The following is a 57252-nucleotide window of genomic DNA, read 5'->3' as shown; positions in this document are numbered from 1 at the left end:
ACGACGCTGTGTATTTCAGGTTGAAGACCTCGGTGCTCATGCCGCTGACCAGCACGCAAACAAGATAGCCAAGGGCCGGCAAGGCATGGTTTCTGACTGCGGCCGAGGGCGAGCGCAAGCCGCGCACGAACAAAGCCAGCGGCGCCAGGAACAGGCCGAGGCTGGAAATCAATCCCCACGCGCCCGATCTGACCACGTTGGTGACGACTTCGTTATGGAAGCCGGCGCTCAAGGTGAGCCCGATCGTAGCGTCGGAAGCGAATTTCCGCAGTTCCGGCGCCAACAACAGCAGCTTGAAGCCATGGTCGCCCCAGCCGCCCAAGGGGTTCTGGCAGAACAAATACCAGCCTATCCGGTAAAACGAGATGCGCTCTCCAACGGAAGTCTCGCGATTCATCTCATCCCATCGGTAATGCATCAATTCCTCAATTCCGGCATCGATCCGGAGCTTGACAATCGGTACCGAAAAATACACCGCTCCGCAGAAAAGCGCGACCGCCACGAAGATCATCCAGTGCGGGACATTCCTTTTGAAGCGCAGCCATAGCCAAAGCACGATCGGCAGCGCCAGCCAGCCGGTACGGCTGCCGGAGAGAAAGGACAGGTACAGGCCGATCGCGAACCCGCCAAGCTTGTAAAACCGTACCCAGGCCAGATCCGGCTTGTGCAGGTCGATGGACATGAGGCTGATCAGCGCCAGCGTCATGCAGATGCTGCCGAATGTCAGCGGATCGACGAACGAGGTGGTCAGCCGGTCCGGCCCCCATTGCAGGTTCGGATGAATCAGCATGCTGAGGCCGGTAATGAAAAGGGCGGCGGGAACCGCATATTCGAGGAGCCTGATGACATTGATCCGCTTGCGCAGGATCACCAGCAGTAGCGGAATCGCGAACAGAAATTTGGAGGCGCTGTCGTAATACGACCAGACGAATTCGCCCCGGAACAACTGCCCCAGGAAAACCGCCGCCACGGGAGCGGCCAGCGCAAGGGAAAATATCCGCACCCAGAGTTGCGTGCCTTCAGCGGAAACAGCTCCCACCTGCTTCCTGTCGCCCCGGAGCAGTACATACGTGGACAGCAGCAAGGTAACCAGCAGACAGGCGTTGATCCAGCCGCGCAAGGTCAGGGCGAACAACGGGAAGGCGGCGAGGCAAAGCGCCACCAGCCTGTCCGCGGACAATATCTCCCGGCTTGATCCGGCTTGAAAGAGTTGCTTGTTCAAAATACCTCTGCGGTTTTCATCAGTTGGGCGATCATGGCCAGCGGCCGTCCAGCATTGCGCGCAGCAGCTGCCAGACCATGTCCGCCGACAGCTTGTTCATGCAATCGTGATGGCCCAGCGGGCATTCGCGCTGATGGCACGGCGAGCAGTCCAGGTGCAGCGACACCGCCTGCGCCACGTCGGAGAAAGGCGGCGTATGCTTCATGTCGGTCGGCCCGTACATCACCACGATCGGGCGATTCAGCGCCGAGGCAATATTCATCAGGCCGGAATCGTTGCTGACCACCGCCGCCGCTTTGGCCAGGACGGCGACCGCCTGGCCCAGTGTGGTGACGCCGGCCAGATTCTGCACCCAGGGCGCGACGGCGGTGATTTCGTCGCACGCCTCCTTGTCCTTACCGGAGCCGAGCAGCGCGATCTGCGCCTCCGGATAGGCATCGCGAATGATGCGCGCCAATTCGGCGAAATGGCGCGCCGGCCAGCGTTTGGCCGGGCCGAATTCGGCGCCCGGCGCGAAGGCGATCAACGGCTTGCCGGACCGCAGGCCGATCTGCGCCACCTCCTGGTCGGCCTGCTCCGCCGTGAGCGCCAGCCGCGGGCGCGGCAAGCCCGAGGATGGCGGCGCATGCAACGCCGGCGCATCGGCCAGTGCCGCATAAAACGGCAGCATGGCCCGCCGCGCGCCGGGCGGATTGTGATGCACCACATTCAGCAGACCGTAGCGCATCTCGCCGCGATAGCCGATGCGGCGCGGAATTCCAGCCAACCAGGGAATCAGCGCAAACTTGAGTGTATTGGGTAGCACATAGGCTTCGGCATAGCCGCGCTGTCGCAGGTGGCGGGCGAATGTCCAGCGTTCGCGCAATTGCAGCGCGCCATGCCGGAACGGCGCTTCCAGCACCGTGTCGACTTCCGCCACCGCGCGCCAGACCGGCGCCACCCAGGGCGGTGCCAGTACGTCGATCGGCCAGTCCGGATGGCGCTGCTTGAGCAGGTACAGCAGCGGCTGCGCGATCACCGCATCGCCGATCCAGTTGGGGGAAATCACTAGAATGCGCGGCCGGAGTATGGCGCTTGGTCCCCGCCCCTGCCCCAACGGCGATTGATGAAGATTCATGCTCACCGCGTGGTCAAGCCTTGCCGGCAAACTGCAGGTGGTAAAGGTTGGCATAGACGCCGCCCTTGGCCAGCAACTCGACGTGAGTGCCGGTTTCGGCGATCCTGCCGGCCTCCAGCACGACGATGCGGTCGGCGCGCTCGATGGTAGACAGGCGATGGGCAATCACCAGCGTTGTCCTGCCGCGCATCAGTTCGTCCAGAGCGGCCTGCACCGCACGCTCGGATTCCGAATCGAGGGCGGAAGTCGCCTCGTCCAGAATCAGGATAGGCGTATCCTTGTAGATTGCGCGCGCAATCGCCAGGCGCTGACGCTGGCCGCCAGAGAGGCGCGCACCATTGTCGCCAATCATGGTTTGCATGCCCTGCGGCAAGGCATCGATGACGTCCGCCAAGTGAGCGGCGCGGGCTGCGGCTGCAACGCGCGCCGGGTCGGGACTGGCGTCGCCATAGGCGATATTGGCGGCAATGCTGTCGTCGAACAACACCACATTCTGGCTAACCATCGCGATCTGCTGGCGCAGGCTGGACAGGGCAATCTGCTCCAGCGGCGTGCCGTCCAGTCGCACCTCTCCTGCCGTCGGGCTATAGAAACCCGGCACCAGGCTGACCAGCGTGGTCTTGCCGCCGCCGGAGGTGCCGACAAAGGCCACCGTCTCGCCGGGTTCGATGGCCAGGCTGAACTGCGCCAGCGCCTGCTGTTCCTGCAAGGGATAAACAAAATCGACCCGATCGAATTCCAGCCGCCCAGCGGCGCGCGCCGCGAGCACTTGTCCATTGGTCCGCTCCGGCGGCGCGTCGATCAACTCGAACACCGCATCGGCCGCCGCCAAGCCGCGCTGCAACGGGCCGTTGATGTCGGCCAAGCGCTTAAGCGGCGTCAACAACATCAACATGGCGGTGATGAAGGAAACGAAACCGCCGACGGTTGCCTGCCCCTGCTGCGACTGCAGCAGCGCGATCATGATCACCACGCCGACCGCACAGGCAGCAAGTATCTGCGTGATCGGCACCGTCGAGGCGGCGACGATCGTCATGCGCATCATGTAGCCGCGCAGATTGGCGGCGCGTTGATTGAAGCGCCTCTTTTCATGTTGCTGGCCGCCGAAGATCTTGATCACCTGGTGTGCCCGGGTGGTTTCCTCGATCACTTGCGTCAGTTCCGCATTGACTTCGAGATATTCCCGCGACAGCTTCCTGGCACGCTTGCCGGTGGCGCGCACCACCACTGCGATCAACGGCAATAAAATCAGCGCAATCAGCGTCAGGCGCCAGTTCAGCCACAACAAATAGCCAAGCAGCACGATCACGGTGAGCGCATCGCGGATCAGCGAACTCATGACGTTGCGGATCATGTCGATGATCTGCTGCACCTCGAACATGACGGAATTGATCACCTTGCCCACGGAATAACGCATAAAAAATCCGGACGGCACATCCAGCATGCGATCAAAGATCAGTTTCCGCAGATCGTTCTGCAGATGGGTCGATGCCCAACTCATCATGTAGCCGGTCAGGAAGGTGGAAAAGCCGCGCAACAGGAAGATCGCGATCAATACCATCGGTACTGCCCATACCGGAAAAGGCAGCTCGCCGACGAAACCCTTGTCAAGCAGCGTTTTCAGCAGGGCCGGGAGCATCGGTTCGGTCAATGCCGTCAGGATCATGCCCACGAAGGCCAGCCCCAGCCGGCGCTTGTACGGTCCGAGCATGCGGAATACCCGCAGCAAATTGGGGGGGAAATTCATGAACTTTCGCTGTATCCTTCTGCGCCAGCATCCGGGAAGGAGGCCTACGTGATTCTGTGCCGCGGTCACGACGTCAGGCCGCATTATATTTCATTGCCATACAGGCGGGCCGCGTTAGACAATGCACACTGCCCGCCACCATCCGGCGCCGGGCCGCTATCCACCATCTCCAACTTCCCACATCATGTTTTCCATCCTGCTGCCCACCTGGAACAATCTCGAATTCCTCAAGCTGTGCGTCGACAGCATCCGCAAGAATTCGACGCTTCCACTGCAAATCATCGTGCATGTCAACGACGGCAGCGATGGCTCGCTGGACTGGGTGCGCCAGCAGGGACTCGACTACACCCATTCTCCGGCCAATATCGGCATTTGCCACGCGGTCAATCTGACAGCTACCCTGGCCCGACATGACTACATCGTCTATCTGAACGACGACATGTACTGCTGCCCCGATTGGGACCGCCGCCTGCGGGAGCGCATCGACTCCCTGGATACCAGCCTGTTCCTGCTGTCCGGCACCATGATCGAGCCGCGCGGCTCCGGCAATCCATGCGTGACGGTCGCCGACTATGGCAGCGATCCGGCCGGCTTCGACGAGCGGGGTTTGCTGGAAAACCTGCCGGCGCTGGCCAAGCCGGACTGGTACGGGGCCACCTGGCCGCCGACCGTGGTGCACCGCGACTGGTGGTTCAAGGTCGGCGGCTACAGCAGCGAACTGTCGCCCGGCATGAGTAGCGACAACGACTTTGCGATGAAACTGTGGGACGCCGGTTGCCGCATCTTCCTCGGCGTCGGCGACGCGCTGGTCTACCATTTCCAGTCGAAGACCACCGCCAAGATCGTCAAGAACAATGGCGGCCGCCAATTCCTGAACAAATGGGGCATCACCCAGTCCACCTTCGATCGCTACTATCTGCGCCGCGGTCAACCTGCCGCAGGCATCGTATTGCCGGAGCCCGAGACCAGCCTGGCGGCGCGCGGCGCGCATTTGCGCAGCGCCCTCAAGCGCCGGTTTTTCTAGCCGGAGCGATTTTTTTGCAAGTCCAGCAGCCGCGCATACTTCAGGTAGCTGGCCCGCATGTTCATGCAAGCGATGCGCCAGCCGGTAGAGCCATCCAGCACCCCGAGCTTGAACACGTAAGTGCGCACAAAGGCCCAGGCGCCGTGCAGCACGGCTTGCATGCGGCTGCTGCGCTTGCCGCGCGCATGTAGTTGCCGCGCCCCGGCCAGCGAATAACTGTCGACCTTGCGCCGCACATCGTCCATTGTGCGATAGCTGTAATGCAGCAGCGGCGCGCCGAGCCGGCCGACAGGCCCCTGCGCGATCAGGCTCTCGTGCACCAGGTGGTCCGAAAAGCGCGCGGTGCCGCGCCGCACCAGGCGCACGATATGGTCCGGATACCAGCCGCCATGCCGCACCGGCTTGCCGCAGAAATACGATAGGCGCGGCATTTCGTAGCCGTCCCAGGCGGCCGTCCGCAAGGCCGCGCGGATCTGCTCGCGCAGGGCTGGCGTAAGGCGTTCGTCGGCATCCAGCGACAGCACCCAGTCGCAACTGGCGGCATCCAGCGCGACGTTCTTTTGCGGGCCGAAACCGGGCCAGCTCGCGGTCTGGATGACTCTGGCGCCAGCCGCGCGCGCCAGCGCCACTGTGCGGTCGGCGCTGCCACTGTCGACCACCACGATTTCGCTGGCGATGCCGGCCAGCGACGCCAGGCAGTCGGCGATGTTCAATTCTTCGTTGCGGGTAATGATGATCACGCTCAGCGGCAAGGCCTGGCTGCGGGTGGCGGCATCGCGGGCGGCTATGGACACGGCGTCCTCAATACTCGAACCGGACATTTTCCGCCTGCAGCCACTCGCACAATTTCAGGTACAGGGCTTCGTCGGCGTGTACCCGCCACGCGTCGGACAGCAGGATGTCGCCGGCCGCTCCATCCCGGGTATATTCCAGCACGATCGGACACGCGGCTTGGTCCTGCTGGTGGGGCTGGATCAGTTCGCGCAGCCTTTTGGCATCGGCCTGGCCGTTCAGCACCAGCCGCAAGCCCTTGCTGAAGGCGGCGCGTGCCTGCGCGATATCCATCACCTTGTCGGCGGTAATCCGCAGGCCGCCGAAAAACCGGTCTTCCGACACCTTGCCCTGCACCGCCAGAAATTCATCTTCCTTGAACAGGCGCTTGTTGGCATCATACAGTTCGTTGTAGACGGTGACGTCGACCGTGGCGCTGGCGTCGTCCAGCGTCACGATCACCATTTTGCCGCGCTGCGTCATCTGGGTGCGCACCGCGGTAATCACACCGGCGATCAGTTTGGGGTCGCGCGCCGGCTCCAGGCTAGAGAGCTTGGTGCGGGCAAATCGGCGCGCTTCCTCCGCATACGCATGGAACAAGTGACCGGACAGGTAGAAACCGAGCGCGGCCTTTTCTTCGGTCAGCTTCTGCTTGTCGCTCCACGGCGCGACCTTGACGTATTCCGGAGTCGCCTCCAGTTCGCTGTCGTCGCCGAACAGGCTGACCTGGTTGGCCGCCGCCGCCGCCTGTTCCGCACCCTCCATCGCGCGCCCGACACTGGCCAAGAGGATCGCGCGGTCAACGCCGAAGCAGTCGAAGGCACCGGCGCGAATCAGCGACTCGATCGTGCGGCGGTTGATCTGGCGCTTGTCGACGCGTTTGGCGAAATCGAACAGATCGGTAAACGGCTTTTCCCGCCTGGCCTCGATGATCGCCTCGATCGCAGCCTGGCCGGAACCCTTGACCGCGCCCAGGCCGTAGCGGATTTGCGTGGCTTTCTTGCCGGCTGCGCCGACCGGCGTGAAGCGGTAATCGGACAGGTTGATGTCGGGCGGCAGCAAGGAGAGTCCGCAAACGTCGAGCGCATCCTCGACCAGGATCTTGATCTTGTCGGTGTCGTCCATCGCCAGCGACAAGTTGGCCGCCATGAATGCCGCCGGATGATGCGCCTTCAGGTAGGCGGTGTGGTACGACAGCAGCGCGTAGGCGGCCGCGTGCGACTTGTTGAAGCCGTAGCCGGCGAACTTTTCCATCAAGTCGAAAATCTCGTCGGCCTTTTCCTGGCTCAGGCCGTCCTTGGCGGCGCCGTCGCGGAAAATCTGGCGGTGCTCGGCCATCTCTTCCGCTTTTTTCTTGCCCATCGCGCGCCGCAGCAGATCGGCGCCGCCCAGCGAATAGCCGCCGACCACCTGCGCCATCTGCATCACCTGCTCCTGATACACCATGATGCCGTAGGTTTCGGACAGGATGCCCTCGGTGCGCGGATCGGGATATTCAAAGCGTTCGCCATGCTTGCGCTTGCAGAAATCCGGGATCAGGTCCATCGGCCCCGGCCGGTACAGCGCCACCAGCGCGATGATGTCCTCGAAGCGATCCGGCCGGGCGTCCTTCAGCATGCCCTGCATGCCGCGGCTTTCGAGCTGGAACACGGCGACGGTCTTGGCCTGGGTCAGCAGCTCGTAGGACGCCTTGTCGTTCAGCGGCAGTTTTTCCAGGCTGAAATCGGCCATGGCCGGATCCAGCTGGCGGATGTAGCGCACCGCGCGATCCAGGATCGTCAGCGTGGTCAGTCCCAGGAAGTCGAACTTGACCAGGCCGACCGCCTCGACGTCGTCCTTGTCGTATTGCGACACCACGCCGGAATCGCCGCCCTGGGTGTACAGTGGGCAAAAATCGGTCAGCTTGCCGGGCGCGATCAGCACGCCGCCGGCGTGCATGCCGACGCTGCGCGTGATGCCCTCGACCTGCTGCGCCAGCGCCAGCAGTTGCCGCACCTCTTCCTCGTTTTCCTGGCGCTCCGCCAGCAGCGGCTCTTCCTTGAGCGCATCGGCAATCGTCACCAGCTTGCCCGGCTTGAACGGAATCAGCTTGGAAATGCCGTCGCAAAAGTTGTAGCTCATGTCCAGCACGCGACCGACATCGCGCACCGCGCCCTTGGCCGCCATGGTGCCGAAGGTGGCGATCTGCGACACCGCATCCTTGCCATAGCGATCCTTGACGTACTGGATCACGCGGTCGCGCCCTTCCTGACAAAAGTCGATATCGAAGTCGGGCATCGAGACCCGCTCCGGGTTCAGGAAGCGCTCGAACAGCAGGTTGTATTCAAGCGGATCGAGATCGGTGATCTTCAGCGAATAGGCGACCAGCGAACCGGCGCCGGAACCGCGGCCGGGACCAACCGGCACGCCGTTGTTCTTGGCCCACTGGATGAAGTCGGCGACGATCAGGAAGTAGCCGGGGAAACCCATCTTGACGATGGTGCCGGTCTCGAACTTCAGCCGCGCCTCGTAGCGCGGCCGCTGCCTTTCGCGTTCCTCTTGGTCCGGATACAGTTGCAGCAGGCGCTGTTCCAAGCCTTCGTGCGACTGCAGCACCAGGAACTCGTCAATCGTCACGCCCTCGGGCGTCGGGAAATCGGGCAGCTTCGGCTTACCCAGTTCCAGCGTCAGGTTGCAGCGCTTGGCGATTTCCACCGTGTTTTGCAAGGCTGCTGGCAGATCGGCGAACAATTCCGCCATCTCGGCCTGGGACTTGAAGCATTGCTGCTCGTTAAAACGTCTGGTGCGGCGCGGATTGGCCAGGATCTCGCCGGCCGCAATGCAGGTGCGCGCTTCGTGCGCGGCGAATTCCTCGCCGTTCAGGAACTGCACCGGATGCGTCGCCACCACCGGTAGTCCAACTTGCGCCGCCAGCGCGACTGCCTGCCGCAGTTCCGCTTCCGGCTGACCGGCGCGCTGCACCTCGATGTAGAAATGCCCGGGGAAAAGCGCCGCCCAGCGCCGCGCGCAACGTTCGGCGGCGGCCATATTGCCATTGCCGAGCGCCATGCCGATGTCGCCGAATTGCGCGCCCGACAGTGCGATCAAGCCGCTCGGAGCGCCTTGCCGCTGCAAGTCTTCCAGCCATTCGGCGCGGATTTCGGCGCGCCCGCGATGCTGGTTGGTCAGCCATGCCTTGGTCAGCAATTCGCACAGTTGCAGGTAGCCGGCACGATTTTTCACCAGCAATAGCAGGCGCGACGCCTTGTCACGGTCTTCGTCGTTGCTGATCCAGGCATCGCAGCCGACGATCGGCTTGACGCCCTTGCCGCGCGCCGCCTTGTAGAATTTGACCATGCCGAACAGGTTGGCCAGGTCGGTGATGGCCAACGCCGGCTGGCCGTCGGCGGCGGCGGCGCGCACCGCATCGTCGATGCGCACCAGTCCATCGACGATCGAATATTCGGAATGCAGGCGCAGGTGAACGAATTGCGGGGAAGTCATGGCCGTCATTTTACCGTGCCGGAACGGGCCCCCAAGGATTGGCTGCGGCGGCAAGTTTATAATACCGACGAATCAATGACTTAGAGAAAATCGCAGTGAATCCGCCCCTATTCCCGTACGTCAACATCGCCGCCTACAAATTCGTCAGCCTGGACGATACGATCGAAAAACGCCCGCAATTCCTCGCTTTATGTAATCAACTTGAGCTAAAAGGCACGATCCTGCTGAGCCCGGAAGGGATCAACCTGTTCCTTGCCGGTTTGCGCGGGCAAATCGACCAGTTCCTGGCCTGGCTGCGTAGCGATCCGCGCTTCGCCGACCTGGCAACCAAGGAAAGCCATTCGGAAACGCAACCGTTCGGCCGCATGCTGGTCAAGCTGAAAGCCGAAATCATCACCATGAAGCGACCGCAGATCCAGCCCGAGCAAGGGCGGGCACCGGCAGTCGACGCCCGCACCGTGAAGCGCTGGCTCGATTGCGGCTTTGACGACGCCGGCCAGCCGGTGGTGATGATGGATACCCGCAACGCCTTCGAAGTCGATGTCGGCACCTTCGCCAACACCATCGATTACCGCATCGACAAGTTCAGCGACTTCCCCGACGTCGTGGCGCAGCACCGGCAGCAACTGGCCGGCAAGACCATCGTCACCTTCTGTACCGGCGGCATCCGCTGTGAAAAAGCCGCGATCCACATGCGCAACAGCGGCTTTGACAGCGTGTACCAACTGGATGGGGGCATCCTGAAATACTTCGAGGAAGTCGGCGGTGCCCACTACCACGGCGACTGCTTCGTGTTCGACCAGCGTACGGCGCTGAAGCCGACGCTGGAACCCGCAGGCGCGCCGCTGCCCTGCGCCGCCTGCGGCGCGACGCTGACGCCGCGTGAGCAACTGTCGCCGCTGCATGCCGCCGCGAAATCCTGCCCGCATTGCGCAGGGACTTCAACACAAGCCGGCGCAAATCAACAAACACAGGAGTATGTTGACTTTTAATATTTTTTGCGGGCGGAATTAACGGTCATGTAAAGGAGTATGTTGCCAGCGTGAGACAAAAAGCCGCTCGGCCGCCTACCCCGCGCTACCCGGCAAATCGAACACCAGCACTTCCGCCCGCTCGCCATCCTCGATCCGCACTTCGGCCTCGCCGGAGAGCTTGGCCGCATCGCCGGCCACCAGGCGCTGGCCGTTGACCGTCACCTGGCCGCGCACCGCATGCACATAGGCCAGCCGCTCCGGCGCCAGCGCCAGGCGCACGCCCTGTCCGGCATCGAACAGGCCGGCATACAGCCGCGCATCCTGATGCATGCGGACCGAACCGTCGACGCCGTCCGGCGATGCCACCAGGCGCAGACGCCCCTCTTTTTCCGCGCAGTCAAATTTCTTTTCCTCGTAGCTTGGCACGATCCCGATCACGTTGGGCTGGATCCAGATTTGCAGCAGGTGCACACCGTTCTGCTCGGAATGATTGAATTCCGAATGCTGCACGCCGCGCCCGGCGCTCATGCGCTGCACGTCGCCCGGGCGGATCACGCTGCCGTTGCCCATGCTGTCCTTATGCGCCAGTTCGCCTTCCAGCACATAGGTGATGATTTCCATGTCGCGATGGCCATGCGTGCCGAAACCGGTGCCGGGCGCGACGCGGTCTTCGTTGATCACGCGCAGCGGCCCGAAACCCATGTGCTGCGGGTCGTAGTAATCGGCGAAGGAAAAGCTGTGGTAGGAATCCAGCCAGCCATGCTGAGCGTGGCCGCGCGCTTCGCTTTTTCGCAGTTCGATCATTTGCTTGCTCCTGATTGGGATATATTTTTGCCTGAACCACTATAACCCTTGCCGCCGCTTGGCGGCAGCCTGGAAATCTCGATCATTCGTTGCAGGATTTTGAATAATTGCAGCCGGTAAATCGTATGCCCGCTCTTCCCTACATCGGCCGTTTCGCACCCTCTCCCAGCGGTCCGCTGCATGCCGGATCGCTGGTGGCGGCGCTGGCCAGCTATCTGGATGCCCGCGCGCATCATGGCCAATGGCTGATCCGCATCGAAGACCTGGACACGCCGCGCACGGTTCCCGGCGCCGCCGAGGCGATCCTGCAAGCGCTGGCCGCGTGCGGCATGCAGAACGACGGCGAAGTGGTGTGGCAAAGCCGGCGCCACGCGCTCTACGAGGCGGCGCTGGCGCGGCTGCAGGGCCTGGTCTATCCCTGCGCCTGCAGCCGGCGCGAAATCGCCGATTCGCGCACCAACAGCGGCACGGCCGCCGACGGCGCGGCAGTCTATCCCGGCACCTGCCGCCATGGCCTGGCAGCCGGCAGGACGGCACGCGCCTGGCGCCTGCGCGTGCCGGATGCCGGCGCGGCGGACGACTGCATCGCGTTCGACGACCGCTGGATGGGGCCGATGCGCCAATGCCTGTCGGCGCAAGTCGGCGATTTCGTGCTGAAACGCGCCGACGGCATCTGGGCCTATCAGTTGGCTGTGGTGGTGGACGACGCCGCGCAGGGCATCACGCACGTGGTGCGCGGCGCCGATCTGCTGGATTCGACCGCGCGCCAGATTTACCTGCAGCGCCTGCTGGGGCTGCCGACGCCGCGCTACCTGCATGTGCCGCTGGTGGCCAATGCGGACGGCGACAAACTGTCGAAGCAGACCGGCGCCCAGGCGCTCGATCTGGCGCAACCGCTGCGCGAACTGCTGCGGGCCGCCGATTTTCTGGGCTTGGAATTGGAGCCGGGAGCGGTGCGCTCGCTGGACGACTTCTGGCGCGCCGCGCCGGCGGCGTGGTGCCGGCGCCTGACCATGCAGGCGGCGGCAACCACGGCCGCCTGAAACCGCGCCGGCGTCAGCGCTTGGAGGAACCGCCGAGCAGGAACGCCATCTTGGTTTTCTGCGGCTTGGCCGGGGATTTCACCGCGACCGGTTGCACGCTGTCCACACCCGGGCCGGCGATGACCGCCGGCTCGTATGGCTTCAGGAACCACGGATCGATCTTTTCCTTGCGCGCCGCCGGCGCGCGGACGGCGCGTTCCGGCGCCGGCGGGCGGGCGGCCAAATGGCCATGGCCATGGCCATGGCGGCTGTCGCGATACGAGTGCCGTTCTGCCGCCGACGCCGGGCGCGGCACGAAGCCGGACAAATCGGCCGGCGCAAACTTGTGCTTGATCAGCTTCTCGATATCGGCCAGCAAGCGCTCGTCCTTCTCCGAATACAGCGAGATGGCGTCGCCGGACGCGCCGGCGCGCCCGGTGCGGCCGATGCGGTGCACATAATCCTCGGCGTTGTAGGGCAGGTCGAAGTTGATCACGCACGGCAGTTCGGCAATGTCCAGCCCGCGCGCGGCGACGTCGGTCGCCACCAGCACGTCGATGCTGCCCTGCTTGAAGGCCTCCAGCGCCGCCATGCGTTCGCTCTGGCTCTTGTCGCCGTGGATTGCCGACGCCTTGATACCTTCCTGCTCCAGTTGACGCGCCAGGCGCGAGGCGCCGATCTTGGTATTGGAAAACACCAGCACCTGCTTCAGGTCGCGCCCGCGGATCAGGTGCACCACCGCATCGCGCTTGGTCGACTCGTCGACCTTGTATACCACCTGCGTGACGGTATCGGCGGTGGCATTGCTGCGTGCCACCTCGATCGTGACCGGCTGGTTGAGAAAGCTGGCCGCCAGCTTCTTGATTTCGCCGGAGAAGGTCGCGGAAAACATCAGGTTCTGTCGCTGTTTCGGCAACAGGTTGATGATGCGCTGCAGATCGGGCAAAAAGCCCATGTCCAGCATGCGATCGGCCTCGTCCATCACCAGGATCTGCGTCTGCGACAGGTTCAGTGTTTTTTGCTGCACGTGATCCAGCAGGCGGCCTGGCGTGGCGATCAAAATTTCCACCCCGGCGCGCAAGGCGGCGGTCTGCGGCGCCATGTCCATGCCGCCGAAGACCACGGTCGAGCGCAGCGGCGTATGGCGCGAATAGGCCTTGACGTTGTCGGCCACCTGGTCGGCCAGCTCGCGCGTCGGCGTCAGGATCAGCGCCCGCACCGGGTGTCGCGCCGGCGAGGCGCTGTGGCTGGCGTGCGCCAGCAGCAATTGAATGATCGGCAGCGAAAAGCCGGCGGTCTTGCCGGTCCCGGTTTGCGCCGCGCCCATCACGTCGCGCCCCTGCAACACCACCGGGATCGCCTCGGCCTGGATTGGCGTCGGGTGCTCGTAACCCTGCTCTGCAAGCGCGCGCAAGATATCGGCGGACAATCCAAAATCTTCAAAACGAATCATGGGAGCGCTGGCGGGAGTCGATGCGGGCTGATTGTCGGACATGATGTGTGGCGGGCCTGGCCCATGCCTGCGGCATGGCGGATCGTGCTTGCGCAACTCCAGCCTGGCATCCGGCTGGAAGTCGGCTGCTCGGCCCATTTCCTTCCAAAAAGAATATCGATACGGATTGATCAAATACCGGATTTTACTCGGGTTGTCCACGGCGAACCCGGATCGGCTTCCGATATTGCCGGTTGCTGCCAAAATTCCGATGGCAATATTGCATTCTCGCCGGCTCGTGGCAGCGCGATCCAGCCGATATTTTCCAGCCCGTGGCAATCCTTGCTTGATTGCAATCCTGTAACATGTACATGCAGCATTTCGTCACATTCAGCCGCTTCGCAGTTCCGTATCCACGCCATCAGGAGAACCGAGTGATCATATCCAGAGTGACCCAAGCCCTTGCCTTATGCACGGCCGCGCTGTTGCTGGCCGCGTGCAACCAGAGTGCGCCGAAGCCCGCCGCTGCGGCGGACGATCCATATGACGTCAGCAAGATGGACCTGAAGCCGACACCGGCCAAAGTCACTTCGGAGCGCCACACCGGCCCGTTTGCCGAAGGCGCCGCGCTCAGCATGGGCAGCGAATTGAAGCCGCTCGATCCCTCACCGGTAAAAACGATACGCCTGGACACCACCCACAAGATCATTGAAATCGCCCCCGGCGTGAAGTTCAGCGCCTGGACCTTCGGCGACCAGGTGCCGGGACCGACCATCCGCGCCCGCGTCGGCGACAAGATCAAGTTCAGCATGACCAATCGCAGCGACGAAGTCATGCCCGGCGTGCAGTTTATCGCCGCACCAATGATGCATTCGATGGATTTCCACGCGGCGATGGTGTCTCCGCAGGACAAATACCGCTCGATTGCTCCCGGGCAGACGATCGAATTCGAGTTCACGCTGAATTACCCGGGCGTGTTCATGTTCCATTGCGGCACGCCAATGATCCTTGAGCATATCGCCTCGGGCATGTACGGTGCGCTGATCGTCGAGCCGCGCGCCGGTTACCCGACCAAGGCCGATCGCGAATACGTGGTGACCCAGAGCGAGTTTTACGTCAAGCCGGATCCGCAGAAGCGTAAGGTCGACGGCCAGCCGCTGTATGTGCTGGATGGCGACAACCTGAAAAAGGCATTGCCCAGCTATACAGTGTTCAACGGCGAACATAACGGCATGGTCAAGAAACCCTTGCCGGCCAAGCCCGGCGAGCGCGTACGCCTGTTCGTGCTGAACGTCGGCCCCAGCAAGACTTCCAGCTTCCACGTGGTCGGCACCATCTTCGATCGCGTCTGGATGGACGGCAATCCCGACAATCAGTTCCGCGGCATGCAAACCGTCCTGCTCGGGTCCTCCAACAGCGCGATCGTCGAATTCATGATTCCGGAAGCCGGCCAGTACATCATGGTCGACCATCACTTCGCCAATGCCTCGCAGGGGGCAATCGGCCTGGTCGATGCCGGCACCGCGAAACCGGCGGATAAAAATGACCTCGAACACCACAACATGCCGGCCACTTCGACACCGAGCGAGCCGGCGGCGGTCCAGGGCAAACTCGATTTCGAGAGCAAATGCCTGGCCTGCCACTCGATCGGGCGCGGCAAGAAACTTGGCCCCGACCTGCTCGGCGTGACCAAGCTGCGCAGCGACGAATGGCTGAGGAAGTGGTTGAAATCGCCGGAGAAGATGCTGGAAACCGATGCCGACGCCAAGGCCCTGCTGAAGGAATACAACAATATTCCGATGCCGAACCAGAACTTGAGCGATACTGAAATCGACCAGTATCTGAAGTACTTCCACTGGGTCGACGCGCAGCCGCCAGGCGTGATACACAGCGCGGAAGGCAGCCACTGACCATGCGCGCCGTTTTCTGCGCAGCGGGAATCCTGCTGGCACTGTGCGCCTCGGCGGCCAGCGCCTGCGGCCACTGTGTGGAGGACAAGGTGGCGGCCGTGTATGACTACGCGGTCGCCAGCCAAGCCTTCAGCCAGAAGCACCAGGTCGCTTTTTTCGGCATCGACGGCCCGCTGATGATGGGCGAGAATTCACGTCGTGAAATAGAGGCCATCACCCGCGACATTGCGGGAATCGACAAGGGCAGCACACGCGTCTCGCTGGAATCGGCGGCGCTGTCGGTCGCCTTCGATCCGCGCCGCATCAGCTATGCCAATCTGCAACGCAGCCTGGAGCGCAAGCTGGCCGCCAGGAAGCTGGCATTGCTGCCGATGCGGGTGATGGACGAACCGGCTAAGCTCAAGGCGGCGCCGAATTAGATCGGCACGCAGGCAAGCGTAATCAAAAAAGGGCAGCCATGGCTGCCCTTTTTCAAGGCGGGGCGCACCGGATGTTCACTCTTTCAGCGCATCGCCCACGCCCATCGGCGCCGGCGTGATGTTGACGATCAATGAGAACAGTTTTTCGAAGTCGCCCTTCATGTCGACTCCGGTCAACGCGTCGCGATTGCTGGCAAACGCCGTTTCGATTTCCTGCCATTCTTCCGCCTGCAGCAGCCGGGAAGCCGCCGGCAATATGATTTCCTCTTCCTGCCGCATGTGGCTGAAATAGAACCCGGCGTAATCGGAAACCAGGGTACGAAACGCCGGGAATGCAGTCGCACCGATGAACTCATAGTGGCTCAGCGCATTGTTCAGGCGATGCACCAGCTCCGTGCCTTTACGGTGTTGTCGTTCCAGGTCGGCAATGGTCTCGTCCAGCTCGTCGTTACGCCCGCGCAGGCGCGCAAACAGGTGATGATCTTCTTTCGGATGATGTATGCGATCCGGGAATTCATTGATATAGAAAAGCATGGCGCGAAACACCCTCAGATCCGGCGCATGCTTGCCCTGGTCGATCTCGCGCACGAAATACTGCATGCCGCGAATGATGGAAGCCAGGTTCCCGTGCTCATCGTGGATGATGCGCAAGGTGTTCTGTTCAGACGACAGCGGCAAAGACATGGTTGTTTCTCCTGAATTGGATGCTCGATATCGTCGCCAGTGCTACGCGTGGGATCTCGTATGACACCAACCCGGACCGCGCAAAAGGGAGTGCTTGCCACACTCCCGTCCACGGCCCCGATTGTCGGCATCGCCCCACTGCGCCTGGCCCGAGCAAATCCTAATTGTAATCAGCAAATGTTCCAAATGATGTAAATCAAGCTTTCTCGTCAATGCCCGCGCAGCGCCGAGACTCATTTCCGATCCGCGGTGCGCCGTTCCACCCGCTCGCGATACAGCGAGGCCTGCATCAGCAGCAAGGCGGTCACCGGCGAAGTCAACAGCACGAACACGACAATCAGGATTTCCTGCACCACCATGCGCTGCCCGTGGCCCGAAGCCACCAGCATCGACGCCATCAGCACGCAGGCCAGGCCCAGCGTATTGCCCATGGTCGGGGCGTGCATGCGGGCCTGAAAATTCGGCAGACGCAACAGGCCGGCAGAACCGATCAATGCCAGCACGCTGCCGCCAACCAATAGCAGCGCGGCCGGCAGCGCTGCCCACAGCGGGACCTCAAGCATCGTCATGGCTCGATCACCTCGCCGCGCAGCAGGAATTTTGCCATCGCCGCCGAACCGACGAAACCGAACAGTGCCATCAGCAGCGCGATATCGAAATACACGCGCGAACCGAAGCGGATGCCGAGCGTCAGTAGCAGCAGCATGCCATTGACATACAGCGTATCCAGCGCCAGCACGCGGTCGTGCGCAGCCGGCCCGCGCAGCAGGCGCAGCATCGCGCAGCACATGCCGAGCGCCAAGGCAATCAGGGCGAAGGTGACCGCCCAAGGCAGTATCAGGTTCATTCGAATATCTCCTTCAATGGCTGCTCGTAACGATCCTTGATGGTGCGAATCCAGATTTCCCGGTCCTGCAAATCGAGCACATGAATGGTCAGTGTGGCGCCATCCGCGGACAATCCGGCCCAGACCGTGCCGGGGGTGGCGGTAATGATGCAGGCCAGCATGGCAAGGCCGTGCGGATCGCGCAGCTCGATCGGAATTTGCATGAAATCCGAGTTCGAGCGGCGCGCCTTGGAACCGAAAATCAACATGGCCACGGCAAAATTCGAACGCACCACATCCACCGCGACATGCGCCAGCAGCGACAGCACCAGCAGCACGCGCCGCGGCTGCGCCTGCAGCGGCTGGCTGCTGGCATTCAGCAATACCACCAGAATCGCCAGCAGCAGGCCAAACACGATCTGGCCGGCCTGCAGGCTATCGTTCAGCAACAGCCAGATCAGCAGTAAAAACAGCGTCAGGCGCGACATGATCAAGCGCACTTTCATCACGGTCTCCCCCACGCAGATGATTTTGCCGGCGCCAGCACGGCATCGACATAAATTTGCGGCGTGGCAAGCGATCGTGCGGCGGTGTCCAGATATGCGGCCACCGGGCCGGCGCCCACCGTCAGCGCAACGCACAGCAAGATCAGGAAGGCGACCGGGCCGGCTTCGATCAGCCGCAGGCGCGGCACAATGCGGCCATCCGAACTCCAGAATATCCGCATCCCCATCCTGGACAGCGCCATCACGCCCGCCAGGCCGGAGCCGAGGATGGCGATCAGCAGCAGCGTGGCCGACCACATGCCGGTCGTCGGGGCGGCCAGCGCCGTGGCCAGGATCGAAAACTTGGCGACGAAACCGGACAGCGGCGGCAAACCGCTAACCAGCAACGCGCAGAGGATGAAGCCGAGACCCAGAAACGCCATCGCCGCTGGAATCACGATTCCCACCACTTCGTCCGGCCGCTCCGGATCGAAAGGATCATCGACGCCAAACGATTCGAACGACACCGCCAGCACGTTGGCGCCGAATGCGCGGCTGCGTTCAATCATCTCGGCCAGCATGAAGAAGGCGCCGGTGGCCAGCACCGAGCTGATCAGGTAAAACAGCGCCGACCCGGCCAGTGCGGCGCCGCCCAGGCCGAGCGCGGCCAGCAAGGTGCCGGCCGAGACGATCACGCAATACGCGCTCATGCGCTGCGGTTGCTGCGCGCTCAGCATGCCGGCGCTGCCGAAGAACAGCGTGACCAGGCCGATGCCGAACAGCCAGGTGCCGCCAAACGGCGCCGGCGCACCGGCGACGGCAAACAGCGAGCCCAGCCGCAGCAAGGCGTAGATCCCGACCTTGGTCAGAATCGAAAACAGCGCCGCGACCGGTGCCGCAGCCGCGCCATAGGCGCCCGGCAGCCAGAAATTCAACGGCCAGACTCCGGCCTTGACCAGGAATGCGACGCCCAGGATCGCGGCGCCGGTGTCGAACAGGGCCCGGTCGTCCGCGCCCAGCGCCGGCAGCCGCTGTGCCAGATCCGCCATGTTCAGGGTACCGGCGATGCCGTAGATCAACGCGGTCCCGATCAGGAACAGCAGCGACGCCACCAGGTTGATCGCCAGGTACTGCAGGCCTGCCTTCACCCGCGGCGCGCCCGACCCGTGCAGCAGCAAGCCGTAGGATGCGGCCAGCAGTACCTCGACGAAGACGAACAGATTGAACAGGTCGCCGGTCAAGAAGGCGCCATTGACGCCCATCAGCAGAAACTGGAACAGCGGCTTGTAATGTGCCCCCAGGCGGTCCCAGCGCGCCATGCCGTACACCAGCGCCGCCAGGGCCAGCACCGCGCTCAGCGTCAGCATGATCGCCGCCAGCCGGTCCGCCACCAGCACGATGCCGAACGGTGCATTCCAGGCGCCGAGCCGGTACACCGCGATCGCATCCGTACCCGCTTCCGGCAACTGGCCGCCGGCTTGCGCCAGCAAGGCCAGCGCCACCGCCAGTTGCGCCGCGGTCGCGCCCAATCCGATCAGGCTGCGCGCGCTGCGGCGACTGTCGCCCAGCAGCAGCATGGCGGCTCCGGCCAGCAACGGCAGCAGGATCGGAAGTATCGGCAAGTGCATCAGCAACTGCGCCAGCCAGCCGCTCACGATTCGGCCTCCTGGCCATCGACGTGGTCGGTGCCGGTCAGGCCACGTGCCGCCAGCAGCACCACCAGGAATAGTGCGGTGGTGGCGAAGCCGATCACGATCGCAGTCAATACCAGCGCCTGCGGCAGCGGATCGGCAACCAGCGCGGCATCGGCGGCATCAGCCGAGCCGACAATCGGCGCCTGTCCCACGGCCAGTCGCCCCATGCCGAAAATGAACAGGTTGACCGCATACGACAACAGCGACAGCCCCATGATGACCTGGAAGGTCCGCGGCCGCAGCAGCAGCCAGACGCCGGAGCCGGTCAGCACGCCAATCGCCAGGGCGTAAATCAGCTCCATCAGCGCTGCCCCCCGGATGGCGTCGCCTGCCGCACCACATGCGCCAGCGTCGGCGCCGGCATCGACTGCACGGCGGCGCGCTGGCGATGGCTGCGCAGCGACTGGTGCGCCAGCGCCACCAGGATCAGGACGGTCGCGCCGACCACCAGTAGATAGACGCCAAGGTCGAACAGCAGTACGCTCGGCACATGCAAACCGCCCAGCAGGGGCAGCGGTATATCCCAACTCAGCGCCGACAGGAACGGGCGACCGGCCAGCCACGCCAGTGCACCGGCGCCGACCGCGCATAGCAGCCCCAGCCCAATCCAGTATTGCGGATGGATCCGGGTGCGCGATTCGGCCCAGACGGTACCGCCCGCCAGGTATTGCAGGATCACCGCGGTCGCCAGCACCAGGCCGCCGACGAAGCCGCCGCCGGGCGCGTTATGCCCGCGCAACAGGAAAAATACCGAGACCAGCAGCGCCACCGGCAGCAACAGCCGTACCAGCACTGCCGGCAATCTGAGCGGTCCGGCCGGCAGCGGCGCGTGCGGATCCGGCTCACTGTGGCCATCCTGGCCGTCGTGACCGTCCTGGTCGCGCTGCTGGCTGGTCTGTCCAATGCTTTCCGGTGCCGGGCGGAAGCGCCGCAGCAGCGCGTAGACAGTCAGCGCGACGATGCCCAGCACGGTGATTTCCCCCAGCGTATCGAAGCCGCGGAAATCGACCAGGATCACATTGATGACGTTGGCGCCGCCGCCCAGCGTCAACGCATTTTCGATAAAAAACGGCGCGATGCCGGCGCCGGCCTGGCGCGTCAGCACCGCATAGGCCAGCCCCGCCATACCGGCCCCGACCACGGCGGCCAGCAACAGGTCGCGCAGGCGCCGGCTGCGCGCGCGCACGCGCTGCGCCAGCGGCTCCTGTTCGTCGTCGGCGCGAAAGCGCGGCGGCAGCCAGCGCAAGCCGAGCAGGATCAGCACCACCGTCACCACCTCCACCGCCAACTGGGTCAAGGCCAAGTCGGGAGCGGAAAACCAGGCGAAGGTCACGCTGGTAACCAGGCCGGCGCCGCCCGCCAGGGCCAAGGCCGCTAGCCGATGATATTTCGCCTGGCCGGCTGCACCCAGCGCACAGGCGGCACCGATCAGCCACAACAACGCAAACACCGGGTCGAGCTTGGTCAGCGCCATGTCGCCAGCCGGCAAGCCGTCGCGCCATAACGGAATCAGCGCCGCGCCGAAGGCCACGCCCACCAGCAACAGCAATTGGGTTTGCAGGCGTTCCGGCGACAAGGCCCGGGTCAGCGCACCGGCCAGGCGCGTGACGTTATCCAGCAGGTACTCGAACAGACGCTTGCCATTGACCGGGTAGATCAGCGGCACCACGCCGGGCGCGCGCTGCTGATACTTGCCCAGCACCAGATACAACGCGACGCCGCCCGCCATCGCGATCAGGCTCATCATGAGCGGCAGGTTCAGGCCATGCCAGACCGCCAGGCTATAGGGCGGCAATTCGGCGCCCAATACCGATGCCGCCGCCACAGCCAGCAAGGGCCCGACCGTCAGCGACGGCAGGACGCCGACCACCAGGCAAGCCAGCACCAGCAACGCGCTCGGTACCAGCATCCAGCCCGGCGGCTCGTGCGGCATGCGCGGCAAATCGTGCGGCGGCGGCCCGAAGAATACCTGCAGGATGAAGCGCAGCGAATACGCCACGCTGAACAGGCCATACACCACCGCCACCAGCGGCAGGCCGTAGCGCATCACCAGATTGCCGCTGATGAAAACGGTTTCCGTAAAAAACATCTCCTTCGAAATAAAACCGTTCAGCAACGGCACGCCAGCCATCGCCGCCGCCGCCACCACCGCCAGCGTGGCGGTAATCGGCATCATCCGGTACAGGCCCGAGAGCCGGGTCAAATCGCGCGTGCCGCTTTCATGATCGACCATGCCGGCCGCCATGAACAAAGAGGCCTTGAACGTCGCATGATTCATGATGTGGAAGATGGCGGCCACCAGCGCCAGCTCGCTATTCAAGCCGAGCAGCAAGGTGATCAGCCCGAGATGGCTGATGGTGGAATACGCCAGCACCCCTTTCATATCCAATTGAAAGGTCGCCGCATAGGCGCCCAGCACCAGCGAACACAGGCCGGCGCCGCCGATGATCCAGAACCAGGCTTCGGTACCGGCCAAAACCGGCCACAGGCGCACCAGCAGGAACACGCCAGCCTTGACCATCGTCGCCGAATGCAGATAGGCCGACACCGGTGTCGGCGCCGCCATTGCATGCGGCAGCCAGAAATGAAACGGGAACTGCGCACTCTTGGTGAGCGCGCCAAGGGCGATCAGGATAAGCACCGCCGGATACCAATTATGCGCACGCACCTGGGCGCCGGCCGCCAATACCGCGTCCAGATCATAGCTGCCGACGATCTGCCCCAGCAGCAGCACTCCGGCCAACAGGCACAGGCCGCCGCCGGCGGTGACCGTCAGCGCCATGCGGGCGCCGCGCCGGGCGTCGATCCGGTGATGCCAATAGGCAATCAGCATGAACGAACTGAGGCTGGTCAACTCCCAGAACAGCACCAACTGAATCAGATTGCCGGACAGCACGACGCCCAGCATCGAGCCCATGAAGGCCAGGAAAAAGGAAAAGAAGCGCGGTACCGGGTCCTGCGGCGACATGTAGTAGCGCGCATACAGCACCACCAGTGCGCCCATCACCGTGATTAGCAACGCGAACAACCAGGCGTAGCCATCCATGCGCAAGCTGAAATCCAGGCCCAGCGTCGGCGCCCAGGGCAGCACGGTGCGCACCACGGTGCCGGCGGCCACCTCGGGATAATGCTGCACCGTCAGCGCGGCGCAGGCCAGCGCCACCAGCCCGGCCAGCCAGGCTTCGGCATTGCGCGCATTGGACGGCAGGAAAGCGGCACAAAGGCTGCCTGCGAATGGAAGAATCACTATCCAGAGAAGCGACATAATTCTCTCAAGTGTTTAAACCCAGGCGCGAATTTCCTCGCGCGGTTATCACGGCCCGCATCCCGGGACAAAATGATAGTTGGAAAAATCGAATCAATAGTCTGTATCGGTAAAAGGAGAATCGGACGCGCCGACCATGGCGGACGGCGTGCAAGTGAAAAGGGGGCATGGCAGCAATCCCGAATGCCACCGATGCGATGCTGATGTCGATACGGACAGAGCACTCGCGTAGCCGGCAGCCCGCCGCGCGCACCGCTTTATTATAAAGGAAGCGCTAGTCGCTTCCGTTCGCGATAAACCCGGTGGTGCCGTTCTGCGGCTCGCGCCCTCAAGTTGCCACAGGCCTCAATTTATCGACATACTCCAGATGTCGACGACCGATACGGCGCATGAATCATGCGGTAAATGCACATACCCTTCGAAATAAAATGGGTTAGCGATTTCTCAATCGCTAACCCATTTTTCGACTGGTGGGCCCCCCGTGAGTCGAACACGGCACCAACGGATTATGAGTCCGCTGCTCTAACCAAGCATGAGCTAGGGGCCCAATCTTGCACCTTCGCCGTCCCGCCCGATCCCTGCTTCCATCGGGTACCGACAAACGACCTTACCTGGATTCCTAGTTGCCTTCCAGGAAGCTTTTGAGCTTGTCGGAGCGGGATGGATGGCGCAGCTTGCGCAGCGCCTTGGCCTCGATCTGGCGGATCCGTTCGCGCGTGACGTCGAATTGCTTGCCGACTTCTTCCAGCGTGTGGTCGGTCGACATTTCGATACCGAAACGCATGCGCAGCACCTTGGCCTCGCGCGGCGTCAGCGAATCGAGCACGTCCTTGACCACGCCGCGCATCGATGCATGCAGCGCGGCGTCGGCCGGCGCCAGCGTGTTGTTGTCCTCGATGAAGTCGCCCAGATGGGAATCGTCGTCGTCACCGATCGGCGTTTCCATCGAGATCGGCTCCTTGGCAATCTTCATGATCTTGCGGATCTTGTCTTCCGGCATTTCCATCTTGATCGCCAGCGTCGCCGGATCGGGTTCGGCGCCAGTTTCCTGCAGGATCTGGCGCGAGATGCGGTTCATCTTGTTGATGGTTTCGATCATGTGCACCGGGATGCGGATGGTGCGCGCCTGATCCGCGATCGAGCGCGTGATCGCTTGCCGGATCCACCAGGTGGCGTAGGTCGAGAATTTGTAGCCACGCCGATATTCGAATTTATCGACCGCCTTCATCAAGCCGATATTGCCTTCCTGGATCAGGTCGAGAAATTGCAGGCCGCGGTTGGTATATTTTTTCGCAATCGAAATCACCAGCCGCAGGTTGGCCTCGGTCATTTCGCGCTTGGCCTTGCGCGCCTTCATTTCACCGGCCGACATTTTCTTGTTGATGCCGCGCAGGTCCGGCAACGGCAGCACCACCCGCGCCTGAAGGTCGATCAGTTTTTGCTGCAATTCCTTGATGCTCGGCACGTTGCGCGCCAGCACCGTGCTGTATTCCTTGCCGGCCCGGACTTCGCGGTCGATCCAGTCGAGATTGGTTTCATTGCCCGGAAAAACCTTGATGAAATGGGCGCGCGGCATGCCGCATTTGTTGACCGCGACGTCCAGGATCTGTTTCTCGATGTGGCGCACCTCGTCCACCTGCCCACGCAAGGTATCGCACAGCTTTTCCACCACCTTGGCGGTGAAGCGGATACCGAGCAATTCGTTCGAGATCGCTTCTTGCGCCTTGATATAGGGCTTCGATTTGTAACCTTCCTTCTCGTAGGCCTTGCGCATCTTGTCGAACTGGACGGCGATCGTGGCGAACTTCGCCAGCGCGTCGCGCTTCAATTGTTCGAGCTGCTCCTGCGAAAAACCGGCAGCACCGGAAGCGGCAGTGCCGTCTTCTTCCTCTTCTTCGTCCTCGTCGCCTTCTTCCTCTTCCTCTTCCTCATCGGCCGCGGCGACTGGCGCCGCGCTGCTCGCCGCGGGCTGGTCGGAAGTGGCATTCAGGTCCACCAGGCCATCGACAATCTCGTCAATCTTGATTTCATCGTTGCTGATGCGCTCGGCGCTGGCCAGGATTTCGGCAATCGTGGTGGGGCAAGCGGAAATCGCCTGGATCATGTCCTTCAAGCCATCCTCGATGCGCTTGGCGATTTCAATTTCGCCTTCCCGTGTCAGCAGTTCGACCGAACCCATTTCACGCATGTACATGCGGACCGGATCGGTAGTGCGGCCGAAATCGGAGTCGACCGTGGACAACGCCGCTTCCGCCGCGGCTTCCGCATCGTCATCGCTGGCAACGTTGGCAACGTTGTCCGACAGCAGCAGCGACTCGGCATCCGGCGCATGTTCGTACACCGCAATGCCCATGTCATTGAAGGTGCCGATGATGCCTTCGATCGCTTCCGGATCGACGATATTCTCGGGCAGGTGGTCGTTGATTTCCGAATACGTCAGGAAGCCGCGCTCCTTACCGAGCTTGATCAGGGTTTTCAGCTTCTGCCGACGACGCTCCAGTTCCTCTTCGGTCGCTTCGGTATCGGAAGAAAACGCATCCTTCAGCAAGGCTTTTTCTTTCGCCTTGCGATCGCGCGCGCGGGCCTTGTCGACCGCCTTCAGTTCCGCCCGCTCGACTGCGTTCAGCGCCGCCACTTCGTCATTTTCCGGCTGGAATTCTTTTGGTTTGCGGCCGCGGCGGCCCGGAACCTTGACCGTCGGCAAGACATAGCCGGAGGTATCGATTGCCGCCAAGACGGCGGCATCGGTGGTCTGGCTGACACCTGATCCAGCCGTCGCGCTAACGGCTGGCTTTCCATCGTTGCCGATGGCGCTTTTACCTGGTTTGGCCACTGCTTTAATGTCGGATTTCTTGTTTGTCACGGATACTTTCAATTGCCCGGAAGCCTGCTTGCTGGCGGCCCGTGGCGCAGATTTTACTCGAGAGGCGGATACCTGTTTGGAGGCAAGCCGGGCACCCGCAGTTTCGATTTTTTTTGTGGCTGTTTTGGGCGCGGCCTTGGCTGCGACTTTTGCGGTAACCGCGCCACTTTCCTTGGCCGCCGTCCTGGCAGCGACCTTTCCGGCAGTCACTATTGCCTTGACCGGAGCCGATCTGATCACGGCCGATTTTGCTTTTTTTGCCGAAGATGTCAGGGTTTTCGCTGGTTTCTTCATTGCGTTCGCCATGGGATCAATACCAACTGTCCAGGTTTTAGATGACGGCGTGCGGCATCAACAAGGAAAAAGTCGCATCCTGCTGCCGACGTTACCTCCAATGCGGGAACTTCTGCCTTCCCTTTGACGCTAAAAACAGCGTTTGCGGCAAGAAACGATTCCCCAAGACCTCCAATCAAAAGCCTTTAATTGTAGCATAGCGCCTAGCCCTCCCCAGTCACGCCCGGCGCCAAATCTAGCCGATTTCGGCCTCCGCCGCTCGCCTCAACGCATCTTGCCGCGCCATCAATTCCCGATAGCGAACGCGGCTTTCCTCAAGCGTCAATCCGGCCTCGGCCAAACGCTCCATCTCGGCTTTCAACATGCGCATCTCCACCTGCCGCAACGCCCCTGATAATTCGCGTCGCGCCGCCGCCAATTCGGATTCGGGTTGGCCCGAAATTTCAGAAATGAGCGTATCAAATTCCGGGTTTTCATGCCGCAATTGTTCCGACAGCGCAGCGAAGCCGACCTCGCCATCGGCGGCGCGGATGGCGGTGATCAATTGCCGCATCATATCTTCCTCGGGCGCCAGGAAATCGATCACCGCCATGGCAGCGGCGTCCAGCGCCAAGCCCAGCGCCGGATGGGCCAGCAGCAGACGCATGATCTGCCGCTCCAGCCCCATCGGCGCCATGCGCTTGCTGCGCGGCGGCGCTTGGCGGCCGCGCAGTACGGGCTGATTCAGCTCGCACAAACTTTCGATTTCGGCGGCGCTGGATTGTGTTGCCTGCGCCAGTTCGCGCACGATCTGCAGCCGTAACGCGGTCGGCGGCATCAGCTGCAGCAAGGACTTGGCCTCGAACTGCGCCCGCGCCCGCTCTTCCGCGCTCGCCAACTCGCCGTCGCCGCACACCTGCGCCAACAGGAAGCGCGACAGCGGCATAGCGTCGCGGATCTGCTGCTCAAAGGCCTCGGCTCCGAGCGTACGCACGTAGCTGTCCGGATCGTGCTCGGCCGGCAGAAACAGGAACTTGATCGTCTTGTTGTCGCTCGCATGCGGCAAGCACGCATCCAGCGCGCGCCGCGCCGCGCCGCGCCCGGCGCGGTCGCCGTCAAAGCTGAATACGATGTGGTCAGCCTGCCGCATCAGCTTTTGCACGTGGATCGTCGTGCAGGCGGTGCCAAGCGTCGCCACCGCCTGCGGAAAGCCAAGCTGCGCCAACGCCACCACATCCATATAGCCTTCGGTAACCAGCACATAGCCGGCACTGCGAATGGCCTGACGCGCCTCGAACAGTCCGTACAGTTCGCTGCCTTTTTGAAACAGTGGTGTCTCCGGCGAATTCAGGTATTTCGGCTCACCGCGATCCAGCACCCGCCCGCCAAAACCGATGATCTGGCCCTTCTGGTTGCGGATCGGAAACATGATGCGGTCGCGAAAACGGTCGTAGCGCTTGTGGTCGCCGCCTTCATCGCGATCGACCACCAATCCGGCTTCGACCAAGGCTTCCTGCCGATAATCCGGGAACACCGCGCGCAGGCCGTCCCAGCCGTCCGGCGCATAACCGATGCCGTAGCGCACCGCGATTTCGCCGCTCAAGCCGCGCCCGATCAGATAATCCTTGGGCCGCTGATGGGCCCGCAACTGGCTGCGATAAAACTCGCCGGCACGCGTCATGACGTCGGATAGGGCCAGGGTTTTCGCCTGGTATTCGGCGCGCTGCGCCGGCGGCAGGCGATCGTCGTTTTCCGGCACCGGCATGCCGACGCTTTGCGCCAGCTCCTTGACCGCATCGACGAAACCGAAGCCGGAGTACTCGATCAGGAAACCGATCGCGCTGCCGTGCGCGCCGCAGCCGAAGCAATGGTAGAACTGCTTGGTGGGACTGACCGTGAAGCTGGGCGATTTTTCATTATGAAAAGGGCACAGACCCATGAAATTGGCGCCGCCTTTTTTCAGCGGCACGTAGCGCCCCACCAGCTCGACAATGTCGATCCGGTTCAGCAAATCCTGAATGAACGAATGCGGGATCAACTGGATGCAGTCATGTCGACAATGCGGGCACTTATGACTTCGCCAGCGCCGCCTTGACGAAGGCGGAGGCAACCCCCATGTCGGCGCGTCCCGCCAGGCGTGGCTTCAGCAGCGCCATCACCTTGCCCATGTCCTGCGGACCGCTGGCGCCCGCTTCCGCGACCGCGGCAGCCACTTCCGCCTGCACTTCGGCGTCCGACAGCGAGGCCGGCATGTAGGCCGCCAGGATCGCCAGCTCGGCCTTTTCGATGTCCGCCAGATCCTGGCGCCCGCCCGCTTCATACTGGCTGATCGAATCCTTGCGCTGCTTGATCATTTTTTCAATGATCGCAAGCACCTGGGCATCGTTCACCTCGATGCGTTCGTCGACTTCCTTTTGCTTGATCGCCGCCGTCAGCAGCCGGATCGTGCCCAGCCTGGCGGCGTCCTTGGCGCGCATCGCGGCCTTCATGTCATCGGTAATTTTCTGTTTCAGGCTCAAACCAACCTCCGGCATCGATAAATGATCGAAATGTGATCGTTAAACGCCAAAACCCGCTGCGGACCTTCCGGAGCGGGTTTGCAACGGCTGACGGTTGTCGCACCAGGTGCGACAGGAAATCAGTACAGCTTTTTTGGCAATTGCTGGCTGCGAATGCGCTTGTAGTGGCGCTTCACCGCAGCGGCAAGCTTGCGCTTGCGTTCAGCAGTCGGTTTTTCGTAGAACTCGCGCGCACGCAATTCGGTCAACAAACCGGTTTTTTCGATCGTCCGCTTGAAGCGGCGCATGGCGACTTCGAATGGCTCGTTTTCTTTAAGGCGAATTGTGGTCATGTGAAATTCAAACCGAGGTTTAGGGAAAGAGCGGAATTATAGCAGAACCGCAAGCGCGATGAAAGCCTCGCGATAGCCAGCGGCGCAATGCATCAAAGCGACCGACCCGCCGCCATCGCGGAAGCCCAAGCCCACTGGAAGTTATAGCCGCCCAGCCAGCCCGTCACATCGACTGCCTCGCCGATGAAATGCAGGCCCGGCACCTTGTGCGCCATCATGGTTTGCTGCGACAACTCGCGCGTATCGACGCCGCCGAGCGTCACTTCCGCCTTGCGATAGCCTTCGGTGCCATCCGGCCGGATACGCCACTGGTTGAGCGAAGCGCCCAACCGCGCCAGTTCGCGGTCCGGCATGTCGGCCGGCCGCATCTCGGGATGCAAGCCGGTGGCCGACAGCCAGCCTTGCGCCAGGCGTGCTGGCAGCCACTGGGCCAGCGTATTGCCGAGATTTTTCCTGCGCGCTGTCTTGCCGTCGCTCAGGGTTTGAGCGACGTCAATTCCGGGCAACAGATCCAGCAGCAGATCGGTGCCGGGGCGCCAGAAATTCGAGATTTGCAGCACCGCCGGCCCCGACAGCCCGCGGTGGGTAAATAGCAGATCCTCGGAAAAAAAGCCGCGCCCGGCTTTTACGCCGGTTTCGATCTCGACCGGCAGCGCGATGCCGGCCAACGGCACAAACGGCTGCCAGACAGCCGGGTCGAAGGTGAGCGGCACCAGGCCGGGGCGCAGCTCGCAGACCCCGAGTTCGAACTGGCGCGCGATGCGGTAGGCGAAATCGGTAGCGCCGATTTTCGGAATCGACAGGCCGCCGGTGGCAATCACCACGCTGGCGGCGGTCAGTTCCCCGCCATCGGTGTCGAGCCGGAACTGCTCACCCGCCTTGCCCAGACTCTTGACTCGGCTCGGCATGCGCCACTGCACGTTGCCCAGCGCGCACTCCGCCTTCAGCATGGCGATGATGTCTTCCGCCGAGTCGTCGCAAAACAACTGGCCCTTATGCTTTTCGTGATACGCGATCCGGTGGCGCTTCAGCAAATCCAGGAAATCCTGCGGCGTATAGCGCGACAGCGCGCTCTTGCAGAAATGCGGATTGTGCGACAGGTAATTTTGCGGGCCGGCATGCAGGTTGGTGAAGTTGCAGCGCCCGCCGCCCGAGATGCGGATTTTTTCCGCCAGTTTGGCCGCATGATCGATCAAAACCACGCGCCGCCCGCGCTGGCCGGCGACGGCGGCGCACATCATGCCGGCCGCGCCCGCGCCGATCACGGCGACGTCGAATTTTGCAGTCATGGCTGATTCCGGAAAAAGAAGCCGCGATTGTAAACGAGGCCGGCGCTTCGAAAATTCGATTCTCGCCAACTGCCCGGCGCCGGACGGCTGCCGGCTCCGATTCGGGTATGCTTGATCCGGCAGCCGTCTGCATACAGGCGATTTCGTGATTTTCCCGGGAGAGATTTATCAATGGCAATTGGTTGGTTAGCTGTACTGAAAAGCGTTCCCTGGGCTGACGTTGTCAGCAATGCACCGTTGGTGGCCGATGGTGCGCGCAAGCTATGGAAGATCGCCGCCCGGAAACCGGCGGCGCCATCGGCTGAAGCCGCGGACACGATGCCCGCCCCGGCTGCCGACCCGGTCGCCACACTCGAGAAAAAAATCTCGGAGCTGGAGGCTGCCGGCATCGAATTGCAGAGTCAAATGGCGACCTCGTCCGAATTGATCAAGGCGCTGGCGGAGCAGAATACGCAACTGATTCAAGGCATCCAGACCCTGCGTCGGCGCGCCGTCTGGCTGACCGGCATGCTGACCATGACGACCATCCTTGCCGCCGCCGCACTGGTGCTGGTTCTGATCCGTTAATCCGGGGCAACCCACTGCCGGCAGGCAGCGGCGGGTGTGGAATACAATGCGCTACATCCGCCCCTCATCCCATCAAAGATTTCCATGCTCGTCCTCGGTATTGAATCATCCTGCGATGAAACCGGCATCGCGTTGTACGACACCCAGCGCGGCCTGCGCGGCCACGCGCTGCATTCGCAGGTCGCGATGCACCAGGAATACGGTGGCGTGGTGCCCGAACTGGCTTCGCGCGACCACATCCAGCGCGCGCTGCCGCTGCTGCAACAAGTGCTGGACCAAAGCGGCGCGACACGCGGTGAGATCGACGCCATCGCCTACACGCAGGGACCGGGGCTGGCCGGTGCGCTGCTGGTCGGCGCCGCCATCGCCAGCAGCCTGGCTTTCGCATTGGGACGACCGCTGATCGGGATTCATCACCTGGAAGGACACTTGCTGTCGCCGTTGTTGGCCAGCGATCCACCGCAGTTTCCATTCGTCGCCTTGCTGGTGTCGGGCGGGCACACGCAATTGATGCGGGTCGACGGCATCGGCCAGTACACGCTGCTGGGCGAAACCCTGGACGACGCCGCCGGCGAAGCCTTCGACAAGTCGGCCAAGCTGCTGGGATTAGGCTATCCGGGCGGGCCGGCAATTTCGCGCATGGCCGAGTTTGGCGACCCGACCGCGTACCAGTTGCCGCGTCCCATGCTGCATTCAAAAAATCTGGATTTCAGTTTTTCCGGACTGAAGACGGCGGTGCTGACCCTGGTCAAGCACCAGATCACGAATATCTGCGAACAGGACAAGGCCAACGTCGCGCGCGCCTTCGTCGATGCCGTGGTGGAAGTGCTGACCGCCAAATGCATTGCGGCCATCAGGCAGACCGGCCTGCAGCGGTTGGTGGTGGCCGGCGGCGTGGGCGCCAACGCACAATTGCGCGAGGCGCTCGACACTGCCGCGGGGAAACAGAAATTCCGCGTGTATTACCCGGAGCTTCAATTCTGCACCGATAACGGCGCCATGATCGCCTTCGCCGGCGCGCTGCGCCTGCAGGCCAATCCGCAGGCCGCGCGCTGCGAGTACTCCTTCGATGTGCGGCCACGCTGGCCGCTGGAAACCTTGCAGCGCGTGTAGGCAGGGCCCGCCCACCGAGGCCGCCGGACGGTGCGCGCGTCAGCAGACGCCGGGCCACACCATTGATTCCCGACAACTCCCGCGCACATTTGCACGCTGGAATGCTTTTCCGCTATGTTATTCTTCGGCCCTGTTGTGCTGATCGTGGTCTTGCTGGCGGAAAATCAGCACTGCCGCAACCTCGCTGCGCCCAAGCCGACAGCGTAACCGCGCCGGATTGTTCGCTGTCGCCCTAGCACAAAACCACAGGCACGAATGCGTGCCGACTTGCATGCCGCCCGCGCCGGCGGCACAGTTTTCTGAAATGCTGGCGGCTTGCTGCCGCGGCACCCGGTCTGTACCGCATCTACTCAAAACGGGAACGCGATGACATCACTACATTTCTTGCCGGCGCTGCCGGACGGACTCAACCTGTTGACTGCCACCGGCCTGATCCTGATTGCCGGCATCCTCGGCGCAAGGCTGGTGGCGCGCGCACTGCCGGTGCCGGTGATTACCGGTTATGTGCTGACCGGGCTCTTGATCGGGCCGGCCGGATTCAATCTGATCGACGGCGACACTCTGAACCGGCTCGGCTTGCTGGTGGATCTGGCGCTCGGCCTGGTGCTGTTCGAACTCGGCCGGCGGGTCGATTATCGCTGGCTGCTGCGCGAAAAGCGCCTGCTGCTGACCGGCATCATCATCAGCGTCGGCACCTTCCTGGCGCTGTTCGAAGTGCTGACCCTGTTTGGCGTCGGCAAGCTGATCGCCAGCATGGTGGCGGCGATCGGCATGGCAACTTCGCCGGCGGTGGCGATGAATGTCGTCAATGAAGTACATGCGGAGGGACAGTTGACGGAACGCATGCTGAACATCGTGGCCATCGGCAACTCGCTGGCCTTCGTGGTGTTTTCGATGGGGCTGGCGGCGCTGCACGTCGAATTCCAGGCCGGATGGCGCAGTTACGTGCTGCATCCGCTCTACCTGCTGGGCGGCTCGATCGCGTTGGGCTGGCTGGTGAGCCGGCTGCTGATCTGGATCGGCCACTGGCTCGGGCGCGATCGGCAGGCGCAGTTGATCCTGGTGCTGGCGCTGGTGGCGGCCACGGTCGGCATGGCGGCGATGTTCAATCTGTCGGCGCTGATCGCGCTGCTGGCGTTCGGCATCGCCAGCCGCAGCGAGGACCGCCGCCACGCGCTGGTGGAGGTCGATTTCAGCCAGTTCAACGCCCTGCTGTATGTGGTGCTGTTCGTGTTTGCCGGCGCCCGGCTGGAACTGTCGCATCTGCGCGAGCTGGCGCCGCTGGTGCTGGCTTTCGTCGCGGTGCGTTTCGGCGTCACTGCCCTGCTGACCACCTCCCTGGCGGGCTTCAACGGCATGACGCTGAAGAAGGGCGGATTGCTGGGCGTGGCCTTGCTGCCGCTATCCGGCTTCAAGATTATCATGGTGCAGCAGGCGGCCGGGGCATATCCGGATTTCGGCGTCCAGATGACCACGCTCACGGTGTCGATCCTGGTGATCCTGGAAATCATCGGCCCGATCTGCACCCGTTACGCGCTGATCCGGTCCGGTGAAGCCAAGACCTGAAGCGCTGACACAGGAGAATTTCCCGATGCTGACATTCAACTCTTCCACCCCGCTGACGATGGGAGTGGAGCTGGAACTGCAGATCGTCAACCGCCGCGATTACAACCTGACGCGCGGCTCCAGCGACCTGATGGCGCTGCTCGACAAGCAGCAGCACGGCTACGACATCAAGCCGGAAATCACCGAGAGCATGATCGAAATCGCGACCTCGGTGCATACCGAGCACGGCCCGATGCTGGCCGAGCTGGACGCGATGCGCAAGCTGCTGGTGGCTGCCGCCGACAAGCTGAATCTCTCGCTGGCCGGCGGCGGCGCTCATCCGTTCCAGCACTGGGAAGACCAGCGCATCTTCCCCGCCGAGCGCTACCGGCTGGTATCCGAGCTATATGGCTACCTGGCCAAGCAGTTCACCGTCTACGGCCAGCATATCCACATCGGCTGCCCCAACGGCGACGAAGCGATCCGGCTGTCGCACCTGCTGGCGCGCTACATCCCGCATTTCATCGCGCTCTCGGCTTCGTCGCCGTTTTACCAGGGCATCGACACCACCTTCCAGTCGTCGCGCCTCACCAGCATCAATGCCTTCCCGCTGTCCGGCTATATGCCGTTCGTCACCGACTGGGACGGCTTCAATGCCTATTTCAACAAGATGGCAAAGCTCGGCATCGTCGCCAGCATGAAGGATTTTTATTGGGACATCCGGCCCAAGCCGGAGTATGGCACGGTCGAGATTCGCGTCTGCGACACGCCGCTGACGATCGAAACCGCGGTCGCGCTGGCGGCTTACGCGCAGACGCTCTCGAAGCATTTTTTCGCGGAGCGCGCGCTGCAGCCGGCGCAGGACGTGTATCTCACGTATTCCTACAATCGCTTCCAGGCCTGCCGCTTCGGCTTGGGCGGGGTGCTGATCAATCCGCTGACGGGCGAGCAGCCGAGCATCAAGGAAGACATCCTCTCCACCTTCGAAGCCCTGGCGGAGGTGGCACGGGAACTGGGGACCAGCAACGCGATCGCCTACTTGCGCAAGCAGGTGCTGGCAGGCCAATCCAACGCCGACTGGCTGCGCGTCGCTTATCAGGAAAGCGGCTCGCTGAACGACGTGGTGCGCCAGCAAAGCAAATTGTGGATGGGACGCTGAACCACCGTCGCCGACTTCATTTTTTGGCTGGACTCTTGGGCGATGCACTTTTGGCTGCGGGCTTCTTGCCGCCGATCCGGCTTTCCTTGCCTGCGATCAGCTTGCCGATATTCTCCTTGTGGCGATACACCAGCAGATAAGCCATTGCCAGCACCGCCAGCAGGATGGCGTCGGTGCCGAACATGAAGCCGTAATAGAACGGCGCGAATACCGCTGCCACCAGCGCCGCCAGCGACGAGTAGCGAAACGCATAGGCAATGATCAGCCAGGTGGCCAGTGTCGCCAGCCCCAGCCACGGACTCAAGCCGAGCAGCACCCCCAGCGCGGTGGCCACTCCCTTGCCGCCGACGAAGCGAAAAAACACCGGCCACAGGTGACCGAGAAACACCGCCAGCGCCACCAGCGCGACGCCGGTGGCGCCGACCCCGTAGCGCGCGCCGTACTCTTGCGCCAGCCATACCGCCAGCCAGCCCTTGGCGCCATCGCCGAATAGCGTCAGCAGCGCCGCCGCCTTGTTGCCGCTGCGCAGGACGTTGGTGGCGCCGGGGTTCTTCGAGCCGTAGCTGCGCGGATCGGCCAGGCCGAACAGCTTGCTGACCACCACCGCAAATGAAATCGAGCCGAGTAGATAGGCCGCCAGCACGGATAACACTGTATTCATTGATTTTTCCCTGAGTTGTCTGCCTCGCCAGGATTGATGACAAAGCATACTGCCTATTGTATTTTTTATTTCGCCCTATATCCCTGCGGAAAATGGCGTTTTTTAGTGATACTCCCTATGAATATCAGGGGGCGAGTGCGCATTGTACCAAGGTCGCCGGCAACAAACCGGCCAGGAGCGCCGGGTCGAGGCCGACCAAATAGCCTCGGCGGCCGCCATTGATGTAGATTTTTTCAAGCTCCAGGATGCTGTGCTCGACATACACCGGCATGCTCTTGCGGGTTCCGAATGGCGAGGTGCCGCCAATCAGGTAGCCGGAATGGCGGCTGGCGACCTCGGGCGCGCAGGGCGCCACCGACTTGCGGCCGATCTGGCGCGCCAGATTCTTGGTGGATACCGTGCGATCGCCATGCATCAGCACGATCAACGGCTTGCCGGCCTCATCCTGCATGACCAGCGTCTTCACTACCGCATGCTCGGGAACACCCAGTTCGCGTGCCGAAACCGCGGTGCCGCCGTGTTCTTCATAGCGGTACGGATGCTCGGAAAAGTGGACGCCGTGCCGCGTCAGGAACTGCGTTGCCGGCGTTTCCGAGACGTGTTCTTTTTTGCTCATGATTCAGGGATATGCGTGGCGCCCCGGTGCGCGGCGCACTCGAGCGGCGCCGTGCGGGCGACGGCTTCAGTCGTTCGGCTCCTGCTGCGGCGCGGAGGCTGGCGCTTCCGGCTGCGGCTCGACGGCATCGCCTGCCGGGTTCTTTTTTTCCAGCTTGCGCTGCAGCTTCTCCTCTTTCTTCTTTTTCTTTTCGAGTTCTTTTTGCCGCTTTTCGTATTGAAAGTTTACTCTTGCCAATGGGTCAGCCTCTTCGGATGGGTTTGGTGCTCGAGCATCATGTTAGGCGCACAAGCCCGCTATTGGCAAGAATCACGTGCCGGCCGGCTCCCGTTTCAACCGCGGGGATGATGCTTCGCGTGCAACAGCTTGAGTCGTTCGCGCGCCACATGCGTGTAGATCTGCGTGGTGGAAATATCGGCATGGCCCAGCAGCAATTGCACCACCCGCAAGTCGGCGCCATGGTTCAGCAAATGGGTGGCAAACGCATGGCGCAGCGTGTGCGGCGACAGCGGCGCGTGGATCTCGGCCTGGCGCGCATAGCGCTTGACCAGGATCCAGAACATCTGGCGCGTCATCGGCCCGCCGCGCGCGGTGACGAACAAGGCGTCGGCAATCTGGCCATTCAGGATCTGCGCGCGCGCCTCTCGCAGGTAGCGCTCGATCCAGAGCCGCGCTTCCTCGCCGAACGGTACCAGGCGCGTCTTGTCGCCCTTGCCGGTAATGCGCAGTACGCCTTCGTTCATGCCGACTTCAAGCGATTTCAGCAGCACCAGCTCGGACACCCGCAAGCCGCTGGCGTACATCAGTTCCAGCATGGTGCGGTCGCGCAGGCCGAGTGGCGTCGCCACATCCGGCGCCGCCAACAGCGCCTCCACCTGCGCCTCCGACAAGGCATGCGGATAGCGTGGCGCCTGCCGCGCCGATTTCATCCTCAGGCAGGGATCGGCGCCGATCCGATTTTGCCGCAGCGCCCATTGATAAAAGCGCTTCAGCACCGACAGCCGGCGGTTGGCGGAGGTCGCTTTGGAACTGGCGAAACGCGCCGCGACATAGGCTTCCAGATCGGCGGCCAACGCCTCGTACAAGGCTGTGCCGCGCGCCGCCAGCAGCCAAGCCGCAAACTGGCTCAGGTCGCGTCGGTAGGCCTGCAGCGAGTTTTGCGCCAGGCCGTCTTCCAGCCACAGCGCATCGCAAAATTCGTCGACCGTGGCTTGATATGGAGGCGGCGCCTGGCGCCGGCTAGAGACCGGTGACACCTTCATGCGCCAGCAGCCAGCGCTTGACGCCGACATGAAAGCCGGCGGCGTCGGCATGATTGGAAAAACCGCCCAGCCCGCCCGCCGCCGTCACCCGATGGCAGGGAATCACCAGCGGGAACCAGTTGGCGCCGCAAGCCTGGCCAACCGCGCGCGGGGCCGAACGCAGGCGCTTGGCGAGCGCGCCATAGGTCAGTACCTGGCCGCGCGGAATCGCCGCGATTGCCGCCCAGACGCGCTGCTGAAAAGGAGTTCCGGCCGGCGCCAGCGGCAGGTTGAAACGGCAATCCGGCTGCCGCAGATAGCGCTCGATCTGGCGCGCGGCGCGCGCCGACAGCCGATCACGCGGCGCCTGTTCCTGGAAGCTGGGTGGCAGATACACCAGTTCGCGCAGCAGGCCGGCTTCGGTCCGGATGCCGACCGCGCCAAATGGCGCCGCCACCACCGCCGCAAACAATTGTCCGCTGTCGAATTCTGTCATACGGAAAGCGGAGCCAGCCGCCGTCTCCTGGATTGCCAGCCGCCATCATAAAATAAAAAAGGCGCATCTGACGATGCGCCTTCAAATGCTCCTGCGGTGTCGTGGCCATTCTTGCGGCTCGTCTGAAACACCGGTCTCCTTGGCTGCTCCGGCATCCATACCGTTGTTTTGCCTTGCTCCCACTACTCCAAAATTCAGCTCCGACCGTGCCGCCGGTCAAGAATGCGCCACTCTAACAGCATCGCTGGCACTTGCCAAAATTTTTTGTGGCCGCCACCCTGTGCCCGGCGGCGGCCAGCATCTTACTTGCCGAAAACCAGGTTGGGCAGGAAAGTCGAGATTTCCGGAATGTAGGTCACCAGGCCCAGGAACACCAGCATCGTCAACAGCCACGGCCAGACCGCGATCGTCAACTCGGTAATCCCCATCTTGGTAATCCCGGACGCCACATACAGGTTGAGCCCGACCGGCGGATGGCACATGCCGACTTCCATGTTGACCACCATCATGATGCCGAAGTGGATCGGATCGATGCCGAGCTTCATCGCCACCGGGAACAGGATCGGCGCCATGATCAGCACAATCGAGGACGGCTCCATGACGTTTCCGGCCAGCAACAACAACACGTTGACCACCAGCAGGAAGCCGATCACGCCGAAGCCGTGGTCGAGAATCCAGCCAGCCATCGCCTGCGGGATGTTTTCGCTGGTCATCAGGAACGAAAACAGCACCGCATTGGTGATGATGTACAGCAGCATCGCCGACATCGAAGCCGAATCGAGCAGCACCTTCGTCACTTTCGAGAGCGGCATGTCCTTGTAGATGAACACCGCCACCACGAACGCATAAACCGCCGACATCGCGGCCGCCTCGGTCGGCGTGAACATGCCGGTGTAGATGCCGCCCATCACGATCACGATCAAGAGCAGACCCCAGGCACTCTTGCGGAAGGCGACGAACCGCTCGCCCCAGGTGGCTTTCTTCATGCGCGGATAGTTGTTCTTGCGCGCCAGGTACCAGGTGGTCAGCCCAAGCATGGTGGCTAGCATGATGCCGGGGATCACGCCGGCCATGAACAACTTGCCGACCGAAGTGTTGGTCGACACCGAATACATCACCATCACGATCGACGGCGGGATCAGGATGCCGAGCGCACCGGAGGTGGTGACCACGCCGGCGCCGAAGCGCTTCGGATAACCCTGCGCCACCATCGCCGGCAGGATGATCGAGCCGATCGCCACCACCGTCGCCGGCGACGAGCCGGACACCGCGGCGAACAGCGCGCACGCCACCACGCCGGATAAGGCCAGGCCGCCATGCCAGTGGCCGACCATGGTGGTGGCGAAATTGATCATGCGTCGCGCCACCCCGCCATGCGTCAGGAAATTCCCGGCCAGGATGAAGAAAGGGATCGCCATGATCTCGAAGTTCTCGATGCCGGTGAACAGCTTCAGGGCCACCGCGGTGACCGGCACTTCGGTCATCGTAAACAGGAAGGTCAGCACCGTCAGGCCGAGCGCGATCGAGATCGGCATGCCGCTCAGCATCAGTGCCAGCAGCAAGGCGAAGATAATTAACGCATTCATGCTTTTCCTCCCGCGGTTTCTTCTTCCAGGCCTTCGACATGGCCGTGGTCGTGTTTCGGCAGCGCGCCGGTCTTGACGAAGATCCACGCCACCTGCAGGAAGCGGAAGCACATCAGGTAGGAGCCGAGCGGCACCGCCAGATACACGATCCACATCGGCACTTCCATGTCCGGCGAGTGGGTATCGGTCGCACTTAGCCCATACACGAAGTTGGCGCCGAGCGTGCCGATGACGCCGGTAAACAGCGCGCCGGCCAGCAGACCGAACACGATGAATTTATTGCGCCACGGGGTGTTCATCTGATTGATGGCGACGTCGACGCCAACGTGAATACCGGTTCGCACGCCGTAGGCGGCGCCGAATTTCGCCATCCACACGAACATGTAGATGCACAATTCCTGGGCCCAGCTGGTATTGAGCTTGATCAGCTCATCCTGCAGCCAATGGATCTCGATGCCGGATGCGTAGCGGTGCACCACGGCGACAAATACCACGAGGGTGGCCGCGCCCATCAGGAACGCGATCAGCCACTCCTCCAAATGATCAAGAACTTTCATGAGTCCCTCTGGTTCAAAAAAGGCCGGTTTTCACCGGCCTTCAGCGTCATATGTTGCTTCCCGTGCTGAAAGCCGGCGACACCAGGTGTCGCCGCTTCCGAAATGCTCACGGGTACTGGATCAATAACCCAACGCGGCGGATTCCTTGTTGACCGCCTGGATCAAATCCTTGCCGATGCGGTCTTCCATCTGCTTTTGCACCGGCGCCAGGGCCTTGCGCCACTCGGCCTTTTCCTTGTCAGCCAGGTTATAGATCGTGGTCTTGCCGGTCTTCTTGACCGCTTCCATCGAGCGATCGTTTTCCTGCTGGGCGATGGCGTTGGCGTACTTGGTGGCTTCCTTCATCGCGCCCTCCAGCTCGGCGCGGATGTCAGCCGGCAGGCCATCCCAGAACTTCTTGTTGGTGATCACCGCATAGCCCAGATAGCCGTGATTCGACATCGTGACGTGGCTTTGCACCTCGTTCATCTTCTGCGTGTACAGGTTGGACGGCGGGTTCTCGGTGCCATCCACGACGCCGGTCTGCAGCGCCTGGTACACCTCGGAGAACGCCATCACCTGCGGGTTGGCGCCCAGCGCGCGCATTTGCGCGTCGAGCACCTTGGACGACTGGATGCGCATCTTCAGGCCCTTGAAATCGGCCGGATGGTGCAGCGGCTTGTTGGCCGACATCACCTTGAAGCCGTTGTCCCAGTAGGCCAAGCCGGTCACGCCCTTGGTTTCCAGCTTCTGGAACAGGCTCTTGCCGATCGGGCCTTCGGTCACGCGGTACAGCACCGCCTTGTCCGGGAAGATGTACGGCAGATCGAACACTTCGAATTCCTTCACGCCCAGCGGCCCGAACTTGGCCAGCGACGGCGCCAGCATCTGGACCGCGCCCAATTGCAGCGCTTCCATTTCTTCCTTGTCCTTGTATAGCGTGCTGTTCGGGTAGACCTCGACCTTGACGCGGCCCTTGGTGGCTTTTTCGGCCAGTTCCTTGAAGCGCTCGGCGGCCTTGCCCTTCGGCGTGTCGACTGCCACCACGTGGCTGAACTTGATCACGATCGGCGCTTGCGCATAGGCGAGCGGTGTAATGAGGGCGGCTGCCGACAAGGCAAGCAACAAGGTCTTGAGTTTCATGCATGTCTCCTGATGGATGATCAAATTAGCAACGGATTAGGCTGGAATGAGCCGCCGTGTATTGTGCGCAGGCCGATGCAAGCCGGCAACTGTGGATAACCACAATTCGGCCGGTGCTCGGGTACACTCACGCCCATGTTCGCCTTGCGTCAAAAACCCGGATCTGACACGCCGCGCCGCAAGCAGGCCTGGCGCTGGCTGCTGCCGATCCTGCTGGTCCTGCTGTTTCTGGCGATCCTGCTCTGGCTGCCGTGGCAGGCGCGCCAGATGGAGGCCAGCGAGCGGCGCGAGCAGTTGATTGCCGACACCCTGTGGGTCGAGCAGACGATCCGCTTCCAGTTGGGGCGGAATGAAGCCAGCATTCAACTGATCGGCAGCGAAATCAGCAGCGGCCAGTTAAGCCGCGCCCAGTTCGCGGAGCGGGCTGCATCGCTGTTGCGCAACAACCACGAGTTTTATCGCTTCATCTGGCTGGACGCCAACGATCGCCCCGTCTCCTCTAGCCGGCAGGCAGCAACGACGCCGGATGAGTTGTCAGCGGCATCGCGTACGGCCGGCCTGCACGCCCGCAAGATCCGCAAGCCGCTGTATGCGCCGACCGCGCCGCCGCCCGGCCTCTCCACTCCGATCCTGCTCGATTACCACGTACCGCTGTTGCACGACGACCATTACATCGGCAGCCTGGTCGCCAGCTATACCGTCAACGGCATCCTGGACGAAATGGTGCCGTGGTGGTTTGCCCAGGACAATGAAATCACTCTTACCGACAGCCAGGAAAACCTGATCACCCGGCGCAGTTCGGGCGGCGCCGGGCGCAGCGTCTACACCTACAGCCGCGACCTGGAACTGCCCGGACTGACCCTGAACCTGAGCACCAACAGCGTCAAGAGCGCACCGGAATTGCTGCCGAACCTGCTGGTCGGTTCGGTCATTGCGCTCTCTCTCGGCCTGCTGTGGAGCTTGCTGGCGCTGTGGCGCGACATCAACCGCCGCCTCGCGGCCGAGGGGGCGCTGCGCCAGCAGGCGACGTTTCGCGCCGCGATGGAAAATTCGCTGGTCACCGGGATGCGCGCGCGCGACCTGAAAGGCCGCGTCACCTATGTCAATCCGGCGTTTTGCCGCATGGTCGGATTCCCCCAGGAACAATTGGTCGGCCGCGTGCCGCCAATGCCGTACTGGGCGCCGGAAGCCATGGACGAATTCGAGGATCGCTTTGAACTGGTGCTGGCCGGCACCAATACGCCGCAGTTTGAAACCGTGTTCCTGCGCGCCGATGGCGTGCGCGTGCCGGTACTGGTATTCGAATCGCCGCTGGTGGACGAGGCCGGCCGCCAGACCGGCTGGATGGCGTCGATTCTCGACATTTCCGATCGCAAGAAAGTCGAGGAGCTGAACCGGATGCAGCAGGAAAAGCTGCAGGCCAGCGCGCGCCTGGCCAGCATGGGCGAGCTGGCATCGACCCTGGCGCACGAACTGAACCAGCCGCTGGCGGCGATTTCCAGCTACACCACCGGCGCCATCAACATGCTGCAGAACGGCAGCACTAATCCGGCACTCCTGCAGCCGGCGCTGGAAAAGGCCAACGCCCAGGCGCAGCGCGCCGGCCACATCATTCGCAGCGTGCACGAGTTCGTCAAGCAGCGCAAACCGCAGCGCGAGCCGGTGCAGATCGCCGAACTGATCAAGAACATCATCCCACTGGTCGAACTCCAGGCCAGCCAGTTCTTCGTCGCCATTCAGACCGAGATTGCGCCGCGCTTGCCGCCGGTCTCGGCCGATCGCGTGCTGCTGGAGCAGGTGCTGCTGAACCTGACCCGCAACGCGATCGAGGCAATGCAGAACGTGGCGCCGGAGCGCCGCATCCTGCGCGTCGTCGCGACGCTGGAGGCGGCGGCAACCGGCGCGCACCAGATCAAGGTGGCGGTCATCGACCGCGGCCACGGCATTCCGCAAGAGCTCAAGGAACGCCTGTTTTCGTCCTTCTTTTCCACCAAAGCGGAAGGCATGGGCATGGGCCTGAACATCTGCCGCACCGCGATCGAATTCCATGGCGGCACGCTATCCCACACCGACAATCCGGCCGGCGGCACCATATTCAGCTTTTCCTTATCGGTTCTCTCACGGAGCTAATCCCGCATGCTGCATATTGTCGACGATGAAGAAGTGATCCGCGATTCGCTGGCCTGGCTGGCGCAGACGCGCGGTACGCCGGCCATTACCTATGACAGCGGCAGCGCCTTTCTGGCGGCCCTGGAAAATCCGGATGCAGTCGACAGCGACGGCGAATGCCTGCTGCTCGACGTGCGCATGCCGGGCCTGTCCGGCGTCGCCCTGTTCAACCTGCTGGCCGCGCGCGGCCTGACCCAACGGCTGCCGGTGATCTTCCTGACCGGGCACGGCGATGTGCCGATGGCGGTCGACATGCTGAAAAACGGCGCCTTCGATTTTTTCGAAAAACCGTTCAATGACAACAAGCTGATGGATCGCGTGCAGGAGGCACTGGCATCCTCGCGCGCCGCCAGCGCGGCAGCCGGCGTACAGTCGCGGCTGGCCTCGCTGTCGCAGCGCGAACGCGAAGTGCTGGATCTGATCCTGGAAGGCAAGATGAACAAGATCATCGCCGACCAGCTCGGCATCAGCATGCGCACGGTGGAAGTGCACCGAGCGCACATCTTCGCCAAGATGAATGTCAAGACCGCAGTGGAACTGGCGCGCCTGCTGAAATAAGCTGCGGCAAACAGTCGGCAGCGGCCCGCCCGAGCGGACGGCGCCGCTGCTGTTTACCGCATATCAAGGCGCAAAACAAAGCCGCTGCTGGCACGGAATCCGCTACCCATGCCTCGCTTCCGGAGCCGCAAAATTCAATATACTCCCATGATTGATACCCAAGTCCGTAATTGAAACGGTCATTTTTGTAGCATACTCTCATTATTTTATTGTTTTTTCGCGTGCCTCCTCCTCCTCGACGGTCAGCAGCGCCTCCGGCGTAATGGCCAGACGGGCCAGCGGTATGCGCTCACCGCTCGCATCCGAACGGCCATACGTGCCTTCCTCGATCTTGCGCAGCGCCCGATTGATATTGCTCAAGCGCCGCAAATCGACGTCATGCAACGCCTGGCGGATTTCGTTCTGCACCATCTCCTGCGCCCGGTCTTCGAATTCCTGCGCCTCTTCCCCATGCTGTTCCTGGTAATCGCGCGCGCTGGCGCTGCCCGCCAGCTCGCCGCCCAGCAGTTGTGCCCGCAAGGCCAGCAGGCGCTCGCGCTGCTGCTCGATGAAATCGGAACTGAACGTGCCCGAATCATCGCCGGTGGAGGAATCGGCCACGAAATCCGGATCCTCGGCATCGTGCGCCCGGCCAATCGCGGTCCGCAAGTCGGGCGTGATGCGCTCGCGGTTCAGGATGACCTTGTCGGCATGGACCGCCTCGATCGCGCCGAACGGCACGACGAAATCTCCCGCGTTCTCGACATAGATCACCAGTTCCGGGCGGCCTGCCGGCGCCACCTGGCGCACCGAACCGATCCCCGTCTCGCCGTCGGAGACGAACACCATGAACCCCTGTTTGATCGCCTCATGCATGATTGACTCCTCTGCCTGAAATCCGGTTTTCCGGCGCCCCCGTTTACGATCCACTGTACGCCTTCGCCAAGCGCTGCGATTGCGCATGATCAGCGAAGCGGCAGGCCGATTTGGCGCCCGCGGAAAGCCGGGCCGGCGCCCAGCGGCAGGCAACTGAAAGCAGGCGGCGCAACGGCCACTGTTGCGGCTGCCGCGATCAACCGCTAATGCCCGGTGGAGTCTCCGCGGCGGCTGGCCTCGAACAGGAACCAGGTGCGGCGCTCGGTCTCGTCGATCCAGACTTCGATCAGGCTGGTGGTGGCAATGTCGTCGTGCTCTTCACAGACGCCATGCGCCTCGCGCAGTGCGGTCGCCAGCGACTGGTTGTCCTCGCACAGTTCGCCCAGCATGTCTTCCGGCTCGACGTACTCGGCGTCGTTGTCGAGGATGCGCTGGGTACGCGCGATATGGCCGATCGAGCGCAGCGTGGTGCCGCCCAGCTTGCGGATGCGCTCGGCGATCGGATCGGTCATCGCATACAACTGCTCGCCCTGCTCGTCCAGCAGCAAATGATAGTCGCGAAAGTGCGGCCCGCTCATATGCCAGTGGAAATTCTTGGTTTTCAGGTAGAGCGCAAACACGTCGGCCAGGATCGCATTCATGGCGCCGCTGATGTCCTTGGTGGCGGCCGCTTTCAGATCGGTCGGCGTGAGCAGCGGTGCGCGCTGTCTGCGCTTGACGCGTTGCTCGTTTTCCTTGCTGGCTTGCGGCATGACGATGCTCCTTGGTGCACAGGATTCTGGTTGCAACCGGCGAACCGATCGAGGTCGGGTACGCGATTTATTCTAGTCCAAACGGGTCGCACTCCAAGCCGGGAAACGGCTGTTTTGATGCGAAAAAACGCCTGGGATTGCGCGCTGACAAAGTCGTCTTGCCGCTTGGAAAACAGCGCTGTTTGCCTTGCTGTTGCGCGGCAACGGCGGCGGGGCGGGAACGCGCCCGGAAAATCGCATGCGGGAGTGGTAAGGTATGAGCCCGGCACATGCCTGTCGCCCACCATCAACCACACACTGGAGATCGCCATGAACGAAGAAACGTTTAACCTCAGCATGCGCAAGTTTCTGAAAATGGTCGGCGTCAGCTCGCAAGCTGAAATCGAGAAAGCGGTCGCCAGGGCCAGCGCTGACAAGAGCATCGCCGGCAACGAGTCGTTTCCAGCGATCATGACGCTTGAAATCGCGGGCCTGAAACTCAAAACCACGTTCAGCGGCGACATCAAGCTCGAATAGTTTCCGACGATGCGGGACGGCTGACCGCGGCGGCGGCGCAACTCGGCATCGTTGCCGCATCGACCGCTGGTGCCCACAACCGCGAAATTCTCGCTAACAACTTCCAATAGCCGCTAAACTCACTGCCACGGCAAGCGGATGGCAGGGCAAGCGGATTGCCGAGCGACCGCTTCGCCGGTAGCCTGCTGCGCGCGCCGGCTTCGGACGCGATCGCGGCGCAAACTTACTGGCTCCCAACTGGCCCTTGCGGGCCGGTTTTTATATCTTGGCGCAACTCGTGAAAATGCCGCACCCGATTCCAGAACGGCTCGCCCCATAACGCGGCGGCGTGCGCGCCACCCTTCCGATCTCGCCTCATAGAAACAAGATTCCCGCATGTCGATCGCCACCATCCTGTTTCCCGATTTTTCCCTGATCCTGCTGGGCTTCCTGCTGTATCGCGCCACCAACTGGGGCGCCCAATTCTGGACCGGGCTGGAGAAACTGGTGTACTACGTGCTATTTCCGGCGCTGCTGTTTTACGCGACCGCGCGCGCGCCGCTCGAATTTTCCAGCACCGGCAATTTGCTGCTGGTGGCGCTGACTGCCACCTTTGCCGGCATCCTGCTTGGCTGGCTGGCCAAGCCGCTGTTCAAGCCGGGGCGGATGATTTTCGAATCGGGCGTGCAAACCGCATTCCGCTTCAATTCCTACATCGCGTTTGCGGTGGCGCAGCGCCTGGGCGGCGAACAGGCCACCTCGTTGATGGCGCTGGTGGTCGGCTTCACGGTACCGTTGTGCAATGCGGCGGCAGTGCATGCGCTGGTGCATCGCAGCGGCGGGCTGGCCAAGGGCTTGCTGCAAAATCCGCTGCTGCTGGCCACCTCTGCCGGCATCCTGTTCAACCTGGCCGGGTTGCAGGTGCCGGAACTGGCGGGCGCGATCCTGGCGCGGCTGGGCAATTCGTCGATCGCCCTCGGGCTGCTAATGGTCGGCGCCGGCCTGCGCCTGTCGGGACTGCACGAAGCCAAGGGCATCAGCGTCTGGTTCTTGGCCGTCAAGCTACTGGCGCTGCCGGCGCTGGCCTATGGCCTGGGGCGCTGGGTCGGCCTGGCCGGCTTGCAGTTGCAGATCGCGGTGATGTTTTGCGCGTTGCCGACCGCCTCTTCCGCCTACGTACTGGCCACCCGCATGGGCGGCAACGGCCCGGTGGTGGCGTTCCTGATTTCCGGCGGTACCTTGCTGTCGGTGGCGACACTGCCGTTCTGGCTGGCGCTGACGCAGTAAACCGCTTTTGAAGTGGCCGGTGAAGTTGCCGTTGCTTTTGACTTTGACGTGCCTCCCGCTTGGACGCTGCCGCCAAAGTGCCTGGCAAATCGGATCAGAAACGAAACATGTCTGAGCGCAGCGAGTTGGTTTCGTTTCCCGATTTGCCAGGCACTTTGGCGGGAACCCGAAGGGCAGCGTCCTTGCGGTCGCCTTTCTTTGCTTACTTTCTTTGGCGAGACAAAGAAAGTAAGTAGCCGCCGGGCTACCCCCGGCAAGTCACCACGGAGTAGCAACCGTATCGCTTAGCTACAAACGACACTGGGTTCCCGCCTAAAACCGCGGGAACGACAAAATAGGCAGTATGTTATAAATTAATAATAAATAAGGCCGGAATTAGGTGCATGCAATTGGAGTATGTGATCCGGCAACCACCGCGCCGCGCCGTTTCCCTACTCAACCCCATGCTGCCCCAACGCCCACGCCACATGCTCGCGCACCATCGCCGACGGATCATCGACCCTGCTCCTTAGCGCCGCCACGATCCCCGGCTCCCCCTTGGCACTGCGGGCCGCGTTCCCCAAGCCGACCGCCAGATTGCGCAGCCAGCGCTCATGGCCGATGCGACGGATCGGGCTGCCTTCCAGCTTGCGATTGAAGGCCGCTTCATCCCACGCAAACAGTTCCACCAGCGTGGCGCGATCGAGTCCATTGCGCACCGCAAAGTCCGGCACCACCGCGCGCTGCGCAAACTTGTTCCACGGGCAGGCCACCTGGCAATCGTCGCAGCCATACACGCGATTGCCGATCAGCGGCCGCATCTCTTCCGGAATGCTGTCCTTCAGCTCGATCGTCAGGTACGAGATGCAGCGCCGTGCATCCAGCCGGTAGGGCCCGAGGATGGCCTGGGTCGGGCAGGCGTCGATGCAGGCGCTGCAACTGCCGCAGTGATCCTCGACCGCGCCATCGACCGGCAACGGCAGATCGGTATAGATTTCGCCGAGGAAGAACATCGAGCCGGCGTCCTGGTTCAACAGCAGCGTGTGCTTGCCGCGCCAGCCAAGGCCGGCCTTGGCCGCCAGCGCGCCCTCCATCACCGGCGCCGAATCGGAAAATGCGCGATAGCCGAACGGGCCTACAGCCGCCTCGATGCGGCTGGCCAGCTGCTGCAGGCGTCCCCGCAATACCTTGTGATAGTCGCGGCCGCGCGCATACACCGAGACCACCGCCGCCGCCGGATCGTCCAGCCGCGCGCGTTCCCGCGCCCGCCACTCCGGCGCGGTTTCATCCGGCAGATAATCGAGGCGCGCCATGATCACGCGCACCGTTCCCGGCACCAGTTCGGCCGGACGGGTGCGCTTGGTGCCGTGCGCTGCCATATAATCCATCTCGCCGTGGAAGCCCTGCTGCAGCCAGGCCTGCAAGCCGGTTTCGGCTTCGGCCAGTTCGGTATCGGTGATGCGGACCTCGGCCAGGCCCAGTTCGCGGCCCCAGGCCTTGATCTCCAGCGCCAACTGGGCCAGACGGGATGCGGCAAGCGGGGATTCAGGAATCACTTGAAAGCAATCGCAGTGTCACAGCAAACAAACGTCATACGGGCGGCAAAACCGGCTGACGACCAGGAAAATCCATCACCGGCATTTTATTCGATGCGCCATTTCAAGACCCGACTGCAGGACGAAGCCGGCACCGCCGCTCTCGGCGCCGCGCTGGCGCGCGCGCTGCTGCCCGGCATGGCGATTTATCTGCATGGCGAACTGGGCGCCGGCAAGACCGCGCTGGCGCGCGCGCTGCTGCATGCCGCCGGCCACGCCGGCCACGTCAAGAGCCCGACCTACACGCTGGCCGAACCGTATCAGGTGACGATCGACGGCCGCCCCACCGAAGTCATCCACTTCGACCTGTACCGCCTGGGCAGCGCCGAAGAATTCCTCGACGCCGGCTTCCGTGAGCACTTCAACGGCCACGGCGTGTGCCTGGTCGAATGGCCGGAACGTGGCGCCGGCGTGTTGCCGCCGGCCGATCTCGAGGTTGCGCTGGCCGTCTGCGGCAGCGCCCGTGATGTAGAATTGCGGGCGTTGTCCGCCAAGGGTCTGCAATGCCTCGACCGCCTGAAATTCGCACCGAACCTGTGACACCGCAAGGTTTCAAGCGCCGCCGCGCCCTGCTGCAAGCCGGCGGCACGCTGCTGATCTCGGTGCTGGCCCCGCTACCGGCGCGCGCCGCCCAAATCCTCGCCGTGCGGGTCTGGCCAGCCGAGGAATACACCCGCGTCACGCTGGAAAACGACAGCAATCTGAAGGTCAGCCACTTCACCATCAACAATCCCGAGCGGCTGGTGGTCGACATCGAAGATCTCGACCTGAACCCGACGTTGAAAGAGCTGGTGGCCAAAATCCAGCCGAACGATCCCTACATCCGCCAGGTGCGGGTCGGCCAGAACCGCCCGGGCGTGGTGCGGTTGGTATTCGACCTGAAGGAAGAGGTGCGGCCGCAGGTGTTCACGCTGGCGCCGGCCGGCCAGTACCAGCACCGGCTGGTGTTCGATCTGCACCCGGTGCAGGAACCGGACCCGATCGCGCAACTGATCAGGAAGGGCCAGTGGTCCGACGAAATGGCGCAGCCGCCGCTGGCGGACGCCGGCAGCCAGGCCGCCCCGGCGGCGGCTGACCCGAAAGACGGCAAGGCGCGCGGGCAAACCACGCGCATGATCACGATCGCACTCGACCCCGGCCACGGCGGCGAGGACCCGGGCGCAATCGGGCGCGGTGGCAGCCGCGAAAAGGACGTGGTGCTGGCGATCGCCAAGCGCCTGAAACACAAGATCGAAGAGCAGCCCAACATGCGCGTGATGCTGACGCGCGACGCCGATTATTTCGTACCGCTGCAGGTGCGGGTGCAAAAGGCGCGCAAGGTGCAGGCCGACCTGTTCGTCTCGATCCATGCCGACGCCTTCGTCGAACCGACCGCGCGCGGCGCCTCGGTCTTCGCGCTGTCCGAGAAAGGCGCCAGCTCGACCGCCGCGCGCTGGCTGGCGAGGAAGGAAAACGCCGCCGACCTGATCGGCGGTGTCAACATCCAGACCAAGGACCGGCAACTGGCGAGCGTGCTGCTGGACTTGTCGACCACCGCGCAAATCAGCGACAGCCTGAAGCTGGGCCGCGCTGTCCTGAATGAAATCGGCGGCATCAACCGCCTGCACAAGGGTGCGGTGGAACAGGCCGGCTTCGCGGTGCTGAAGGCACCCGACATTCCCAGCATCCTGATCGAAACCGCCTTCATCTCCAACCCGGAAGAAGAAGCCAAGCTGACCGACAACGCCTACCAGGAACAGATGGCCGCCGCGATCTTGAACGGCATCCGCAAGTATTTCGCCAAGAATCCGCCGCTGTCCAAGGGCCGCATGACCTGATGCGCGGCAGCCCGCGCCGCGCTCAGAACGTTTGCCACAGCCCTACAGTTTCCGAAAATATTGCCGTTAAGCATTATTCGGATTGGCCTGTCCCTTCGTCCGGCCCCGACTCCTCGCGGTAGCAAATGACATCGGCTTCGATTCCTCATCCACCCGCCTCACCCCGTGCGATACAGCGCGGCGGCTGTAACAAAACGAAGCAACAACTCCACTTCGGAAATTGATAGAAAAACATGAAAAACTTGAAAATCGGCATGCGCCTGGGGCTCGGTTTCGCACTGCTATTGGCGCTCATGGCATTGATGAGTGTCATCGGCATCTGGCGTCTGAATGAAATCGGAGCGGCAACCCGAACCATGACCGATAAAACCCTGGTGGAGGAACGGCTGGCGTCGGAATTGGGCCAGGTTGCCACCATCAATAGCGTGCGCACGTATGCACTGGCCAAGACTTCGGAGCCGAGTCTGGAAAAGGAATACCTGGCCGAAATCAGCGAAACCCAAAAACAAATCGCCGAAGTTCAACAGCAGCTCGAAAAGCTGGTGCAGGGAGCCAAAGCCAAACAACTGCTGGCGAATATCCAGCAAAAGCGCGTCGTCTACCAGAAAGAGCGCGATGTCGTGCTACAGCTCAAGGCCAATTATGAGTACTCCGATGCCAGGGCCAGGGTCGACTCCCACCTGGCTCCGGCATTGCGAGATTACGTCAACAGCATCACGGCGCTGAAAGACCATCAAAAGCAACTGATCAACCAGGCATCGGCCGGCATCGACGAACATTTCCGTACCGGCCGGCTGCTGTTGATCGCACTGGGCGCGCTGGCGCTGGCGCTCGGCGCCCTGCTGGCATGGGCGCTGACACGCAGCATCACCCGGCCATTGCAGCATGCGGTCGGGCTGGCAAGCCAGGTCGCGGCCGGCAACCTGACTTCCCGCATCGAGGTCAGCGGTAAGGACGAAACCGCCCAGCTCCTGAAAGCGCTGCACGACATGAACGCCAGCCTGGCCGACATCGTCGGCCGGGTACGATTGGGCACCGACACCATCGCCACCGCCTCCGCCGAAATTGCCGCCGGCAACATGGATTTGTCTTCGCGTACCGAGGAACAGGCCGGCTCGCTGGAAGAGACCGCGTCCTCGATGGAAGAGCTGACCTCCACCGTCAAGCAAAACGCCGACAACGCGCGTCAGGCCAACCAACTGGCGGCCTCTGCTTCCACCGTCGCGCTGCAAGGCGGCGGCGTGGTCTCGCAAGTGGTGCAGACGATGGGCTCGATCAACGCCTCGTCGAAAAAGATCGTCGACATCATCGGCGTCATCGACGGCATCGCCTTCCAGACCAACATCCTGGCGTTGAATGCGGCGGTGGAAGCGGCGCGCGCCGGCGAACAGGGTCGGGGCTTTGCGGTGGTGGCAGCCGAAGTCAGGAACCTGGCGCAGCGCAGTGCAGCCGCGGCCAAGGAAATCAAGACCCTGATTGACGACTCGGTCGAGAAGGTCGAGTGCGGCACGCGGCTGGTGGATCAGGCCGGCGCCACCATGGGCGAGATCGTCAGCAGCATCCAGCGGGTGACCGACATCATGGCGGAAATCACCGCCGCCAGCGAAGAACAGACATCGGGTATCGAACAGGTCAACCAGGCCATCTCGCAGATGGACCAGGTCACGCAACAGAATGCGGCGCTGGTGGAACAGGCCGCGGCGGCCGCCACCAGCATGCAGGAACAGGCGGCAACGCTGTTGCAGGTGGTCGGTGTATTCCAGGTGTCGGCGGCCGACGCCGTGGTTTCATTGCCGGCCCCCGCCCCCGCACGCAAACTGGCACCGGCGCCGGCGCCAAGGCTGCGCGCACCGTCCACCGCGACGGCCGCGGCGGAGGGTTGGGAAGAGTTTTAAGCGGGGTCAGGCGCCGGCGGCCAACGCCGGCGCTGTTAGCTGGCGAATTTCTTGTAGAACTTCCACAGGCCGCCCAGCATCAGCGGTACCACGGCGGCACCGACACCGATCAGTACGATGGTATTCAGATGATCGCGGATGATCGGGATATTGCCGAAGAAATAGCCGGCGCCGACCAGGCCGACCACCCACAGCAGCGCGCCGCTGATGTTATAGAACTGGAATTTCGACGGCGTCATTTTCGAGACGCCGGCAACGAACGGCGCGAAGGTGCGCACGATCGGCACGAAGCGCGACAACACGATGGTCTTGCCGCCGTGCTTTTCGTAAAAGACATGGGTCCGGTGCAGCGCCGCCTTGTCCAGCCAGCGGTAATTGTGCGTAAACACCTTCTGGCCAATGGCGTTGCCGATCCAGTAATTGACCGTGTTGCCGGTGACCGCAGCAGTCACCAGCAAGCCCATCAGCCACCAGATGTTGATTTCGCCGGTGGCGCAAAAGGCGCCCGCCACGAACAGCAGCGTATCGCCGGGCAAAAACGGCAGCACCACCAGGCCGGTTTCGCAAAACACGATCAAAAACAGCACCGCATAAATCATCGTGCCGTAATTCGCAATCAACGTACCAAGTGATTTGTCGACATGCAGGATCATGTCGAGCAATTGCATAAAATCCATGATGTTCCCAATGATAGCCCGGCGGAATCATACACCACCGCCCGGCTTGGCGGCGCGAAGCACGGCGCCCGCGCAGTTATAATCTGCGCATGAATCCTGCCCCGACCGCCGTCCGCCCGATCCAGCCCCTGCCCGACCAGTTGATCTCGCAAATTGCCGCCGGCGAAGTGGTCGAACGGCCGGCGGCGGTGGTCAAGGAATTGCTGGAAAACGCGCTCGACGCCGGCGCCACGCAGATCACGGTGCGGCTGGAACAAGGCGGCGTCAAGCGCATCGCGATCACCGACAACGGGCGCGGCATCGCCGCCGAGCAATTGCCGCTGGCGTTGGCGCGCCACGCCACTTCCAAGATCGCCTCGCTGGATGAACTGGAAAACGTCGCCACGCTCGGCTTCCGCGGCGAGGCGCTGGCTTCGATCGCGGCGGTCGCCCAGTTGCGGCTGACGTCGCGCACCGCCGACGCCGCCCACGCGTCCGAAATCACCGGCGACGGTGACGTGGTGCCGGCCTCGGGCGCGCCCGGCACCACGCTGGACGTGCAGGATCTGTATTTCAACACGCCGGCGCGGCGCAAGTTCCTGAAGTCGGAGCAGACCGAATTCGGTCACTGCGCCGAAGTGGTGCGGCGCATTGCGCTGGCGCGCCCGGATGTCGCGTTTTCGCTGTCGCACAACGGCCGCGCGGTGGCGCACTGGAACAGCGCCGACACTGCGAAACGCAGCGCGCAGATCCTCGGCGACGAATTCGCGCAGGCCAGCCTGGCGCTGGAGCAGGCCGCCGGGCCGCTGCGCCTGTCCGGCTTCGTCGGTCTGCCGACCGCATCGAAAGCGCGCGCCGATGCGCAGTATTTCTACGTCAACCGCCGTTTCGTGCGCGACAAGCTGCTGACGCATGCGGTGCGCGCCGCCTACCAGGACGTGTTGCACGGCGATCGCTTTCCGTCCTACCTGCTGCAACTGGAACTCGACCCGGCCCTGGTCGACGTCAACGTCCATCCGGCCAAGACCGAGGTGCGCTTTCGCGACAGCCGCGCCGTGCATCAATTCGTGTTCCATGCGGTGCAGCGCGCCTTGGCGCAGACCTCGGCCACCGCCCATGGCGCGGCGCCGGCGCCGCAACCGGCCCAGCCCTCCGCACTACGCTGGATCACGCCGCCGCAGCAGGCCAGCTTCGGCGCCCGCTTCGCCGCCAGCGGCGTCGCCCAAAGCACGGCGAATTATGGCGCGCTGTTTGCCGCCGACTCTGCCGCCGACGCCGATGGCGGGCCACATACACCGGCCGTGCCGCAGCCAAACCCGGCGCCGCCAGCCTTGGCGCAGGATGAATTCCCGCTCGGCTTCGCGCTGGCGCAGTTGCACGGCATTTACATCCTGGCGCAAAACGCGCGCGGGCTGGTGCTGGTCGACATGCATGCGGCGCACGAACGCATCGTGTATGAGCAGTTGAAGGAAGGCTTGGACGCCAATGCGCTGCAGGTGCAGCCGCTGTTGATTCCGGTCACGTTCTTCGCCGATGCGGTCGAAATCGGCAGCGCCACCGAACACCGGGAAGTGTTGCAGGCGCTCGGCTTCGACATCAACCCGCTGTCGCCGACCACGCTGGCGGTGCGCGCGCTACCGGCGCTATTGAAAGGCGCCGACGCCCAGGCGCTAGCGCGCGACGTGCTGCGCGACGTGCGCGAATTCGGCGGCTCGCGCGTGCTGGTCGAGCGGCGCAACGAATTGCTCGGTACCCTGGCCTGCCACAGCGCGGTGCGCGCCAACCGCAGCCTAAGCGTGCCAGAAATGAATGCGCTGCTGCGCCAGATGGAAGCCACCGAGCGCGCCGACCAGTGCAATCACGGCCGCCCGACCTGGGTGCAACTGGCGATTGCCGATCTCGACCGGCTGTTTCTGCGCGGACAATGAACACCACCGGCAAGCCTTTGGCGGTCGCCCTGATGGGCCCGACCGCGTCCGGCAAAACCGCCGCCGCACTCGAAATCGCGCGCCATATCCCGAGCGAAATCATCTCGGTCGATTCGGCGCTGGTGTATCGCGGCATGGACATCGGCAGCGCCAAGCCGAGCGCCGCCGAGCGGGCCGAGGTGCCGCACCACCTGATCGACATCATCGAACCGAGCGAAGCCTATTCAGCAATGCAATTCCGCCAGGACGCGCTGCGGCTGGTGGCAGACATCGTCGCGCGCGGACGGCTGCCGCTGCTAGTCGGCGGCACCATGCTGTATTTCAAGGCGCTGCAGGACGGCCTGGACGATCTGCCTGCAGCCGATGCGCAAGTGCGCGCGCGGCTGGAGCGGGAAGCCGCCACGCTCGGCATGCCGGCGCTGCATGCACGACTGGCGGCGCTCGACCCGGCCACCGCCGCGCGCCTGGCGCCGAACGACAGCCAGCGCATCGGCCGCGCCTTGGAAATCATCGAACTCAGCGGGCAACCGATGTCGGCGCTGCTGGCGCAAAAAACTGCCACCGAACTGCCATTCCGGCTGCTGCCGCTGGCGCTGGAACCTTCCGAGCGCGCCGTGCTGCACCAGCGCATCGCGGCCCGCTTCGACGCCATGCTGGCGGCCGGGTTGATCGACGAAGTGATTGCACTGCGCGCGCGCGGCGACCTGCGCCCCGGCCTACCGGCGATGCGCTGCGTCGGCTACCGCCAGGTCTGGAACTACCTGGAAGGCCTCGACGATCATGCGCAGATGCGCGAAAAGGCGATCATCGCCACCCGCCAACTGGTCAAGCGCCAACTGACCTGGCTGCGCTCGATGCCGCAACGGCACAGCATCGATTGCCTGCGGCCGGACGCCGCAACGCTGGTGCGGCAGGCGATCGCCGAGGCCGGGGAATTTTCAAAAATATCGGAAAAAACGGGAGTATAGGAATTTTCTGCCTGATTTCGCCCGATTTCACTTCGAGTCAATAAATACTGTCATATGTATATGATCAAGCCGGTAGTCTGATCATTTCTTTTCGTTGACAGCCGACAGCGGAAACCCGATAATCTCGGGCTCTTTGGTGATATAGCTCAGTTGGTTAGAGCACAGCACTCATAATGCTGGGGTCGGTGGTTCAAGTCCACCTATCACCACCAAATTTAGTCTTAACAATCAAAGACTTACGTTAAAAGCCGACTCTCAAAGGGTCGGTTTTTTCGTTTCCGCCCCGCATACTGCTCAACTAATTTACCCCTGTCGTTGAGACGGAGTTGAGCAGATTATCCTGCCCATATTTTTATGGTCTCTGATGTACGACAGGATTAAAAGCACGGATGTCACCATTCCGGGACACCGAACAGGTACTGCGTCGCCGGGACGGCGAAAGGGCCGACATTCAGCCGGTCGATCGCTTGCAATTGCAAAATATGGATGACGGCAGTTCTGAAAATCATCCCAACGTTGGGTATCTCGACAAAAATCTCCATCAAAATTTGATCCGCAAGTCTCAACTATTACCGCCGGCTATGCTCACCTCGGTGTGTAAGTTGAACCCGAAATGGCAGGTGTAACCCTTACGATCATGTCGTTCCGCTGCTGCTTCCCTCGTGGGGCGTCCCGCTTGGTGCACTTGCCTCCTGTACACTTCTCGGTCTAGGCATCTCAGGACCGTAGCAACAAAGCAGCAAGGGCAAGGGTAGGAGCTGCAACAAGTGCAATTGCACCACTCCATGAGCGGAAGATGCTGATGATGAAGGCCGCCCCGATGAGCGATGCCAGAATGATCCAAACGAGCCAGAGCCAAGACATCCGGCCAGCGTAGGCCATGTTCCGACCGCGCCTAAGAGGAGCGCCATAACGCCGAGATAAAGAAAAATTGGCACTACGGATGCGGCAAAGAGGCGTCCAACCGGCCAACCTTTTTGACGTGCCGTAGGGACGTAGGCAACCAATGCACCAGCGAAGGCCGCTGACGCCAGAGCACAAATTTGGGGTGAGTTCATGAGTTGCCGTCCTGGTGATTGCCCAAGGGCTTTACTTGCACTCCGCGATCATGTGACGACGCACCAAGGGACCGTAGGCGGTAGAAGTACTAGTCTCGTTCCGGTCAAGCACATTGTATTTCCCGCATCGTTTTGTCGCCTCGGCATAGCAGGTCGACCAGTCATCAGCCGAGCCATCGCAGGAGATTAGGAACCCCTGCTTCCCATCCGGCGTTGTGATTTGCTTCACGCCAGCAGCACAACCCACAAGCGCAACGGCTGAGATGATCAGCGTGACATTCTGGAACACTCTTTCTCCTGAAATTTCCGGTATTCGGAGGACAACTTTCCACCACGTTACGAAACAATTGTAGATCAGAAAACCATCATCAAGCGGGATTACCCTAACTGTTAAAGGGAACCTATCCCACCAGAATCTCGAA

50 protein-coding genes and 2 tRNA genes (1 of these 52 running past the window's edge) are annotated in these 57252 nt (G+C 62.6%); 20 read left to right on the top strand and 32 right to left on the bottom strand.

Going from position 1 to position 57252, the window contains the following annotated elements; translation table 11 throughout:
* The 3 genes from ACK2VC_RS13215 to msbA form a co-directional block, all read right to left on the bottom strand.
* On the bottom strand, positions 1 to 1180 hold the 5' portion of the coding sequence (locus ACK2VC_RS13215) for an O-antigen ligase family protein (RefSeq protein WP_486730820.1). Its footprint begins 80 nt before the window's first position; the window shows 1180 of its 1260 coding nt (coding positions 1-1180); the start codon lies at positions 1178 to 1180; its stop codon lies beyond the left edge, outside the window.
* 73 nt (positions 1181 to 1253) lie between these two features.
* Complete coding sequence (gene waaF, locus ACK2VC_RS13210; protein WP_486730819.1) at positions 1254 to 2339, bottom strand: lipopolysaccharide heptosyltransferase II; 1086 nt, start codon at positions 2337 to 2339, stop codon at positions 1254 to 1256.
* Positions 2340 to 2352: 13 nt separating this feature from the next.
* Positions 2353 to 4086 (bottom strand): lipid A export permease/ATP-binding protein MsbA, encoded by a 1734-nt coding sequence (gene msbA / locus ACK2VC_RS13205; protein ID WP_486730818.1) that lies wholly within the window; start codon positions 4084 to 4086, stop codon positions 2353 to 2355.
* 184 nt (positions 4087 to 4270) lie between these two features.
* Here msbA and ACK2VC_RS13200 point away from each other — a divergent pair, with 184 nt between their 5' ends.
* Positions 4271 to 5110: a glycosyltransferase family 2 protein gene (locus ACK2VC_RS13200; RefSeq protein WP_486730817.1), complete on the top strand. Its 840-nt coding sequence runs from the start codon at positions 4271 to 4273 to the stop codon at positions 5108 to 5110.
* Here the strand turns inward: ACK2VC_RS13200 and ACK2VC_RS13195 are convergent.
* Both ACK2VC_RS13195 and dnaE read right to left on the bottom strand, forming a co-directional pair.
* Complete coding sequence (locus tag ACK2VC_RS13195; protein ID WP_486730816.1) at positions 5107 to 5904, bottom strand: glycosyltransferase family 2 protein; 798 nt, start codon at positions 5902 to 5904, stop codon at positions 5107 to 5109. The two genes, ACK2VC_RS13200 and ACK2VC_RS13195, sit on opposite strands and share 4 nt — an antisense overlap.
* A gap of 7 nt (positions 5905 to 5911) precedes the next feature.
* Complete coding sequence (gene dnaE / locus ACK2VC_RS13190; protein WP_486730815.1) at positions 5912 to 9364, bottom strand: DNA polymerase III subunit alpha; 3453 nt, start codon at positions 9362 to 9364, stop codon at positions 5912 to 5914.
* Positions 9365 to 9459: 95 nt separating this feature from the next.
* Between dnaE and ACK2VC_RS13185 the strand changes: the two genes are divergently transcribed.
* A complete protein-coding gene (locus ACK2VC_RS13185) occupies positions 9460 to 10356 on the top strand; it encodes a sulfurtransferase (RefSeq protein WP_486730814.1) in 897 nt (298 codons plus the stop codon).
* Positions 10357 to 10431: 75 nt separating this feature from the next.
* Here the strand turns inward: ACK2VC_RS13185 and ACK2VC_RS13180 are convergent, their stop codons facing one another.
* Positions 10432 to 11142 (bottom strand): pirin family protein, encoded by a 711-nt coding sequence (locus ACK2VC_RS13180; RefSeq protein WP_486730813.1) that lies wholly within the window; start codon positions 11140 to 11142, stop codon positions 10432 to 10434.
* Between the two features lie 125 nt (positions 11143 to 11267).
* Here ACK2VC_RS13180 and gluQRS point away from each other — a divergent pair, with 125 nt between their 5' ends.
* Positions 11268 to 12185: a tRNA glutamyl-Q(34) synthetase GluQRS gene (gene gluQRS / locus ACK2VC_RS13175; RefSeq protein WP_486730812.1), complete on the top strand. Its 918-nt coding sequence runs from the start codon at positions 11268 to 11270 to the stop codon at positions 12183 to 12185.
* A gap of 13 nt (positions 12186 to 12198) precedes the next feature.
* Here gluQRS and ACK2VC_RS13170 read toward each other — a convergent pair whose 3' ends face one another.
* On the bottom strand, positions 12199 to 13659 hold the full coding sequence (locus ACK2VC_RS13170; protein WP_486730811.1) for a DEAD/DEAH box helicase: 1461 nt from the start codon (positions 13657 to 13659) through the stop codon (positions 12199 to 12201).
* A 371-nt stretch (positions 13660 to 14030) separates the two neighbouring features.
* On the opposite strand from ACK2VC_RS13170, the gene ACK2VC_RS13165 reads away from it, so the two are divergent.
* Both ACK2VC_RS13165 and ACK2VC_RS13160 read left to right on the top strand, forming a co-directional pair.
* Entirely contained in the window at positions 14031 to 15506 is a 1476-nt protein-coding gene (locus ACK2VC_RS13165; RefSeq protein ID WP_486730810.1) for a multicopper oxidase domain-containing protein, read from the top strand.
* Positions 15507 to 15508: 2 nt separating this feature from the next.
* The gene (locus ACK2VC_RS13160; protein WP_486730809.1) at positions 15509 to 15925 is read left to right on the top strand and encodes a hypothetical protein; all 417 of its coding nucleotides are present in this window, start codon (positions 15509 to 15511) and stop codon (positions 15923 to 15925) included.
* A 75-nt stretch (positions 15926 to 16000) separates the two neighbouring features.
* Here the strand turns inward: ACK2VC_RS13160 and ACK2VC_RS13155 are convergent, their stop codons facing one another.
* The 13 genes from ACK2VC_RS13155 to ACK2VC_RS13095 form a co-directional block, all read right to left on the bottom strand.
* Positions 16001 to 16609, bottom strand: coding sequence for a hemerythrin domain-containing protein (locus ACK2VC_RS13155; RefSeq protein WP_486730808.1), 609 nt, complete (start codon positions 16607 to 16609; stop codon positions 16001 to 16003).
* Between the two features lie 233 nt (positions 16610 to 16842).
* Entirely contained in the window at positions 16843 to 17178 is a 336-nt protein-coding gene (gene mnhG, locus ACK2VC_RS13150; protein WP_486730807.1) for a monovalent cation/H(+) antiporter subunit G, read from the bottom strand.
* Positions 17175 to 17456, bottom strand: a complete 282-nt coding sequence (locus ACK2VC_RS13145; protein WP_486730806.1) for a K+/H+ antiporter subunit F — start codon at positions 17454 to 17456, stop codon at positions 17175 to 17177. Before ACK2VC_RS13145 ends, mnhG begins: the two co-directional genes overlap by 4 nt.
* Positions 17453 to 17941, bottom strand: a complete 489-nt coding sequence (locus ACK2VC_RS13140) for a Na+/H+ antiporter subunit E (protein WP_486730805.1) — start codon at positions 17939 to 17941, stop codon at positions 17453 to 17455. Before ACK2VC_RS13140 ends, ACK2VC_RS13145 begins: the two co-directional genes overlap by 4 nt.
* The gene (locus ACK2VC_RS13135) at positions 17941 to 19548 is read right to left on the bottom strand and encodes a monovalent cation/H+ antiporter subunit D (RefSeq protein ID WP_486733241.1); all 1608 of its coding nucleotides are present in this window, start codon (positions 19546 to 19548) and stop codon (positions 17941 to 17943) included. Before ACK2VC_RS13135 ends, ACK2VC_RS13140 begins: the two co-directional genes overlap by 1 nt.
* 23 nt (positions 19549 to 19571) lie before the next feature.
* On the bottom strand, positions 19572 to 19916 hold the full coding sequence (locus tag ACK2VC_RS13130; protein WP_486730804.1) for a Na+/H+ antiporter subunit C: 345 nt from the start codon (positions 19914 to 19916) through the stop codon (positions 19572 to 19574).
* Complete coding sequence (locus ACK2VC_RS13125; RefSeq protein ID WP_486730803.1) at positions 19916 to 22879, bottom strand: monovalent cation/H+ antiporter subunit A; 2964 nt, start codon at positions 22877 to 22879, stop codon at positions 19916 to 19918. The genes ACK2VC_RS13130 and ACK2VC_RS13125 overlap by 1 nt, the downstream gene beginning before the upstream one ends.
* Before the next feature lie 468 nt (positions 22880 to 23347).
* Positions 23348 to 23426: transfer RNA gene (locus ACK2VC_RS13120), tRNA-Ile, on the bottom strand.
* Positions 23427 to 23498: 72 nt separating this feature from the next.
* Positions 23499 to 26048 (bottom strand): RNA polymerase sigma factor RpoD, encoded by a 2550-nt coding sequence (rpoD, locus tag ACK2VC_RS13115; RefSeq protein ID WP_486730802.1) that lies wholly within the window; start codon positions 26046 to 26048, stop codon positions 23499 to 23501.
* 223 nt (positions 26049 to 26271) lie between these two features.
* Entirely contained in the window at positions 26272 to 28053 is a 1782-nt protein-coding gene (gene dnaG / locus ACK2VC_RS13110; protein WP_486730801.1) for a DNA primase, read from the bottom strand.
* A gap of 31 nt (positions 28054 to 28084) precedes the next feature.
* A complete protein-coding gene (locus ACK2VC_RS13105; RefSeq protein ID WP_486730800.1) occupies positions 28085 to 28534 on the bottom strand; it encodes a GatB/YqeY domain-containing protein in 450 nt (149 codons plus the stop codon).
* Between the two features lie 119 nt (positions 28535 to 28653).
* A complete protein-coding gene (rpsU, locus tag ACK2VC_RS13100) occupies positions 28654 to 28866 on the bottom strand; it encodes a 30S ribosomal protein S21 (protein WP_005665410.1) in 213 nt (70 codons plus the stop codon).
* Positions 28867 to 28958: 92 nt separating this feature from the next.
* Complete coding sequence (locus ACK2VC_RS13095; RefSeq protein WP_486730799.1) at positions 28959 to 30155, bottom strand: BaiN/RdsA family NAD(P)/FAD-dependent oxidoreductase; 1197 nt, start codon at positions 30153 to 30155, stop codon at positions 28959 to 28961.
* Positions 30156 to 30473: 318 nt separating this feature from the next.
* Between ACK2VC_RS13095 and ACK2VC_RS13090 the strand changes: the two genes are divergently transcribed.
* The 4 genes from ACK2VC_RS13090 to ACK2VC_RS13075 all read left to right on the top strand — a co-directional run bounded on the left by ACK2VC_RS13090 (position 30474) and on the right by ACK2VC_RS13075 (position 34539).
* The gene (locus ACK2VC_RS13090) at positions 30474 to 30722 is read left to right on the top strand and encodes a hypothetical protein (RefSeq protein WP_486730798.1); all 249 of its coding nucleotides are present in this window, start codon (positions 30474 to 30476) and stop codon (positions 30720 to 30722) included.
* Between the two features lie 84 nt (positions 30723 to 30806).
* Positions 30807 to 31835 carry a tRNA (adenosine(37)-N6)-threonylcarbamoyltransferase complex transferase subunit TsaD gene (gene tsaD, locus ACK2VC_RS13085; RefSeq protein WP_486730797.1) on the top strand — a complete coding sequence of 343 codons (1029 nt, stop codon included), beginning with the start codon at positions 30807 to 30809 and terminating at the stop codon, positions 31833 to 31835.
* A gap of 366 nt (positions 31836 to 32201) precedes the next feature.
* On the top strand, positions 32202 to 33401 hold the full coding sequence (locus tag ACK2VC_RS13080) for a cation:proton antiporter (protein WP_486730796.1): 1200 nt from the start codon (positions 32202 to 32204) through the stop codon (positions 33399 to 33401).
* Positions 33402 to 33426: 25 nt separating this feature from the next.
* Positions 33427 to 34539 carry a YbdK family carboxylate-amine ligase gene (locus ACK2VC_RS13075; protein ID WP_486730795.1) on the top strand — a complete coding sequence of 371 codons (1113 nt, stop codon included), beginning with the start codon at positions 33427 to 33429 and terminating at the stop codon, positions 34537 to 34539.
* Positions 34540 to 34555: 16 nt separating this feature from the next.
* On the opposite strand, the gene plsY is transcribed toward ACK2VC_RS13075, so the two are convergent.
* From plsY to ACK2VC_RS13035, 8 genes are all read right to left on the bottom strand, one after another.
* Positions 34556 to 35200, bottom strand: coding sequence for a glycerol-3-phosphate 1-O-acyltransferase PlsY (gene plsY / locus ACK2VC_RS13070; protein WP_486730794.1), 645 nt, complete (start codon positions 35198 to 35200; stop codon positions 34556 to 34558).
* A gap of 124 nt (positions 35201 to 35324) precedes the next feature.
* Positions 35325 to 35816: an aminoacyl-tRNA deacylase gene (locus tag ACK2VC_RS13065; protein WP_486730793.1), complete on the bottom strand. Its 492-nt coding sequence runs from the start codon at positions 35814 to 35816 to the stop codon at positions 35325 to 35327.
* Between the two features lie 66 nt (positions 35817 to 35882).
* Complete coding sequence (locus ACK2VC_RS13060; RefSeq protein WP_486730792.1) at positions 35883 to 36053, bottom strand: hypothetical protein; 171 nt, start codon at positions 36051 to 36053, stop codon at positions 35883 to 35885.
* A 95-nt stretch (positions 36054 to 36148) separates the two neighbouring features.
* A complete protein-coding gene (gene xerD / locus ACK2VC_RS13055) occupies positions 36149 to 37078 on the bottom strand; it encodes a site-specific tyrosine recombinase XerD (RefSeq protein WP_486730791.1) in 930 nt (309 codons plus the stop codon).
* Positions 37056 to 37553 (bottom strand): methylated-DNA--[protein]-cysteine S-methyltransferase, encoded by a 498-nt coding sequence (locus tag ACK2VC_RS13050; protein ID WP_486730790.1) that lies wholly within the window; start codon positions 37551 to 37553, stop codon positions 37056 to 37058. The genes xerD and ACK2VC_RS13050 overlap by 23 nt, the downstream gene beginning before the upstream one ends.
* A 302-nt stretch (positions 37554 to 37855) precedes the next feature.
* A complete protein-coding gene (locus tag ACK2VC_RS13045) occupies positions 37856 to 39139 on the bottom strand; it encodes a TRAP transporter large permease (RefSeq protein WP_486730789.1) in 1284 nt (427 codons plus the stop codon).
* On the bottom strand, positions 39136 to 39696 hold the full coding sequence (locus ACK2VC_RS13040) for a TRAP transporter small permease (protein WP_486730788.1): 561 nt from the start codon (positions 39694 to 39696) through the stop codon (positions 39136 to 39138). The genes ACK2VC_RS13045 and ACK2VC_RS13040 overlap by 4 nt, the downstream gene beginning before the upstream one ends.
* A 120-nt stretch (positions 39697 to 39816) precedes the next feature.
* Positions 39817 to 40818, bottom strand: a complete 1002-nt coding sequence (locus tag ACK2VC_RS13035; RefSeq protein ID WP_486730787.1) for a TRAP transporter substrate-binding protein — start codon at positions 40816 to 40818, stop codon at positions 39817 to 39819.
* A gap of 135 nt (positions 40819 to 40953) precedes the next feature.
* Here ACK2VC_RS13035 and ACK2VC_RS13030 point away from each other — a divergent pair, with 135 nt between their 5' ends.
* Positions 40954 to 42948 (top strand): two-component system sensor histidine kinase NtrB, encoded by a 1995-nt coding sequence (locus tag ACK2VC_RS13030; protein WP_486730786.1) that lies wholly within the window; start codon positions 40954 to 40956, stop codon positions 42946 to 42948.
* A 6-nt stretch (positions 42949 to 42954) separates the two neighbouring features.
* Complete coding sequence (locus tag ACK2VC_RS13025; RefSeq protein ID WP_486730785.1) at positions 42955 to 43545, top strand: response regulator transcription factor; 591 nt, start codon at positions 42955 to 42957, stop codon at positions 43543 to 43545.
* A gap of 201 nt (positions 43546 to 43746) precedes the next feature.
* Here ACK2VC_RS13025 and ACK2VC_RS13020 read toward each other — a convergent pair whose 3' ends face one another.
* Entirely contained in the window at positions 43747 to 44400 is a 654-nt protein-coding gene (locus ACK2VC_RS13020) for a TraR/DksA family transcriptional regulator (RefSeq protein WP_486730784.1), read from the bottom strand.
* 203 nt (positions 44401 to 44603) lie between these two features.
* Positions 44604 to 45152, bottom strand: a complete 549-nt coding sequence (locus tag ACK2VC_RS13015) for a Dps family protein (protein ID WP_486730783.1) — start codon at positions 45150 to 45152, stop codon at positions 44604 to 44606.
* A 309-nt stretch (positions 45153 to 45461) separates the two neighbouring features.
* Here ACK2VC_RS13015 and ACK2VC_RS13010 point away from each other — a divergent pair, with 309 nt between their 5' ends.
* Positions 45462 to 45668 (top strand): DUF6494 family protein, encoded by a 207-nt coding sequence (locus tag ACK2VC_RS13010; RefSeq protein WP_486733240.1) that lies wholly within the window; start codon positions 45462 to 45464, stop codon positions 45666 to 45668.
* A 375-nt stretch (positions 45669 to 46043) separates the two neighbouring features.
* Positions 46044 to 46934, top strand: a complete 891-nt coding sequence (locus tag ACK2VC_RS13005; RefSeq protein ID WP_486730782.1) for an AEC family transporter — start codon at positions 46044 to 46046, stop codon at positions 46932 to 46934.
* A 431-nt stretch (positions 46935 to 47365) separates the two neighbouring features.
* On the opposite strand, the gene queG is transcribed toward ACK2VC_RS13005, so the two are convergent.
* Positions 47366 to 48466, bottom strand: coding sequence for a tRNA epoxyqueuosine(34) reductase QueG (gene queG, locus ACK2VC_RS13000; protein WP_486733239.1), 1101 nt, complete (start codon positions 48464 to 48466; stop codon positions 47366 to 47368).
* Between the two features lie 96 nt (positions 48467 to 48562).
* On the opposite strand from queG, the gene tsaE reads away from it, so the two are divergent.
* The 3 genes from tsaE to ACK2VC_RS12985 all read left to right on the top strand — a co-directional run bounded on the left by tsaE (position 48563) and on the right by ACK2VC_RS12985 (position 52220).
* Complete coding sequence (gene tsaE / locus ACK2VC_RS12995) at positions 48563 to 49048, top strand: tRNA (adenosine(37)-N6)-threonylcarbamoyltransferase complex ATPase subunit type 1 TsaE (protein ID WP_486733238.1); 486 nt, start codon at positions 48563 to 48565, stop codon at positions 49046 to 49048.
* Positions 49012 to 50325, top strand: coding sequence for an N-acetylmuramoyl-L-alanine amidase (locus tag ACK2VC_RS12990; protein ID WP_486730780.1), 1314 nt, complete (start codon positions 49012 to 49014; stop codon positions 50323 to 50325). Before tsaE ends, ACK2VC_RS12990 begins: the two co-directional genes overlap by 37 nt.
* A 233-nt stretch (positions 50326 to 50558) precedes the next feature.
* A complete protein-coding gene (locus tag ACK2VC_RS12985; RefSeq protein WP_486730779.1) occupies positions 50559 to 52220 on the top strand; it encodes a methyl-accepting chemotaxis protein in 1662 nt (553 codons plus the stop codon).
* A 35-nt stretch (positions 52221 to 52255) separates the two neighbouring features.
* On the opposite strand, the gene ACK2VC_RS12980 is transcribed toward ACK2VC_RS12985, so the two are convergent.
* On the bottom strand, positions 52256 to 52897 hold the full coding sequence (locus tag ACK2VC_RS12980) for a VTT domain-containing protein (protein WP_486730778.1): 642 nt from the start codon (positions 52895 to 52897) through the stop codon (positions 52256 to 52258).
* 89 nt (positions 52898 to 52986) lie between these two features.
* Between ACK2VC_RS12980 and mutL the strand changes: the two genes are divergently transcribed.
* The 4 genes from mutL to ACK2VC_RS12960 all read left to right on the top strand — a co-directional run bounded on the left by mutL (position 52987) and on the right by ACK2VC_RS12960 (position 56398).
* The gene (mutL, locus tag ACK2VC_RS12975) at positions 52987 to 54804 is read left to right on the top strand and encodes a DNA mismatch repair endonuclease MutL (RefSeq protein WP_486730777.1); all 1818 of its coding nucleotides are present in this window, start codon (positions 52987 to 52989) and stop codon (positions 54802 to 54804) included.
* A complete protein-coding gene (gene miaA / locus ACK2VC_RS12970) occupies positions 54801 to 55772 on the top strand; it encodes a tRNA (adenosine(37)-N6)-dimethylallyltransferase MiaA (protein WP_486730776.1) in 972 nt (323 codons plus the stop codon). The genes mutL and miaA overlap by 4 nt, the downstream gene beginning before the upstream one ends.
* Before the next feature lie 135 nt (positions 55773 to 55907).
* Positions 55908 to 55984, top strand: a tRNA-Met gene (locus tag ACK2VC_RS12965).
* A 177-nt stretch (positions 55985 to 56161) separates the two neighbouring features.
* A complete protein-coding gene (locus ACK2VC_RS12960) occupies positions 56162 to 56398 on the top strand; it encodes a hypothetical protein (RefSeq protein ID WP_486730775.1) in 237 nt (78 codons plus the stop codon).
* Positions 56399 to 57252: the final 854 nt, after the last annotated feature.

The sequence above is a fragment of the Herbaspirillum sp. WTB6 genome, from assembly GCF_057457785.1.
This window is presented reverse-complemented; position numbering and strand designations above follow the sequence as displayed.

Bases quoted from the DNA above. Each gene is read 5' to 3' on its own strand.
- ACK2VC_RS13130 (WP_486730804.1), bottom strand. From the start codon at position 19,916: ATGGAGCTGATTTACGCCCTGGCGATTGGCGTGCTGACCGGCTCCGGC.
- ACK2VC_RS12990 (WP_486730780.1), top strand. From the start codon at position 49,012: ATGCCTCGACCGCCTGAAATTCGCACCGAACCTGTGACACCGCAAGGT.
- ACK2VC_RS13155 (WP_486730808.1), bottom strand. From the start codon at position 16,609: ATGTCTTTGCCGCTGTCGTCTGAACAGAACACCTTGCGCATCATCCAC.
- plsY (WP_486730794.1), bottom strand. From the start codon at position 35,200: ATGAATACAGTGTTATCCGTGCTGGCGGCCTATCTACTCGGCTCGATT.
- ACK2VC_RS12985 (WP_486730779.1), top strand. From the start codon at position 50,559: ATGAAAAACTTGAAAATCGGCATGCGCCTGGGGCTCGGTTTCGCACTG.
- ACK2VC_RS13010 (WP_486733240.1), top strand. From the start codon at position 45,462: ATGAACGAAGAAACGTTTAACCTCAGCATGCGCAAGTTTCTGAAAATG.
- ACK2VC_RS13145 (WP_486730806.1), bottom strand. From the start codon at position 17,456: ATGAACCTGATACTGCCTTGGGCGGTCACCTTCGCCCTGATTGCCTTG.
- ACK2VC_RS13125 (WP_486730803.1), bottom strand. From the start codon at position 22,879: ATGTCGCTTCTCTGGATAGTGATTCTTCCATTCGCAGGCAGCCTTTGT.
- xerD (WP_486730791.1), bottom strand. From the start codon at position 37,078: ATGAAGGTGTCACCGGTCTCTAGCCGGCGCCAGGCGCCGCCTCCATAT.
- gluQRS (WP_486730812.1), top strand. From the start codon at position 11,268: ATGCCCGCTCTTCCCTACATCGGCCGTTTCGCACCCTCTCCCAGCGGT.
- ACK2VC_RS12980 (WP_486730778.1), bottom strand. From the start codon at position 52,897: ATGGATTTTATGCAATTGCTCGACATGATCCTGCATGTCGACAAATCA.
- ACK2VC_RS13140 (WP_486730805.1), bottom strand. From the start codon at position 17,941: ATGAAAGTGCGCTTGATCATGTCGCGCCTGACGCTGTTTTTACTGCTG.
- ACK2VC_RS12960 (WP_486730775.1), top strand. From the start codon at position 56,162: ATGTCACCATTCCGGGACACCGAACAGGTACTGCGTCGCCGGGACGGC.
- ACK2VC_RS13095 (WP_486730799.1), bottom strand. From the start codon at position 30,155: ATGACTGCAAAATTCGACGTCGCCGTGATCGGCGCGGGCGCGGCCGGC.
- ACK2VC_RS13030 (WP_486730786.1), top strand. From the start codon at position 40,954: ATGTTCGCCTTGCGTCAAAAACCCGGATCTGACACGCCGCGCCGCAAG.
- msbA (WP_486730818.1), bottom strand. From the start codon at position 4,086: ATGAATTTCCCCCCCAATTTGCTGCGGGTATTCCGCATGCTCGGACCG.
- ACK2VC_RS13025 (WP_486730785.1), top strand. From the start codon at position 42,955: ATGCTGCATATTGTCGACGATGAAGAAGTGATCCGCGATTCGCTGGCC.
- mutL (WP_486730777.1), top strand. From the start codon at position 52,987: ATGAATCCTGCCCCGACCGCCGTCCGCCCGATCCAGCCCCTGCCCGAC.
- dnaE (WP_486730815.1), bottom strand. From the start codon at position 9,364: ATGACTTCCCCGCAATTCGTTCACCTGCGCCTGCATTCCGAATATTCG.
- tsaE (WP_486733238.1), top strand. From the start codon at position 48,563: ATGCGCCATTTCAAGACCCGACTGCAGGACGAAGCCGGCACCGCCGCT.
- ACK2VC_RS13075 (WP_486730795.1), top strand. From the start codon at position 33,427: ATGCTGACATTCAACTCTTCCACCCCGCTGACGATGGGAGTGGAGCTG.
- ACK2VC_RS13200 (WP_486730817.1), top strand. From the start codon at position 4,271: ATGTTTTCCATCCTGCTGCCCACCTGGAACAATCTCGAATTCCTCAAG.
- rpsU (WP_005665410.1), bottom strand. From the start codon at position 28,866: ATGACCACAATTCGCCTTAAAGAAAACGAGCCATTCGAAGTCGCCATG.
- ACK2VC_RS13080 (WP_486730796.1), top strand. From the start codon at position 32,202: ATGACATCACTACATTTCTTGCCGGCGCTGCCGGACGGACTCAACCTG.
- tsaD (WP_486730797.1), top strand. From the start codon at position 30,807: ATGCTCGTCCTCGGTATTGAATCATCCTGCGATGAAACCGGCATCGCG.
- ACK2VC_RS13005 (WP_486730782.1), top strand. From the start codon at position 46,044: ATGTCGATCGCCACCATCCTGTTTCCCGATTTTTCCCTGATCCTGCTG.
- ACK2VC_RS13160 (WP_486730809.1), top strand. From the start codon at position 15,509: ATGCGCGCCGTTTTCTGCGCAGCGGGAATCCTGCTGGCACTGTGCGCC.
- rpoD (WP_486730802.1), bottom strand. From the start codon at position 26,048: ATGGCGAACGCAATGAAGAAACCAGCGAAAACCCTGACATCTTCGGCA.
- ACK2VC_RS13015 (WP_486730783.1), bottom strand. From the start codon at position 45,152: ATGCCGCAAGCCAGCAAGGAAAACGAGCAACGCGTCAAGCGCAGACAG.
- mnhG (WP_486730807.1), bottom strand. From the start codon at position 17,178: ATGACGATGCTTGAGGTCCCGCTGTGGGCAGCGCTGCCGGCCGCGCTG.
- ACK2VC_RS13180 (WP_486730813.1), bottom strand. From the start codon at position 11,142: ATGATCGAACTGCGAAAAAGCGAAGCGCGCGGCCACGCTCAGCATGGC.
- ACK2VC_RS13020 (WP_486730784.1), bottom strand. From the start codon at position 44,400: ATGCATGAGGCGATCAAACAGGGGTTCATGGTGTTCGTCTCCGACGGC.
- miaA (WP_486730776.1), top strand. From the start codon at position 54,801: ATGAACACCACCGGCAAGCCTTTGGCGGTCGCCCTGATGGGCCCGACC.
- ACK2VC_RS13050 (WP_486730790.1), bottom strand. From the start codon at position 37,553: ATGACAGAATTCGACAGCGGACAATTGTTTGCGGCGGTGGTGGCGGCG.
- waaF (WP_486730819.1), bottom strand. From the start codon at position 2,339: ATGAATCTTCATCAATCGCCGTTGGGGCAGGGGCGGGGACCAAGCGCC.
- ACK2VC_RS13135 (WP_486733241.1), bottom strand. From the start codon at position 19,548: ATGCACTTGCCGATACTTCCGATCCTGCTGCCGTTGCTGGCCGGAGCC.
- ACK2VC_RS13170 (WP_486730811.1), bottom strand. From the start codon at position 13,659: ATGTCCGACAATCAGCCCGCATCGACTCCCGCCAGCGCTCCCATGATT.
- ACK2VC_RS13040 (WP_486730788.1), bottom strand. From the start codon at position 39,696: ATGAAAGTTCTTGATCATTTGGAGGAGTGGCTGATCGCGTTCCTGATG.
- ACK2VC_RS13035 (WP_486730787.1), bottom strand. From the start codon at position 40,818: ATGAAACTCAAGACCTTGTTGCTTGCCTTGTCGGCAGCCGCCCTCATT.
- ACK2VC_RS13045 (WP_486730789.1), bottom strand. From the start codon at position 39,139: ATGAATGCGTTAATTATCTTCGCCTTGCTGCTGGCACTGATGCTGAGC.
- ACK2VC_RS13065 (WP_486730793.1), bottom strand. From the start codon at position 35,816: ATGAGCAAAAAAGAACACGTCTCGGAAACGCCGGCAACGCAGTTCCTG.
- ACK2VC_RS13090 (WP_486730798.1), top strand. From the start codon at position 30,474: ATGCCCGCCCCGGCTGCCGACCCGGTCGCCACACTCGAGAAAAAAATC.